The organism is Phocaeicola sp. RTP21198st1_B8_RTP21198_201120 (genome assembly GCF_040929485.1).
Lineage (GTDB): Bacteria > Bacteroidota > Bacteroidia > Bacteroidales > Bacteroidaceae > Phocaeicola > Phocaeicola dorei.
This window is the reverse complement of record NZ_JBCOCI010000016.1, coordinates 1-57,671: the sequence shown is the minus strand read 5'-3', so window position 1 is coordinate 57,671 and position 57,671 is coordinate 1. Positions and strand designations below refer to the sequence as shown.

General features: G+C 39.4%; 35 protein-coding genes and 1 tRNA gene (1 of these 36 running past the window's edge). 14 read left to right on the top strand and 22 right to left on the bottom strand.

All coding sequences use genetic code 11. From position 1 onward, the window contains the following. The 7 genes from AB5935_RS09110 to AB5935_RS09080 form a co-directional block, all read right to left on the bottom strand. On the bottom strand, window positions 1–107 hold the start of the coding sequence (locus AB5935_RS09110; protein WP_007836943.1) for a FecR family protein. It extends 973 nt beyond the left edge of the window; only the first 107 of its 1,080 coding nucleotides appear in the window; its start codon is at window positions 105–107; its stop codon lies off the left edge, out of view. A gap of 72 nt (window positions 108–179) precedes the next feature. Further along, complete coding sequence (locus AB5935_RS09105; RefSeq protein WP_007836942.1) at window positions 180–746, bottom strand: sigma-70 family RNA polymerase sigma factor; 567 nt, start codon at window positions 744–746, stop codon at window positions 180–182. Window positions 747–825: 79 nt separating this feature from the next. Next, window positions 826–899, bottom strand: a tRNA-His gene (locus AB5935_RS09100). A 75-nt stretch (window positions 900–974) separates the two neighbouring features. Further along, complete coding sequence (locus tag AB5935_RS09095) at window positions 975–2,048, bottom strand: CapA family protein (protein ID WP_007836941.1); 1,074 nt, start codon at window positions 2,046–2,048, stop codon at window positions 975–977. Between the two features lie 937 nt (window positions 2,049–2,985). Beyond that, window positions 2,986–3,867, bottom strand: a complete 882-nt coding sequence (folD, locus tag AB5935_RS09090) for a bifunctional methylenetetrahydrofolate dehydrogenase/methenyltetrahydrofolate cyclohydrolase FolD (RefSeq protein WP_007836928.1) — start codon at window positions 3,865–3,867, stop codon at window positions 2,986–2,988. Window positions 3,868–3,985: 118 nt separating this feature from the next. After that, complete coding sequence (gene ffh / locus AB5935_RS09085; protein ID WP_007836927.1) at window positions 3,986–5,308, bottom strand: signal recognition particle protein; 1,323 nt, start codon at window positions 5,306–5,308, stop codon at window positions 3,986–3,988. Window positions 5,309–5,406: 98 nt separating this feature from the next. After that, a complete protein-coding gene (locus tag AB5935_RS09080; RefSeq protein ID WP_038608792.1) occupies window positions 5,407–6,729 on the bottom strand; it encodes an MATE family efflux transporter in 1,323 nt (440 codons plus the stop codon). 604 nt (window positions 6,730–7,333) lie between these two features. Between AB5935_RS09080 and AB5935_RS09075 the strand changes: the two genes are divergently transcribed. Continuing rightward, the gene (locus tag AB5935_RS09075; protein ID WP_007844735.1) at window positions 7,334–8,707 is read left to right on the top strand and encodes an OmpP1/FadL family transporter; all 1,374 of its coding nucleotides are present in this window, start codon (window positions 7,334–7,336) and stop codon (window positions 8,705–8,707) included. A gap of 59 nt (window positions 8,708–8,766) precedes the next feature. On the opposite strand, the gene AB5935_RS09070 is transcribed toward AB5935_RS09075, so the two are convergent. Both AB5935_RS09070 and AB5935_RS09065 read right to left on the bottom strand, forming a co-directional pair. After that, window positions 8,767–9,327, bottom strand: a complete 561-nt coding sequence (locus AB5935_RS09070; RefSeq protein WP_007853146.1) for an RNA polymerase sigma-70 factor — start codon at window positions 9,325–9,327, stop codon at window positions 8,767–8,769. A gap of 24 nt (window positions 9,328–9,351) precedes the next feature. After that, window positions 9,352–10,443 carry an acyltransferase family protein gene (locus AB5935_RS09065; RefSeq protein WP_368327400.1) on the bottom strand — a complete coding sequence of 364 codons (1,092 nt, stop codon included), beginning with the start codon at window positions 10,441–10,443 and terminating at the stop codon, window positions 9,352–9,354. 200 nt (window positions 10,444–10,643) lie between these two features. Between AB5935_RS09065 and AB5935_RS09060 the strand changes: the two genes are divergently transcribed. Then, entirely contained in the window at window positions 10,644–13,067 is a 2,424-nt protein-coding gene (locus tag AB5935_RS09060; protein ID WP_032942546.1) for a beta-N-acetylhexosaminidase, read from the top strand. Between the two features lie 186 nt (window positions 13,068–13,253). Next, a complete protein-coding gene (locus tag AB5935_RS09055) occupies window positions 13,254–14,468 on the top strand; it encodes a hypothetical protein (protein ID WP_007844742.1) in 1,215 nt (404 codons plus the stop codon). Window positions 14,469–14,553: 85 nt separating this feature from the next. Here the strand turns inward: AB5935_RS09055 and AB5935_RS09050 are convergent, their stop codons facing one another. Then, window positions 14,554–15,807 (bottom strand): phosphoglycerate kinase, encoded by a 1,254-nt coding sequence (locus tag AB5935_RS09050; RefSeq protein ID WP_032950736.1) that lies wholly within the window; start codon window positions 15,805–15,807, stop codon window positions 14,554–14,556. Between the two features lie 222 nt (window positions 15,808–16,029). On the opposite strand from AB5935_RS09050, the gene AB5935_RS09045 reads away from it, so the two are divergent. From AB5935_RS09045 to AB5935_RS09030, 4 genes are all read left to right on the top strand, one after another. Continuing rightward, window positions 16,030–16,956, top strand: coding sequence for a FecR family protein (locus AB5935_RS09045; RefSeq protein WP_007836911.1), 927 nt, complete (start codon window positions 16,030–16,032; stop codon window positions 16,954–16,956). Between the two features lie 150 nt (window positions 16,957–17,106). Next, entirely contained in the window at window positions 17,107–20,523 is a 3,417-nt protein-coding gene (locus AB5935_RS09040; RefSeq protein ID WP_234245353.1) for a TonB-dependent receptor, read from the top strand. Between the two features lie 19 nt (window positions 20,524–20,542). Further along, window positions 20,543–22,156, top strand: coding sequence for a SusD/RagB family nutrient-binding outer membrane lipoprotein (locus tag AB5935_RS09035; RefSeq protein WP_234258899.1), 1,614 nt, complete (start codon window positions 20,543–20,545; stop codon window positions 22,154–22,156). 235 nt (window positions 22,157–22,391) lie between these two features. Next, window positions 22,392–23,546: a dicarboxylate/amino acid:cation symporter gene (locus AB5935_RS09030; RefSeq protein ID WP_007836908.1), complete on the top strand. Its 1,155-nt coding sequence runs from the start codon at window positions 22,392–22,394 to the stop codon at window positions 23,544–23,546. A 92-nt stretch (window positions 23,547–23,638) separates the two neighbouring features. On the opposite strand, the gene AB5935_RS09025 is transcribed toward AB5935_RS09030, so the two are convergent. Beyond that, window positions 23,639–24,634 (bottom strand): TlpA disulfide reductase family protein, encoded by a 996-nt coding sequence (locus AB5935_RS09025; RefSeq protein WP_007836907.1) that lies wholly within the window; start codon window positions 24,632–24,634, stop codon window positions 23,639–23,641. 133 nt (window positions 24,635–24,767) lie between these two features. Between AB5935_RS09025 and AB5935_RS09020 the strand changes: the two genes are divergently transcribed. Then, complete coding sequence (locus AB5935_RS09020; protein WP_368327399.1) at window positions 24,768–26,516, top strand: glycoside hydrolase domain-containing protein; 1,749 nt, start codon at window positions 24,768–24,770, stop codon at window positions 26,514–26,516. A 313-nt stretch (window positions 26,517–26,829) separates the two neighbouring features. Here AB5935_RS09020 and AB5935_RS09015 read toward each other — a convergent pair whose 3' ends face one another. The 7 genes from AB5935_RS09015 to AB5935_RS08985 are packed head-to-tail and all read right to left on the bottom strand — an operon-like array spanning window position 26,830 to window position 36,294. After that, the gene (locus AB5935_RS09015; protein ID WP_032945922.1) at window positions 26,830–27,159 is read right to left on the bottom strand and encodes a DUF2149 domain-containing protein; all 330 of its coding nucleotides are present in this window, start codon (window positions 27,157–27,159) and stop codon (window positions 26,830–26,832) included. A 1-nt stretch (window position 27,160) separates the two neighbouring features. Beyond that, window positions 27,161–27,760, bottom strand: coding sequence for a MotA/TolQ/ExbB proton channel family protein (locus AB5935_RS09010; protein WP_005839065.1), 600 nt, complete (start codon window positions 27,758–27,760; stop codon window positions 27,161–27,163). 14 nt (window positions 27,761–27,774) lie between these two features. Beyond that, a complete protein-coding gene (locus AB5935_RS09005; protein WP_032945923.1) occupies window positions 27,775–28,464 on the bottom strand; it encodes a hypothetical protein in 690 nt (229 codons plus the stop codon). Window positions 28,465–28,470: 6 nt separating this feature from the next. Beyond that, window positions 28,471–32,946, bottom strand: coding sequence for a cobaltochelatase subunit CobN (locus tag AB5935_RS09000; protein WP_032945924.1), 4,476 nt, complete (start codon window positions 32,944–32,946; stop codon window positions 28,471–28,473). Between the two features lie 46 nt (window positions 32,947–32,992). Then, a complete protein-coding gene (locus tag AB5935_RS08995; protein ID WP_005848805.1) occupies window positions 32,993–35,149 on the bottom strand; it encodes a TonB-dependent receptor in 2,157 nt (718 codons plus the stop codon). Between the two features lie 13 nt (window positions 35,150–35,162). After that, a complete protein-coding gene (locus AB5935_RS08990; RefSeq protein WP_005839056.1) occupies window positions 35,163–35,825 on the bottom strand; it encodes an HmuY family protein in 663 nt (220 codons plus the stop codon). A 1-nt stretch (window position 35,826) separates the two neighbouring features. Further along, complete coding sequence (locus AB5935_RS08985; protein ID WP_007836867.1) at window positions 35,827–36,294, bottom strand: calycin-like domain-containing protein; 468 nt, start codon at window positions 36,292–36,294, stop codon at window positions 35,827–35,829. A 234-nt stretch (window positions 36,295–36,528) separates the two neighbouring features. On the opposite strand from AB5935_RS08985, the gene AB5935_RS08980 reads away from it, so the two are divergent. After that, the gene (locus tag AB5935_RS08980) at window positions 36,529–36,831 is read left to right on the top strand and encodes a hypothetical protein (protein ID WP_007844761.1); all 303 of its coding nucleotides are present in this window, start codon (window positions 36,529–36,531) and stop codon (window positions 36,829–36,831) included. After that, on the top strand, window positions 36,828–37,697 hold the full coding sequence (locus tag AB5935_RS08975; protein ID WP_022185843.1) for a hypothetical protein: 870 nt from the start codon (window positions 36,828–36,830) through the stop codon (window positions 37,695–37,697). Before AB5935_RS08980 ends, AB5935_RS08975 begins: the two co-directional genes overlap by 4 nt. Before the next feature lie 20 nt (window positions 37,698–37,717). Here the strand turns inward: AB5935_RS08975 and AB5935_RS08970 are convergent, their stop codons facing one another. The 4 genes from AB5935_RS08970 to AB5935_RS08955 form a co-directional block, all read right to left on the bottom strand. Then, a complete protein-coding gene (locus AB5935_RS08970; protein ID WP_368327398.1) occupies window positions 37,718–41,959 on the bottom strand; it encodes a two-component regulator propeller domain-containing protein in 4,242 nt (1,413 codons plus the stop codon). 94 nt (window positions 41,960–42,053) lie between these two features. After that, window positions 42,054–44,390, bottom strand: a complete 2,337-nt coding sequence (locus AB5935_RS08965) for a glycoside hydrolase family 2 TIM barrel-domain containing protein (protein WP_007836862.1) — start codon at window positions 44,388–44,390, stop codon at window positions 42,054–42,056. A 129-nt stretch (window positions 44,391–44,519) separates the two neighbouring features. Next, window positions 44,520–46,169 carry a RagB/SusD family nutrient uptake outer membrane protein gene (locus AB5935_RS08960; RefSeq protein ID WP_007836860.1) on the bottom strand — a complete coding sequence of 550 codons (1,650 nt, stop codon included), beginning with the start codon at window positions 46,167–46,169 and terminating at the stop codon, window positions 44,520–44,522. 15 nt (window positions 46,170–46,184) lie between these two features. Next, window positions 46,185–49,445 carry a SusC/RagA family TonB-linked outer membrane protein gene (locus tag AB5935_RS08955; protein WP_008652984.1) on the bottom strand — a complete coding sequence of 1,087 codons (3,261 nt, stop codon included), beginning with the start codon at window positions 49,443–49,445 and terminating at the stop codon, window positions 46,185–46,187. Between the two features lie 405 nt (window positions 49,446–49,850). On the opposite strand from AB5935_RS08955, the gene AB5935_RS08950 reads away from it, so the two are divergent. From AB5935_RS08950 to AB5935_RS08935, 4 genes are all read left to right on the top strand, one after another. Then, a complete protein-coding gene (locus tag AB5935_RS08950; RefSeq protein ID WP_007844769.1) occupies window positions 49,851–51,188 on the top strand; it encodes a glycoside hydrolase family 28 protein in 1,338 nt (445 codons plus the stop codon). A gap of 335 nt (window positions 51,189–51,523) precedes the next feature. Then, a complete protein-coding gene (locus AB5935_RS08945; protein WP_007836855.1) occupies window positions 51,524–52,432 on the top strand; it encodes a helix-turn-helix domain-containing protein in 909 nt (302 codons plus the stop codon). A 526-nt stretch (window positions 52,433–52,958) separates the two neighbouring features. After that, on the top strand, window positions 52,959–55,757 hold the full coding sequence (locus tag AB5935_RS08940; RefSeq protein WP_038608774.1) for a hypothetical protein: 2,799 nt from the start codon (window positions 52,959–52,961) through the stop codon (window positions 55,755–55,757). Window positions 55,758–55,761: 4 nt separating this feature from the next. Next, complete coding sequence (locus tag AB5935_RS08935) at window positions 55,762–56,952, top strand: OmpA family protein (protein WP_038612192.1); 1,191 nt, start codon at window positions 55,762–55,764, stop codon at window positions 56,950–56,952. Window positions 56,953–57,671 lie beyond the last annotated feature (719 nt).

Genomic DNA, 57,671 nt, shown 5'->3' with positions numbered 1-57,671 from the left:
TTTTCCCATGAACGTTCATGATCATATTGACAACGAAATTCTTCTTTTCGCTGCGCTATATAATACTCAAAAGACTTTTTGTTCTTTTTTGGATTCTCTTTGTTCATCGATTACTTTCTTTTAATAAAAGAGAGCCCAAATTAATAAATGGGTGACAGGAAAAGAAGAAAAATTTAATTTTAGTAAAACAGTGAGTGTAGATTGTATTCTTTTCTTAATTGTCTCAAGGCTCTTGTCAGATGAGTTTTTAGGGTATTCACAGAAATATGGAGTTCTTCAGCCGCTTCTTTATATTTCTTATTTTCCATAATGACAGCTCTCACTACTTGTAATTCCTGACGAGGTAATTTTTGTAATTTTTCCAATAATAACTTATTTCGTTCCTCTTGCTCCTCTTCATCTATAGACTCTTCAGGAATACTCATATCAAGACCTGAGAGTTCCTCCATAGATAACATGTTATTTTTCTGTAAAGTATTGATTGCCGCATTCCGCACAGACAAATAAAGATAGTAACGAAGATTTTGATTTATTTTCAAGTAATATTTCTTCTCCCAAAAATAGATAAAGAAATCCTGCACAATATCTTCAGCCATCTCAAAAGAATCGGTCAGTTGCACTGCATATATACATAATTTCATGTGATAAGCATCAAATAATAAACGAAAAGCCTCCTTGGGAGATGTCCGGAACAACTCCAAGATATACTTATCCTTTTCGCTATTATCTTTTAAATTTATCACCATGATAATACACTAATAGATATAAAAACTAAAAAAAGGTTCTATAAATCATTAGATTTACAGAACCTTTCATATGTTAAAGGGTGACTAGTGGGATTCGAACCCACGACATTCAGAACCACAATCTGACGCTCTAACCGACTGAACTATAGTCACCATGTTAGGCTTTCCTTTCGAAAGCGATGCAAAGGTACTGTTTTTTTTTATATCCGCAAACTTTTTGAGGAAAAATTATTCAAAAAAATACTCTTTTATGCCTCCATTCGATTTCCCTAATAAATTCTCAGTTCCTTTCAAGAAACGTTTCATCACATTAAGTTCCTCATTATGAATGGATTTATTTATAAAAGTAACAGGATATAATTCAAAGTTCTTTTTTTTACTTAAAACTGGTCTCGAAGTCCAAACCAACGCATATTCACAATTCGCTAAACGAGTTATTCGAAAAATCCGTTGCAACTTCAATCTCACCATAGCTCCTCCATCCGTTTTTTCTTTCGACATATTTGAGATAAAATTACCTAATGAATAAACAATGACATGCCGGGCAGGAGTCCGGGAGTCTTTTACAATTTCCATAGGCTGGAGTACATGCGGATGCGAACCTATTACATGATCAACTCCTTGTCCAATCAACCAGCCAGCCAGTTCACGCTCCGATCGTTCAGGGAACGAACAATATTCCACTCCCCAATGCATACAGGCTATAATAACATCAGGAAGTTTCCTGCGCGCATCAAGAATATCTTTTTTTATCTGTTCCCGATTAATATAATTAACCATATTCGGAGCATCAGTCTTAAAGCCATTCGTTCCATAAGTATAGTTCAACAATACAATTCTAAAACCATTTTTCTCAATCAATAACGGGTAGTTCCTATGGCGTTCTTCCGGGTTCCTATAGGTCCCAGCATGATGTATTTTCAAAGAATCCAGCATCAGGATAGTACGTTCCAGCCCCAGTTTCCCCTTATCCAGACAATGATTGTTAGCGGTCAGCAATACATCAAATCCGGCTTCCTTTATGGCATAAAGATATTCGTCCGGAGCACTGAACACCGGATACCCTCTATAAGGCTTTCCTCCCAATGTCACCTCCAAGTTCCCTATAGCCATATCCGCCTCACTTATTTCTTTCTTCACATGACGGAAACAATCATTATAATTATACCCGTCTCCTTGCCTGGCTGCATCAATTTGAGCCTGATGTTGCATCAAATCACCGACAAACAACAAAGAGATCTGATCTTGCGCCGATAGCGACAAACCAAACCATAGCAAAAAAAGAATGAAGATCTGTTTCATCTATTCTAATATTAAAGGGTACAAGATAGGAAAAAATTCGTAAAGAACAAAGTTCTACACTAATTTACAGTTTTCATACGCTTGAATTCCGTAGGAGCAACCCCGAACTGTGCCAACAGGCTTCACTAACCTGTACCCGTTCTGAAACAGCAGTACCATCGTTTTTTTCAAGCGAATAATACAAATAAAAATTAGAAAGAGGGTCTACAAGCATTTGCAACAAATCTTTATATATCACACACATGCCTTATTGATGACAATGACCCCAACAGAAACCACGTCAGCAAGCATGCCAACCGCCAGTCCAAAAGACAAGGACATTTAAAAAAAAGACCAAGACGTTTTTAAAAAAGACGGCGGCCTTTTAAAAAAAGCTCGTCACCTTTTTTAAAAATGACCTGATCTTTTTTACCACAGCCGGAATCCGCCATATTCCATAAAGGTACAAATCCTCTATGCGCACTTCTTACAAGAAAAAAAGCCTAAAAATAGCCTACTTTACATCAAAACGGAATAGCCTATAAAAAGAATATATATAACTGTTTTCAAGCCTCTTATGCAAAATTCAGCTTCAAAATATAATGAGGGCATAAGAGCATAAGTGAGAGCAATATTTTTTACCCTCACCATCTAAATCTTTTATAATAAACCTATTATACATGCAGTGAGAGCATGAGGGCATAAATGTCCCGAACTTCCCAGCGAGAAAGACCTATACATCAAGGACACTCCCGAAAATATAGTCATTCCGAAGAACAAAATAATCTTTTAAGAGCGAAAATCCTTCCTTATGATTTTACAGGTAAGTCCGAAAAGCAGGCATAACTTTTGTTCATGAAAACAAGTGTGTCAAAAGCAGGTCAGCTTATCCTGTAAGCATTACCAAACTTTTGACACATTCTTTTTTATCCATCAAGCTTCGCAAAGCGCATGGCACTTACTTGTAAATGACCTTTTTTCCAGCCAGCAACGTATTCTTCATTAAAGATACAATAGTCATGGGCCCCACACCGCCCGGCACCGGAGTGATATAAGAACATTTGGGAGCCACTTCATCAAATTTCACATCGCCGGTCAGTTTGAATCCGGATTTCTTTGTAGCATCCGGCACACGGGTAGTACCTACATCAATAATGACCGCACCTTCTTTCACCATCTCAGCCTTTACAAAATTAGGCTGACCCAGTGCAGCAATGATAATGTCAGCTTCCTGACATTCTTTTACCAAATCCTTGCTGCGGCTGTGGCAAACAGTTACAGTGGCATCACCCGGATAAGCTTTCTGCATCATCAGACTTGCCATAGGCTTACCTACAATGTTACTGCGGCCCAATACCACACATTTTTTTCCTTGGGTTTCAATGTTGTAACGCTTCAGCAATTCAAGAATACCGTTAGGAGTAGCAGATACATAGCAAGGAAGACCAATGGACATACGGCCTACATTGATAGGGTGAAAACCATCCACATCTTTCCGATAGTCAATGGTTTCAATCACTTTCTGCTCGGAAATATGTTTCGGCAAAGGGAGCTGTACAATGAAACCATCCACGTCAGCATCCTCATTCAGTTCTCTGACCTTTGCCAATAATTCTTCTTCCGTCACATCCGCTTCATAGCGAATCAGACTGGATTTGAAACCACATACCTCACAAGCCTTTACCTTGGCCGCTACGTATGTTTCACTTCCTCCGTCGTGTCCGACGAGAATTGCAGCTAAATGGGGACGCTTGCCACCTTTAGCCACGATTTCGGCAACTTCCGCAGCAATTTCCTGCTTCACCAGTTCCGAAATAGCTTTTCCATCAATTAGTTGCATACTATCTATTTACTTATAAATTATTCATTGAGCAACAAATGTAGTATAAATCAGCCATGCAGCATAATAAAAAAAGGAGAAAGTTTCACACTTTCTCCCTTATCTGTTTATTTAAGCATCACTTTTTAAGTTTCGGCATCATCTTACCCATCTTACTGCCGGTCACCATCTTCATCATCTTGCGAGTCTGGTCAAACTGTTTCAACAGACGGTTTACCTCCTGAATGCTGGTTCCACTACCTTTGGCTATACGTGTACGGCGCGTTCCGTTCAGAATTTCAGGATTTGTACGTTCCTGCGGAGTCATGGAATAAATAATCGCTTCAATACTCTTGAACGCATTATCATCGATATCAATATCTTTGATAGCTTTCCCCACACCCGGAATCATGGATGCAAGTTCTTTCAAATTACCCATCTTCTTAATCTGATGAATCTGGCTCAAGAAATCATTAAAGTCGAACTGATTCTTGGCAATCTTCTTCTGAAGACGCTTTGCCTCTTCCTCGTCATATTGCTCCTGCGCACGCTCTACCAAAGACACGATATCACCCATGCCGAGAATACGGTCTGCCATACGTGCAGGATGGAACTGGTCGATAGCATCCAACTTTTCGCCGGTACCCACAAACTTGATAGGCTTGTTTACCACGGTACGGATAGAAAGAGCAGCACCGCCACGGGTGTCACCATCCAATTTGGTCAGCACGACGCCGTTAAAGTCCAGACGTTCATTAAACTCACGAGCTGTATTCACCGCATCCTGACCGGTCATTGAATCGACCACAAACAAAGTTTCATCCGGATTTATCGCTTTCTTGATAGCCTCAATCTCGTTCATCATCTGCTCATCGATAGCCAGACGGCCGGCTGTATCGACAATGACCAAATCATACCCTTTCGCTTTTGCTTCATGAATAGCGTTCAATGCAATCTGCACCGGATTCTTGCTGTCCAACTCACTATATACAGGAACCTCGATTTGTTCTCCCAATACTCTTAACTGTTCGATAGCAGCGGGACGATAGACGTCACAAGCCACCAACAGCGGCTTACGGTTCTTCTTGGTTTTCAGCATACGGGCCAGCTTACCGGAGAAAGTAGTCTTACCGGAACCTTGCAGACCTGACATCAGGATAACTGCCGGACGACCTTCCAACACCAATTCGGCAGTTTCACCACCCATCAATGCGGTCAGTTCATCATGTACAATCTTTACCATCAACTGGCTGGGCTTCACAGCCGTAAGCACATTCTGCCCTAAAGCTTTTTCTTTCACAGTATCAGTAAAGCCTTTGGCGACCTTATAGTTCACGTCAGCATCCAACAAAGCTTTACGCACATCCTTCAACGTTTCCGCTACATTAATCTCGGTGATTTTTCCCTCACCTTTCAGAATCTTAAAAGACCGTTCCAGTCTCTCACTTAAATTATCGAACATATATCTTTAATTATAAATTACGAATTATGATTGCCTGTCATTCTTTACTAACCTTCAGAATAACAACAGGGTGCAAAAATACAAAAAACTTATGAACCTTATATCTTTTTATTCTGCCATTTTGCTTTTTTCAAATAAATAACGCTGCTAAGCAGTAACAAACTATAGTACACCACCTCTATGGAGAAACAAACCGAAACCGGTGCTTTCACTACCATGCCTATCCACAGAATGTAAAGGGTATAGAACACCAAAGTCCCCATTTCAAGTATCAGAGCAGCCTGCGTATTTCCAGTTCCCGAAATGGCATTGAAATAGACATTCGCCACCGATGCGATGACCATTGCCACAGCAATGACATACAACGAAGGCACGGATTCCACCAGCAAGGCCTGCTCATTGGTATAAACCGAAAGCATAGCATGAGGGAAAAGTACCACTATGGCCACACAGACTATCATGATGAAGAACGACATCCGTGCGATACGCCAAATCAAGCGCATGACATGGGCTATCCCTCCCGCACCGATCAGATTGCTGACCAAGGAATTGGTAGTAGTAGATAGTGCCTGAACCGGAATGAGCATCACGATATAGATACTACGTACGATATTGGCAATCGCCAGCTCGCGTTGCCCCAACCGTTCTATCGCGATGAAAAAGACAAACCAAGTAGTCATGGCCAAAAAATATTGTACCATGGTAAAACACGATATACTCAGAATCCTTCCCAATAAAGAGAAATCAATCTTCTGCCAGTGATTCAAGCCGAATTTCTTAAAATCTACCTTTGCGTAGGTATAAATCAAGAAGAAAGCCAATGAAGCGGCTTCAGCCATCACCGAAGCGATAGCTGCTCCTTTAATCCCCATCTCCGGCATTCCAAACTTACCGAAAATCAAAATATAGTCCAACAACACATTCACCAATGCCATGACCACCGCATTCATCGTCAGCACTTTAGTACGTGTAATGCCAATATACAGCGCACGGAACATCACGTTGATAAAAGCGAAGAAAAAACCAAAGATACGCCAGTTGAGGAATTCCATGGTGGCGTCAAAAATGGAATCAGATGAGATGAGCAGACGGACAACAGATGGAGCCAACAGATGAGTCAGCCCGAACATGAGCACCGCCAGCCCCAGCAAGAATGTCCCTCCCTGTATCATCACAGGGCCTACATCTTTGTAACGCCCTTCACCATTACGACGGGCAATCAAAATTTGTGAACCGATACTAAAGCCAAAAGCAATAGTAAAGACACAGATATAAAACAATCCACCCATGGCGGAAGCTCCCAGTTCGACTTCCCCCACTCTACCCAGGAAAGCCGTATCCGTCACATTTATAATGTTTTGCGCTAATAATCCGAGAAAAATCGGATAACTCACGTTCCATATTTCTTTGTTAGTATACATATAAAAAATTTGTATTGCGTAAAAGGGTTACAAAGATACAACATTCTTCTCAATCCACCATGCTGAATGTGGTGAAGAATCTGTAAACAGGCAAAGAATTTATTCCTGGAAATAACCATTCCGGAACAAAAGGCATATCATGTCCAAACTATGCTGGAAACTTCCGGGAACTTCCAGCATAGTTGGCAAAAGTTTCCAGCATAGTTTGAAAAAACGACCCGAGCGTTGACAGAACACGACGGACGTTTTTTTCAAAGAACCCTTAAGGGAGTTTTTCTTTGTTTCTTTCTTTGTTTTAATATAATAAGGTAGAAAATCCACGATAAGTCCACAACTTGTCCACAGCATAGGCATTAAACTACTATAAGACAAAGAATTAATTAAAAAAAGTTCGTCCACAAGTAATCCACAAGGCACTCAACAGCTAAAAAACACTCAGAAAATCATGGGTCAAAAGCCTTCTGAAATAAACGAAGAAAATTAAATAGTTTCTACTGAAACAGTTGATTTTTTCAATAGATTATGCAAATAATTGCACAAAAGGTTTGTCCGCGTGTTATTTTATCCTACCTTTGCGTCCGCAAACAAAAAAATTAAGTAATAAATGAAGAAACTATTATTAATTAGCGCAGCGACGCTAATCGTTTCAAATTCAACTTTCGCAGGAGGTATTTTAACCAATACAAATCAACATGCAGCTTTTCTCCGTATGCTATCCCGTGGTGCTACTACAGAAATAGATGGTGCTTTGTCTAATCCTGCCGGACTGGCTTTCTTACCCAAAGACGGATTCCATGTAGGATTGAGCATTCAAAGTGCTTATCAGACTAGAAATATTGATGCCAGTTTTATGACATACAACGGGGTTAGCGCCACAGGTCCTACCGTTGCAGACAAGCCTTTCGAAAAATATTATGAAGGAACGGCAGCCGCACCGGTTATTCCCAGTTTATTTGCAGCCTATAAAAAAGACAAATGGACTATTTCAGGTTTCTTCGCTATTACCGCCGGAGGTGGAAAAGCATCTTTCGATGACGGATTGCCTATGTTTGAATCTGCGGCCATGGCCGGTATTTTTCAGAATAGTGTGAAAGCACATCAGGCAAACCCACAAAGTCCGATAATCGTTCCCGGCATGTATGATATCACAAGCGCCATGGATGGTAAACAATATATTTACTCTTTACAGTTGGGATTATCCTATAAAGCTACCGAATGGCTTTCTGTATTCGGTGGAGGACGTATGAACTATTTTACAGGCGGTTATAAAGGATTCTTGAATGCCATTGTGAAAGGAACAGATACCAACCTGTTGCCACTCGCTCTTGACTGTGACCAAACAGGTTGGGGACTCACTCCTGTAATCGGTGCAGATGTTAAATTGGGTAAACTGAATATCGGTGCTAAATATGAGTTCAAGACCAATCTGAATATCGAAAACAATACAAAGAATATAGAATATCCCCGGACTCCTGAAGGTGAAGCAATGATAGCTCCTTACAAACACGGTGTAAACACCCCCAATGACATCCCAGCCATGTTCTCTATCGCAGCTGCTTACGAATTCCTTCCGGTACTTCGTGCTTCTGTAGAATATCATTTCTATGATGATAAAAAGGCAGGTATGGCAAACGACAAACAAAAATATCTGACCAAAGGAACCAATGAATACTTGGCAGGTATCGAGTTTGATGTAACCAAGCAACTGACCCTCAGCTGTGGTGGACAGATCACTGACTACGGACTATCAGATAACTATCAATCAGATACTAGTTTCTCTTGTGATTCTTACTCTTTGGGAGTCGGAGCCAAAATAAAAATGAACAAGCATCTCAATCTGAATGTCGGCTATATGTGGACTAATTATGAGGATTATACCAAGAAGTCAACCAACTATAACGGAACCGGATTACCCGGAACAAATGTATACAGCCGTACTAACAAAGTATTCGGTTTAAGTGCAGATTATAGTTTCTAATCCCTGTATATGAAATAAAAAAGAAGGCCATACCTAAACAACTGAGGTATGGCTTTTTTTTACAAAAAACTCCAAAGAAACTGATAATCTTTCAGCCGCACCCGCAACTGTTTCAACGACCGGGTGATATGAAATTCCACAGTCTTTACAGAAATATCCAGTCGCAAAGCAATTTCCTTGTTCGGTAAATTTTTCATCCGGCTCAAAATAAACACCTCCCTGCTTGTAGGAGGCAGTTCACTAATAGCTTCCTGCACCAAAGCCTGTATCTCATCACAAAACAATTTATCGGGATCACAAGCCTCCAAAGTCGAGATACGCAAAGCCAGCTCTTTCTGCCGTATATCTCCTATATGCTGCTCGGCACGCATACGTACCTCCAAGTGTTGCAAATGATTCAGTGAACGATTTTTTATGGCTGTCAACAACAATGCGGAAATATTCGTATCCTCCCGCAATTCATTCCGGTGCTCCCACACACTGGTAAACGCCCCCATTACAATATCCTCAGCCTCTTCCTTGTCCCTGACGTACGAGTAAGCAAACTGAATAAACTGTTGCTGACGTTTACTAAACACCTCCGTCAGTTCTGACATAAAAATATTCCCCGTTTCTTTCATCTAACTAATTTTCTGTATCCGTTTCTAAATCTTGATATAGATGCCTTTTTTATATAATATATGAACAATGCTCCAACAGAATATAATATAGATCAAAGCATAGACTAATGAGCCGGGATAATCCCCCAATGCCGGAGCCAGCATCTTTTCATAAATAAAGGCACTCACGCCCGTAGCACCCAATGCGATTCCCATTGTTTCCGCAAACACATAAATAAACAAAGGATTCACTCCGAATGACCGGAAAAAAGCACACCAGTTCTGATATCCTTTCATATCAATAATCCAAATGAGCAGAGCCAAAAAACTGGACGCCAACCCACAAGTTATTATAACAAAAGTAGGCGACCACACTTTTTTATTAATAGGGCAGCCATAACTTAACAGAAAGCCGGCAAATGTAAGTATAGTTCCTATCAGAAACAACCACTGTATCTTTTCGGCATTATCTTTAGCGGAAAGCAACAACTTTCCACAATAAAATCCTACCATCACATGGCACACCGCAGGAACAGTACTCAGCAGCCCTTCCGGATCAAACGCCATTCCGCCCTCATGGTACATATGGGATGTGCCCAATGCCCATGCGTCAAAACGAGCCACAACATTGGTTTCCGACTGATTGAAGCCGTCTCCCGTAGCCAATAAAAGAAAATAAGCGGCCAAAGTCACCAAAATGATAGCAGGAAAATATTTATGCTTCACCGTTATAGCAACCAGACTGGTCACACCGTATCCTATAGCGAGCCGTTGCATGACTCCCAGATAACGCCATTCTTCAAAATTCAGATGATGTGTAAAAACAGACTTAGCTAAAAGATTCAACAATAGACCGATACAAAAAATAATGACTGTACGCTTCATTATTTTACGCAACGTGGCATGTGAATAAGTAAAATTATATTTCCGCAAAGAAATATAAGTCGAGATTCCCATAATGAACATAAAAAAAGGGAAAACGAGATCGGTGGGGGTCAATCCGTTAAAGGCGGCATGCTCCAGCGGAGCATACACATACCCCCACGAACCGGGGTTATTCACAAGAATCATGCCTGCAATAGTGATGCCTCTCAAGATGTCAAGAGCGAGCAATCGTTTGGGGGTATTTGCTGTCATGTGTGTCAGATTAATAAATTGGTTAACTCGGACAAAGATAACATTCTATTAGCAATAAAGAAACAAATCTGTGAAAAATATTTTTATATTGTAAACATATTAATCTCTCTGAAAAACATGTTTATTCCGTTTTTATTGCTATTTTTGTCCGCAAAGAATTTCTATACCCCCTTTATTTAAAAACTTAGCACAGATATATTATGAAAAAAAAGAGTCTGCTAGTATTTTTCGTTGGGCTATTAACGTGTGGATGCCAAATGAAAGAAGTAATCAATGAGTACAATGTAGTTCCGCTGCCTGTTACTATGAATGAGCAGCCGGGACGTTTTTATCTGAACAGCGATGTTCCTGTCGTTGTGAACGCCTCACAAGAAGTGAAAAATATCGCTTCCAGTCTATCAACTACCGTATTGGATGTAGCCGGTATCAAATTGAAACCGGGTGGTGAATTACATGAAAATGTACCCACCATTGTTTTTGACAGCATTCCGGGTATGGAGAAAGAAGCCTACAAATTATCAGTCACCCCCCAACAGATAAAGATTACAGCATCAACACCTAACGGATTTTATTACGGACTGCAAACTCTGTATCAACTGTTGCCGGTAGCTATTTATAGCAAGGAAAGAGCACGCAATGCCGAATGGAGCGTACCTTGCGTCGAGATAGAAGATACTCCGGCGTTCCGATATCGCGGAGCAATGCTGGATGTATGCCGTCATTTTGCATCGATAGATTACATCAAAAAATTCATTGATGTATTGGCCGTACATAAGATGAATACCTTCCACTGGCATCTTACGGATGACCAAGGCTGGAGAATCGAAATCAAAAAGTATCCCAAACTGACCGAAATCGGTTCCCAACGTTCAGAAACCATGGTGGATTATTTCTATACCCACTACCCGTTTAAATATGACGGCAAACCTCATGGAGGTTACTATACACAAGAAGAAATTAAAGAAGTGGTAGCATACGCCCAAAGCAAATATATCACCGTCATTCCGGAAATAGAGCTACCGGGACATGCCTTGGCAGCCATTGCCTCTTACCCCGAATTATCCTGTACTCCGGACAGCACCTACGAAGTTTGCAAACTGTGGGGTGTGTTTGACCAGGTATTCTGCCCTACCGACACTTTCTTTCAATTTATGGAAGGAGTCATGGACGAAGTGGTGGAATTATTCCCAAGTTCTTATATACATATAGGTGGTGACGAATGCCCCAAATACGCATGGGAACATTGTTCCCATTGCCAAAAACTGATACGAGACCTAGGGCTTAAAGATGATGTCACTCCTAATCCCGTAGACGGCAGAAAGCATACCAAAGAAGAGAAGTTACAAAGCTATATCGTAAACCGTGCGGAAAAATACCTGAACAGCAAAGGACGCAACATCATCGGTTGGGATGAAATTCTGGAAGGCGGGCTTGCTCCCAACGCCACAGTGATGTCATGGCGTGGTGTGGAAGGCGGAATGACCGCAGCCAAAGCCGGGCATGATGCCATCATGACTCCCAATCCTTACGCTTATCTTGATCATTATCAAGAAGAACCGGAAATAGCCCCTGTCACTATCGGTGGGTATAACACATTGAAGAAAACATACAGTTACAATCCTGTACCGGCTGATGCAGACAGTCTGGTAAAACAACACATCATAGGCGTACAAGCTAATTGCTGGGCTGAATATATGCCAACCGAGGACAATCGTGACTATCAAATCTTCCCACGTTTAATCGCCATAGCCGAGACCGGATGGACTCCGATGAAGGAGAAGAATTTCACTTCATTCTGCAGCCGCATGGTAGAAGATTTCAAACGTCTGGAAATAATGGGGGTAAAACCATGCCTCAACTTCTTTGATGTAAACATTAATACCCGTTCCACTAAAGAAGGAGTACTGAATGTAGAACTGGAAACATTCTATCCGGGAGCACAAATCTATTATACAATCCACGGTGAGGAACCGTCTGTAAATGCCAGCTTATATAGCCATCCATTCCCATTGGAAGGTACTTACGACTTGAAAGCCGCCGCCTTTGTTGACGGTAAGCAGATTGGTAAAGTTACCCATAAACAACTTTACAAGAATTTAATCAGTGGAAAGAAATATGAAATCACTCCGGAACCCAAAGGAATGAAGGGGGATATTTTAGGAGAAAATGACATATTAGGGGCCGATACGGTGACTTTAGGACTAACCAACGGAAAACGTGGGAACAATGCCTCTTCCACTCCATGGGTAGGTATCCGCCCGGACAATAATGATAAAGTGACCTTCGTGGCAGACTTTGATAAAGCTACAATCAGTAAAATCAGATTTGGTACGCTTTATAATGCAGCCGGCAATATATTACCGGTAAGCAAAGCTGTGGTGTATGTTTCCGCCTCAGGCAATAAATTCGAGAAAGTGGCCGAAAAGGAATTTACCTATGACATCAAAGAAAACACCTTCAAAGGATTCGATGAAGAAATAGAATTCCCGGCACAAGAAGCTGTGAAGGTGAAAATAGAATTTACAAGCGGAGGCAAAATACGTAATGGCATTGATTGCTATAGTCCGCATGATAAGAGCGAAGTGCCCAGTACAATGGCATTGGATGAAATAGAAATCTATTAATTCCACGAAAGAAGTAAAGTAAACAACTGTCCGGAAGCTATCTTTTGCTTTCGGACAGTTTCTTTTGTGCAATTCAATGCAGGCTGTTCCATCCAAGCGCGATATGACACTTTTATGAGGAACCACACAGCCTTTTTCAAATAAATTATGTAATTTTGCCGAATGTTTATAACAACCCTTTAAATCATGAGAAAATATTCATTCTTATTCACACTTTTACTGCTATCGGCAAGCAGTTTTGCCCAAAACAAAGATTTCAGTTATAAGTTTTACGGACAAGTTCGCACCGATCTTTATTACAATAGCCGTGCCAACGAAGAAACTGTGGACGGACTTTTCTATATGTATCCCAAAGACAAAATATATGATACAGACGGAAAAGACCTGAATGCAACAGCCAATGGAAGCTTCTATACCTTGTACACTCGTCTGGGAGTCGACGTTCAAGGCCCTAAACTGGGCAGGGCAAAAACCTCGGCTAAAGTGGAAATGGACTTTCGCGGTTCAGGAACCACTTTCTCTACCGTTCGCCTGCGCCATGCATATTTGAACTTAGACTGGGGAAAACCGTCCTTGCTGTTGGGACAAACCTGGCATCCGCTGTATGGTGACGTCGCTCCGCAAATCCTGAATCTGAATATGGGAGCTCCTTTCCAACCGTTCAGCCGTGCTCCGCAAATACGTTTCCGCTACAAGACAGGTGATATACAGTTGACAGGTGCAGCGATCTGGCAATCTCAATATCTGTCACAAGGCCCTGATGGCAAGAGCCAGAAATACATCAAAGAAAGCTGTATCCCGGAAGTCTATATCGGTGCAGATTACAAAGGTAACAACTGGTTGGTAGGTGCAGGTATTGAAATGGTTTCATTAAAACCCCGTACTCAGTCTGTGGTAGAGGATAAAGTGTATAAAGTAGATGAACGTATCACTTCTCTGTCTTATGAAGTTCACATGAAATATACTTCACCTGTATGGTATATAGCTGCCAAAAGCATATTAGGTTCCAATCTTACACAGGTTTCTATGCTGGGAGGTTATGGCATAAAATCAATAGACCAACGAACAGGTGAACAGGAATATTCCCCCAACCGCAACTCCAGTTCTTGGTTGAACATTGTGTATGGCAAAAAATGGAAACCGGCTGTTTTCTTTGGTTACATGAAAAATTTAGGCACCAGCGATGAGGTTACCAAAATGTATGGCACAGGTACAAATGTAGATCAATTGATCAGTGCCAGTGCCGAACTGACTTATAATGTTCCTCATTGGAAAATCGGTGTGGAATATAATTTCAGTTCTGCATGGTACGGTTCACTAGATAAGTCAGATGGAACAATCATTGATACCCATTCTGTTTCAAACAACAGACTGGTAGCCACCGTGTTGTTTATGTTCTAAGATATAGAATTCACTACAAAAAACAAAATACTAAAAAAGGCAACTCGAAACCGGGTTGCCTTTCTTTTATATAGAGAAGTACCAATTATTCACCTTTGATCGCTGCAACACCCGGAAGAACTTTTCCTTCAATCGCTTCCAACAAAGCACCACCACCGGTAGAGATGTAAGATACTTGGTCAGCCATACCGAACTTGTTGATACAAGCTACAGAATCACCACCACCAATCAATGAGAACGCACCGTTCTTAGTTGCTTTAGCGATAGCTTCGGCGATTGCACGTGAACCGGCAGTAAAGTTATCAAACTCAAATACACCGGCAGGACCGTTCCAAAGAATAGTCTTAGCATCTTCAATAGCTGCAGCAAATGCTTTCTGAGTTTCGGGACCTGCATCCAAGCCTTCCCATCCGTCAGGAATATTATTTGCAGGAACAACCTGAGTATTAGCATCATTAGAGAATGCATCAGCAGCTACACAGTCTGTACCTAATACCAAATTCACACCTTTAGCCTTAGCCTTAGCGATGATATCAAGAGCCAATTCCAATTTATCATCTTCTACGATAGAATTACCAATTTTACCACCCTGAGCTTTAGCAAAAGTATAAGTCATACCACCGCAAAGGATCAAGTTATCCACTTTATCCATCAGGTTTTCAATGATACCAATCTTGGTAGATACCTTAGAACCACCCATAATAGCAGTGAACGGACGTTTGATATCTTTCAGGATATTATCAACAGCTTGAACTTCTTTTTCCATCAAATAGCCCAACATCTTGTTGTCTGCATCGAAATAGTCGGCGATAACAGCTGTAGAAGCATGTTTACGGTGAGCAGTACCGAATGCGTCATTGATATAGCAGTCAGCATAAGAAGCCAAAGTCTTGGCAAATTCTTTCTGAGAAGCCCTCATTGCCTTCTTGGCATCTTCGTATGCAGGATCTTCTTTGTCAATGCCAACAGGCTTTCCTTCTTCTTCAGGATAGAAACGCAAGTTTTCCAACAACAGGACTTCACCCGGTTTCAAAGCAGCTGCAGCATCACCGGCTTTTGCGCAATCAGGAGCAAATTGAACAGGTACACCTAATTTTTCAGAAACAGCATCGACAATCTGACTCAATGAATATTTAGCATTTACCTTACCTTTGGGTTTACCCATGTGTGACATGATAATCAAGCTGCCACCATCAGCCAACACTTTTTTCAGTGTAGGAAGAGCACCGCGGATACGAGTATCATCAGTAATTTTACCATTTTCGTCCAAAGGTACATTGAAGTCCACGCGGACAATTGCCTTTTTACCGGCAAAGTTGAATTTGTCAATTGTCATCATAATCTCTTATTTTTGTTTATAGTGTATAAATACAATCTCGCTTATTTTGGGTGTTGCAAAGTTACTAATATTTTTTATTAGCAGTGTGTCAGGGCGGTAATAATTTTATCTGAAATGAAAAAAGAGGGTAAAAACCACTTTTTTTGAGAAAATCGAAAAAAAATCATTTTTCCGCTAGGGTTGTTTCCCACTATCCTGTTCTATATACAAAATGCGGAAAGAATGAAGACAGAATTGCTACATAAATATTTCAGAGGAGAAACCACGGAAAAAGAGGAAAGCCAAATTGTGGAATGGACGGAAAGCAGTGCCGAGAACAAGGAACGCTTTTTGAAAGAACGAATGTTGTTTGATATCACCCTTTTTTCCGATGATTCGAAGATACAGCGGAAGCCGAAAGGACATCTGTATCTGTATCCGCTGATTGCCATTGCCGCCATGTTGGCTATTGTTTTTGTCATGGATTTGCCACATATGCACAAACCCAAGCAGCAATTGTCACAAACCATCCGTATTCCAGCGGGGCAACGTGCGCAGATGGACCTCCCCGATGGTTCGGTAGTATGGTTGAACTCCCAAACTACATTGACTTATGATGAAGATTTCGGTAAAAAAGACCGTAAAGTCACATTAGACGGAGAAGCCTATTTCGAGGTGGCACACAATAAGGAAATTCCTTTTTATGTGCAGACAGAAAACATAAAGGTACAAGTCACCGGAACAAAATTCGATGTATGTTCTTATAAAGGTTCAAACAGCTTTATAGCCAGACTGATAGAAGGTTCCATCAACTTGCTTACCAACAGTGCAAAAGAAGAAAAAACAATTACCAGCCTGACGAAAGGAAAGTATTTCTCGATGGAAAACGGCAAATATAGAACGGGCGAAATGAGCAGCAACAATGCTTTAGCATGGATGCAAGGCATTTATTATTTCGATGATGTTCCGTTTAAAGAATTACTGGACAAGATTGCTCTATATTATAATTATAAGATAACAGTGAAGAATCCTAAAATCTTAGAGAACTACCGTTGTACCGGTAAATTCAAAGATTTGGATGGCATAGAGCATATACTAAAAGTTATACAAAAAGACCATCCGTTCAAATACGATATTGATAACGAACATAACAAGATAACTATAGAATAAAATCACAATAGAAGTTTAACCTTAAAAATTAACCATTATGATTACATAAGAACCTTTGAAAAAAGAATCGGAAAGTACCCCCATACTCCCCGATTCGACAGCTAACAATTGACCTTAATCAAATTTATTAACTTAACACATTACAAAGATATGAGAAAAATTTCTTTGGAAGGGTATTTATGCCCAAAAAGTTTAGGCTTTAAACAAATATTACGAACTATGAAGATTACCTTATTTCTTCTTTTGGCTACTACATTCAGCGCATTTAGCGTAAATGTACACTCTCAAAATGCAAAAGTTAGTTTTGATACCCACACCATGAAGGTAGCTCAATTAATCTCGACCATTGAAACACAGACCAATTATCTGTTTGTCTATAATAAAAAGAATGTGGACCTTAACCGCAAAGTAACTGTTAAAGCCCGTAACAAAGCCGTATCCGAAATTCTGGATGAAGTTTTTTCCGGAACAGGAATCTCTTATGTAATGGAAGGAAAGAATATTGTTCTGACTAAAGAAAGCAACATAGCCCGTGAAGAAGTGAAGCAGCAGAATACAATCACTGTAAAAGGTGTTGTAACGGATATGCAGGGTGAAGCCATTATCGGTGCAAACATACTTCAACAAGGTACTACTAACGGTACTATTACAGATATTGACGGCAACTTTACCCTGGAAGTTCCCACTGATGCACAACTAGCCGTTTCCTACATCGGATATAAAAAAGTCATCATTCCCGTAAACGGAAAAACCAACTTTACCATCAAGATGGAAGACGACGCCCTGAAATTGGAAACTGTTGTAGTAACCGCTATGGGTATTAAAAAGAAAGAAGCTTCTTTGACTTATTCTACACAGCAATTGAATGGTGACGAGCTGAATAAGGTAAAGGATGCGAATATGATTAATTCACTAGCCGGTAAATCCGCCGGTGTACAGATTACAAAGAGTTCATCCGGTCTTGGAGGTTCGGCAAAAGTATCTATCCGTGGTGCGCGTTCAGCATTCGCCAGTGGTAACAACCAACCGTTGTATGTCATTGATGGTGTTCCCATGCTGAATATCACAACAGAATCAACAGCCACCGTTATGGGAGGTGAAAATGACGGTGTCAACCATGACTCTGGTGACGGTATTTCCAATCTGAACCCTGACGACATTGAAAGTATGAGCATATTGAAAGGTGCATCCGCAGCAGCTCTTTACGGCTCACAAGCAGCTAATGGTGTCATTTTAATTACAACAAAATCCGGAAAAGCCGGTATGTCAAGAATTACATTTTCTTCCAACCTGACAGTAGACCATGCTATCAGCCTGCCCCAATTCCAAAACAATTATGGACAAACTGCCGATGGTACCAGCAGCTGGGGTAGCAAAGGGAACCTGACAGACTATGACAATGTGGACAATTGGTTCGGAAACGGGATCACTGCTATCAACTCTTTAACTTTCCAAACAGGCAATGACAAGATGCAAACCTACTTCTCTTATGCTAATACCCGAGGTACAGGTATCGTTGACTCAAACAAACTTCAAAAGCATAATATCACTTTCCGTGAAACAGCCAGTTTTTTCAACGATCGCTTGAAATTGGATGGAAATGCCAGTTTGATGACACAGACTATCCGGAACACTCCTGCCGGAGGCGGTTATTATCTGAATCCGCTAGTTGGTCTGTATTCTTTCCCCCGTGGCGCCGATTTGGCTCCGTATGCTGAAAATTTTGAAGTATTCGACACGGATCGTAATATGAATTTACAGAATTGGTACACAAAGAATGAAGACGGCTCATTCAGTGAATGGGATCAGAATCCGTACTGGATTAAAAACCGTGTGACCAACAAGAGTAAACGTTATCGCGCATTGGCTTCTATCAGTGCAAATTTAAAAGCTACTGATTGGTTAAGTTTCCAGGCACGTGGCAATGTAGACTACGTAAGTGATAAATTTGACAACAAGATGTATGCTTCAACAGCTGCAAATATTGCCGGCAAGAATGATGAGACAGGGCTTCCCAACGGACGTTATGTATGGTCGGATGAACAAAATTTCCAAGTATATGGTGACTTCATGGCCATGTTTAACAAAACATTGGATGACTTTTCTATCAACGCAGCATTGGGAACCAGCATCAATGTGAGCAAAGCCAATTCTTTGATGATTGACTCCAAAACAGCTTCTTTATATCGCCCTAATGTATTTACCGTTTCCAATATCATCTTCTCTTCAAAGGGATTTATCAACCAGACGATTGATGCGAAACGTACTATACAATCCTTGTTCGGTACAGCGCAAGTAGGTTGGAAAGATGCTCTTTATCTGGATGTTACAGCACGTAATGACTGGTCTTCCACTTTAGCGAATACAGAAAGTATGAAAAATGGATTCTTTTATCCGTCAGTAGGTTTGACTTGGATTATGAGCAACAGTGTCAAACTGCCGGAATGGATCAATTTCTCAAAATTCCGTGGTTCATTCGCACAGGTTGGTAATGACCTTCCTATCGGAATTACAAACTTAGCGGATATTATTCAATGTGGTGGAAGTATCCAGACCAATGACATTGAGCAACGTGGTGATTTGAAACCGGAAATCAGTACTTCCATTGAATTCGGTACAGAATGGAAATTCTTCAATAATCGCTTCGGTATTGACTTTACATGGTATCGTACTGATACTAAAAATCAGTTGCTGAAAGTAGCCAATCCGGCAGGTTCACTTTATGCATTCCGTTATATCAATGCAGGTAAAATTCGCAATACCGGTATTGAATTAACCGTAGAGGGTACTCCTTTAATGAATGAAAATTTCCGTTGGAAAACTGCTGTAAATATGTCCATGAACAGAAATAAGGTTGTTTCCTTACACAAGGATTATAAATCATTCCGTTATGGTTCGGAAGGGTTCTCCATGGCATACGATATGTGGGTAAAAGAAGGTGGAAAACTGGGCGATATCTATGGTAATGGATTTGAAAGAGATGAAAATGGCAAGATCAAAGTAAATGAGGCAGGAAATCCGATTAAAGTAACAGGAAACAACACTTTATTGGGCAACGCCAACCCCGATGCTTTATTAGGATGGAGCAATACCTTTACTTACAAAGGATTTACTTTATATTTCTTGATTGACGCACGCATCGGAGGTGATGTTATGTCATTGACTCAAGCACACCTGGATGCAATGGGCGTCAGCAAAGAATCCGGAGAGGCACGCGACCGTGGGTATGTGGAATATGAAGGTATCCAATTCAAAGACGTTCCTAATTTCTATGGTACTGTCGGAGGCCGTAACGGTATTTCAGAATACTACATGTACGATGCAACGAATGTACGCTTGCGTGAATTAACACTAGGTTATTCATTCCCGGCATCCATTCTCTCCAAAACTAAATTTATCAAAGGACTGGATCTTACATTGGTTGCACGCAATTTATTCTTCTTGTACAAAGATGCTCCATTTGATCCGGATGCAACTTTGTCAGTAGGTAATACTCTGCAGGGCGTTGATGTGTTCGGCATGCCGACTACACGTAACATCGGTTTCAACGTTAAGTTCACATTCTAACCTTAAAAACAAAGACATTATGAAAAGTTCAAAATATATTTCAATTTTATGCATGGGCGGCCTCCTGAGTCTTGCCTCATGCACAGACGGATTCGAATCTGATAATAAAATCAACGGTAGTTTTGATGATATCGTAAAAGAATATGATTTCCAGAAATACACCACTAATTTTGAGACCATTCAAAAAGGTATTTATTTTAACTACGACTGGGGAGAAGGAACCACTTGGCCCTGGCAAACATTCCAAAACCTGAATCATGATATGTTCGCAGGATATTTCCATGATTTTGCTTCTAAATTCTGCGATAAAAATACGGTATACGCATTAGAGGCAGGATGGACGGCCAGTGCATGGAACTATACCTATAATTACATTTTCCCGGTAGCCCATAAATCGACGTTGATTACACAAGATGAAGCCAAGTACAAGCATTTTTATGGTGCCACCCTTATTCTGAAAGTAGAAGCCATGCATCGCATTGCTGATACTTATGGCCCCATTGTCTATTCTAAATTCGGAAAGAATGAAGCAAATTCCGTTGACACTCAGGAAGAAGCCTATAAAGCTTTTTTCAATGACCTGGATAAAGCCGTAGAGGCATTGGATGCTTATCTGAAAGAAGGAGGTAAAGAAGATGGAGTAAAAAGTATCAATATGTCCAATTGCCCGACTGCCAGCAGGTGGATTAAATTTGCAAATTCATTGCGCCTTCGTTTGGCCATGCGTGTATCTAATGTAAATAAGGCACTTGCCGCCAGCGAGGCCAAAAAAGCATTGGAAAACTCTTATGGTGTTATTGAATCATCCGCAGAGAACATCCAAATCTCCGGTAAAGGATATCAAAACCCGCTAGCAGGTGTCGCCGGCTGGGGCGAAACCTACATGGGAGCAACAATGGCTTCTGTTTTAAACGGTTATGAAGATCCACGCATCAGTATATATTACAGTCCGGCGACATTGACAGACCACACAGAGGAATATTTAGGAGTGCCTCAAGGAGTATATGCCAAGGATGGTGATCCCAATTACTATCAAAGTTATTCTTTTATCAATACTAAAACAATCGCCGCATCCACACCCGCCGTTCTTCTGACAGCAGCGGAAGTTTGGCTCCTACGTGCCGAAGCATCTTTACGAGGTATCAATCCGAAAAGCGAAAGTGCAAAGCAATGTTACGAAACCGGTGTTCAAGCTTCATTCGACCAATGGGGCGCCGGAGATGCAAGCCTCTATCTGGCAAGCAAAGGCAAACCGACAGATTACATTAATTATGCAGCAGGTCCCGGAAAAGATATGAAAGCATTGATAACCACTACTCCCGATTTTGACGATGCAGCCAATCAAGAAGAGCAACTTGAAAAAATTATCACTCAAAAATGGATTGCCTGTTGGCCGGAAGGTATGGAAGCATGGACCGAACAACGCCGTACCGGATATCCGAAATTATTCAAAGTCCAAACCAACAATAGCAACGGTACAATTGATACGGACATCATGATTCGTCGCCTCCCCTTCTCACAGGATGATGCCAAGAAAGATCCGGAACAATATAAGAACCTTTGTACGGCTCTTGGCGGTGCAGACAACGGCGGTACACGTCTATGGTGGGATACAGGTAAAAACAACTTTTAATTCATATTTCAATAACAACTATCACTTATAAGAGAGAGTCTAAATGTTTCGCTTAATTTAGGGTATTAGCATAAGGCGAAAAGACTTTGCAAGACGGGGAGCGCGATGTTTCCCGTCTTTTTCTATTTTTCAGATGACATTCTATATTATTTTCCTATCTTTGTCCGAGCTATGAAATAACATACACATACAGCAAACTTTTTCCGGATATTCACCGTTTAACTGAAAAAAATATATGAAAAAGTTTCTAAGTAACACCATCGTGCAACTGCTTATTGCCGTAATTATCGGACTGTCGGCAGGTTTCGTCGTAAACGACGCTGTGTTGGAAGCCATCGTTTGCATAAAACACATTACGGGACAAATCATTTTCTTTTTAGTTCCTCTTATCATTTTAGGATTCATCGCTCCCTCCATCGCACACTTGCGCAGTAATGCGTCAAAGATGCTTTTATTTGCTTTTGGCATTGCTTATCTCTCCTCCATCGGGGCTTCTTTCTTCGGGGCTGCCGTAGGATACAATGTAATTCCTTTCCTGCATATAGCCGATGATGCCAACTCACTGAAAGCATTACCGGAGAATCTGCTGAAGATAGATATTCCACCAGTCATGAACGTAATGACTGCACTGGTACTGGCCGCATTGATAGGGCTTGCCACTGCTTGGGTAAAATCGGACGAAATATCAAAGTTGTTGGACACTTTCCAAAAAATGGTACTTGAATTGGTGAAAAGGGTATTGCTTCCTGTACTTCCTGTGTTTATTGCCGCCAATTTCTGCATTCTCAGCTATCAGGGAGCTGTTACGAAACAATTACCTGTATTCCTCTCCATTCTGATAGTTGTTATTGTTTGCCATTTCATCTGGCTGACACTACTCTATTTCATTGCGGCGGTTTATTCCAGAAAGAATAGCTATCAAGTACTGAGATACTACGGTCCTGCCTACCTCACGGCATTAGGTACGATGTCTTCGGCAGCCACATTGGGTATAGCATTGGAATGTGCCCGTAAAAGCCCGATACTGAGAAAAGAGATCAGCGACGTAACAATACCTTTATTCGCGAATATACATTTGTGCGGCTCTATCCTGACAGAAACCGTATTTGTACTCACGGTATCACAAATGCTTTATGGAAGCATGCCCAGCATATTGCAAATTACTTTATTCATCCTGTTATTAGGATTATTCGCCATTGGTGCACCGGGAGTACCGGGTGGAACAGTACTTGCCTCTTTAGGGCTCATCATCTCTGTCCTTCACTTTGATGAAGCCGGAACTGCACTACTACTTACGATTTTTGCATTGCAGGACAGTTTTGGAACAGCTTGTAATATTACCGGAGATGGGGCACTAACGCTTATTACGGATACTTTCGAAAAAAAATAGCATCGAAAACTTCATAAAAACAACTATTTTTTCACTACAGGTTACACAGATTTAAATCAAAATTCTAATCTGTGCAACCTATGATGGGAAACTTATTTCAAGACTTCTTCCAACTTTTGTTGCAAAGCCTCGCCTTCCAATCCTACCGCCAAAATCACTCCATTGGGGTCCAACAAAAAATTCATAGGAATCCAACGAATAGCATACTGCACGGCTGCATCCGACTTCCAGTCCTTCAAATCTGAAACATGAGTCCATGTCAATTGATCTTTCTCGATAGCAGCCAACCAAGGTTCTTTCTTACGATCCAGAGAAACTCCTAAAATAGTAAAATTCTTATCCTTGAATTTATTCCAGGCAGCAACAATATTCGGATTCTCCTTGCGGCAATCAGGACACCAAGAAGCCCAAAAATCAATCAATACATATTTTCCTCTCAAACCGGATAAGGTGACGGGATTACCATCTACATCGGGCAATGTAAAATCCGGAGCTACAGCTCCCACTTGAATATTTTCCATCCGCTTGATAAAATCATCTATCTGATTGACGTACATGGTTCCATCTAATGAGGCATCTAATTTGGCACGTAATGCCTTCATTTCCTCCAGATTCAACTTATAAGCGAAATCTTTCACAACAAAATAAGGAGTAACGGCCGATGCAGGATGAGCAGATACCAAACTATCTATGCTATATCCATCCTGACGAGTCAAAGGAGCATTCTGTGCATACAAATCATTCAAAGCAGAACCTGTCACAGTCAATACCTTTTCCGATTCATTCATCTTCAACTGCATCTCTTCGTTATCTAAAAAGAATACCAACGGACGTTTGCTATCCTTGAACGTAGTCAACCCGTATGCCAACGGCTCAGTACAAGCACCTTCAAATTTGAAAACACCATCCGTAATTACAGCCGAATCCACATCTATGAAAGATTTATCCTGATACTTCTTCAGATACACCATTCCATTCTTTACATCTGATATTTCCCCATTCAGAGTATATCCTTTTTTCTCTTCACTACATGAGAGTACAGTCATAGCCAGTACACCCGCAAAAAGCACATTTACAATTCTTTTCATCTCTATTTTCCTTTATATTATAACTTGCCAAAAATAAATATTCCTCAGGAATTATGCAAACTACATCACTCCTATTTGGAAATTAACTCTCCCTGAGTTACCTTTGTAACTTCAACTAACTATTATATAACCTATGAAAAAACTCCTATTTCTAGGCGCTCTCCTGTTGTCAACAGTATGTATGAACGCCCAAACTTCCGAATATTATCAGGAAGCAGCCAATCCTATTGCCACCAACCCCACTTTATGGGCGAAAGTTACAGCCCCACAAATCAGCTGGGGAAGCACAGACATCCGCTATAAGAAAGAGGAACCAGCCCCTATCCGTAGTACACAGAAAAGTATAAACCTTACTGCATGGAAAGGTGAAAAGGTTTCGGCCCAAATGGTAGTATGGACTCCTAAGACACTGAATGATTTGACTCTCACAGTCAGTGATCTAATCTCTGGTGAAAATACCATCAGCAAAGATGATATCCGTACCGGCTTTGTACGCTATGTCATGACTGATGAACTGAACAAAGACGGTTTGGGCGCATGTGGCTACCGCAATAGCGCCGACTTTGATTCAACTTTAGTAGCAGATGTAATAGACCACATCACTCCCGCTCTGACTCTTCCCGCCAACTCCACCCAAGGGGGATGGATCCGTATCAACGTACCCCAGCAGACTAAAGCCGGGAAATACACAGGAACAGTTATAGTAAAGGCCAACAATAGTACACTGGCCGAATTGAAACTGAATATCCAAGTGAAAAACCGTACGCTGCCTCCTCCTTCCGAATGGGCTTTCCATTTGGATTTATGGCAAAATCCATACGCAGTATCCCGTTACTACAATGTGGAACCATTCAGCAAGGAACATTTCGACTTGATGCGCCCATTAATGAAATTATATGCTGATGCAGGCGGTAAAGTAATTACAGCCTCCATTATGCACAAACCTTGGAACGGACAGACATACGACGCTTTTGAGAGCATGGTTACTTGGCTGAAAAAAGCGGATGGAACATGGTACTTTGACTATACCGTGTTCGATAAATGGGTGGAATTTATGATAGACCTTGGAGTCAAGAAGCAAATAAGTTGTTACTCGATGGTTCCCTGGCGTCTTTCTTTCCAATATTTTGATCAAGCCAGTAACTCTTTCAAGTTCTTGGAAGCCAAACCGGGCGAAGCCGCTTATGAAGAATTCTGGATAAATATGTTGCAAGATTTCGCAAAGCATCTGAAAGCAAAAGGCTGGTTCGATATCACTCACATTGCGATGGACGAACGCCCGATGAAGGACATGCAGGAAACACTGAAAGTGATCCGTAAGGCTGATAAAGACTTTAAAGTTTCTTTGGCAGGAACTTATCACAAAGAACTATTGGATGATCTGAATGACTATTGTATCACCATTGCCGAGAAATTTACTCCCGAAGAGATTGAAGCGCGCCGGAAGGCAGGCAAAGTAACTACTTATTATACCTGCTGCACAGAGCCCCGCCCCAACACTTTCACTTTCAGCGAACCTGCCGAAGCTGAATGGCTGGCATGGCATAGTGCGAAAGAAAATCTGGACGGATATCTTCGTTGGGCTTTAAACAGCTGGGTGAAAAATCCCCTACAAGACAGCCGTTTCACAGCTTGGGCTGCCGGAGACACGTATATGATTTATCCGGGCGCCCGTTCATCCATCCGGCTGGAACGCCTGACAGAAGGAATACAATTTTTTGAGAAAGTACGCATTCTGAAAGAAGAATTTGAAGAAAAAGGCAATAAAGGAGCTATTAAGAATATAGACAAAACCTTGAAAATGTTTGATGAATCAAGCATGGATAAGATTTCTCCTACCACTGCCGTAAACAAAGCAAAAAAAGTTATCAACCGATACTAGAAAAAGGGAAAATACCTTTATTACATACATATATATATCGGACCACACATATGTATGTAATAAAGGTACTTCAAACTAAAAGCCGAACAGAATTAACTTGTGGGAAATAGGATGGATGAATCCCCGATAGCTTCAAAAGTAACTTAAGTGCATTGGGCAAGTAACTTAACTTACTTGACACTTTCACTTAACTTACTTGGCTCACGAAGTCAAGTTACTTTATTTGCCCTATATTTCTCAAATAAATTCTGTTCGGCTATATAAAATGGCAAGTTCTAGTTTTAACTTTATCCTCCCTTTCCTTTATACAAGTTTATTCTTCGGGTATATAAATGATTTCTCCATTATCCAATTCATAGGCAATACCCACCTTTTTTCCTTTCTTGCCGCTTTTGACATCCTGATCCTCAGAAGGGGTATAACGGTTAATCTTCTGCCCTTCCTTGGTTATGATTTCCATGTTTTCCTTACCCGGATTCTTCACCATCGTAAAATCTTCCTGACTAAACATTTCAGTCATATTATAACGGGTAACCAAGGCCACCATTAACGCTACAGCAAACACCATCGCCACATCAAACAGATTGCTGACCACGCTCATCGGGTCACTATCCTCCTCTTTTCTTAATAAATTACGTTTCATCTCAAGCTGTACGTTTTTCAGTGAGCAATTCAGAAAGGAATTCCAGATTAGTCATATCCTGTAAATACCAGCGTTGCTTCACCTGCTGGGTTATGAAACCGATAGCACTAGAAAACAGACCAACTACAGTCGTAGCAAAAGCGACCTGCATATTATACGCCATAGAAGCGATATCACCAGTAGAAAGTCCCACCAAAGCAGGTCCCATTGGAATCAATGTACCCATCAATCCAAGCATCGGTCCCATCTTGGTCAATGTTTTTGAAATAGCCAAATCCTTATCAGCAGTAATTTCAAAATCAGCCAACAGGCGCTGCACATGTGCCGGACGGTCTTTTGACTCCAACACCCGACGGATATACGCAATGACCAACGAGTTCGACTTCACAGGAAGTTTGCCTTCCAATTCGGGCAAAGTATCTATAGTCAGTGTATCAAGCTGTTGACGCAACAACGCATCCGTACGCCGAATAGCCAGATACTGCCCGAAAAAACTGCCTATCAATAATAGCGAACGGATGAAAAGAATAATAAGCAATACAACAACAGGGACTAAAAGTCCGTTCGAAATCCAAAACAGAATGTCTGATATAAGATTCATAATGTCAGTAAGTTTTAAATGTTTGTTTTTATTCGTCTATATTTATATATAACCAATCCAATGAGTCCTCCACCTGCCAGCATAATTATCAAGCCGGTCAATGCCCCCCAATCCACCTCGCTTACACCTGTTACGGCGGTACGACCATTTACAGTAGCAATAATTCCCAATATGGCGGTCAATGCATTAGTGAGGAACAATAGCTCCAACCGTAATTCCTTTTCCGGCAAAAGATAACGAAGAAACAATGTGCCTGCAGAAATCAATATCAATACACCTGCCGCCATACTCCATGCGACAAGAGAAAAGGAAACACCCGGAAAAGAGAAGATAAGATATACCAATCCGCTAAACAAGACAGGAAATATCAAAATCCCCGGAAACCAACGTAAAGCACGGTAAGCCCAAAGAGTACGTTTCTTAACAGGCCCTGTAGTAAGCACATGAACAGCCAACATACAAAAAGCCATCTGTAAGGCAACTTCCACTGTAAGCACCACCGAAGTGTCAAGCATCAATTGGACATTTGCCAACCAATCAGCAATCTGTGTCTTAGACTGCTGAATAGCATATGGCCACATCAGTCCCACAAAGAGGGTGGCTACAACAGCTATTGCTGCAACCGATCCTCGTTTACGAAATGTCTGTTTCATCATAAAATTGAAACAGACCAATATCATAAGAACAACTACAACTGTTTCCATAGCCTGTTATTCCTGCATTTTTTTACGGCGACAACGCACCAATACAATTAAAACAAGAACTGCAGCCACCACTACAACACAAACAACAGTATTGCTTACCGTATTCGTCTGTTGTTCCGTACCGACTGTATTCATCTCTTCTTTTTTCATCACCATACCCTTTTGCTCTTTTGAAGCAGCAACTTCACGTATCTGACTGATGTTTTCCTTATACCGGGATGCAGTCTGTGCATCCGTTTTAGAAGCTATGAACTGACGTAATTTAGCATTATCACAAACAAAACCAGAACAAGACGGTTTATATTTATTCACCAAATCGGTATGTAGTTTGGCAATATCCGCTATCTGTTGCCCGCTAGCCTGCCACATTCCTTTACGGATAGTTTCCATCATTACCGCAGTCATTTCTTCCAAAGCGGCAGGGTTCTGCTTTTCAAAATAATCCTGCACTCCCAAGTTAAATTTATCCTTTACATACACATCATATATCTCATTCCACATTTCCTTATCAACAGCCTGAGGTTTCATGACATTCCAACCATACGTATTTTGCACAATCTCAGCAAAAGTATTAGCTGCGCCGGCCTCCCCTTTCATTTTTTCCTTAATATAAGCAGGATTGAATATTGTGGTACGGCTCTCTATACCAATAGCTTCTTTCACCTCTTGCATACGGGCATTGTTACGGTTACGATAGTCGCTCAGATACGCATCAGGATCTTTACCGGTCACATTACGGACAGCAAGATTCATACCTCCCATAAACTCATACACATGATCCAGACTTAATGCACCCCATGTATTGCTTTGACGTGGCTGAATAACCGCATCCGTACGTGTCAAAGCAGCTTCCAAAGCAAATTGGCGAACAGTTTCCCAATTCTTTTCACTACCATAAAAAGCACCCATATTATTCAAATAAACATCGGCGATTTCCTTTTCACTTTCCCAACGGTCACCAGATTGCACCATACTTTGTATACCCGTACCATAATTACCATTCACTCCTCCGAACACACGGAAAGTAGACATTTCACGGGCCTCTTTTGGAGTCAGACCTTTTTCTATTAATACACGTTCAGCTTCCACAACACCTGCTGCTACTTGATTTTCAAATTGATCTTCTCTAGCATTGGCTGCCATCTCTACGGCACGATTAACAAGAAACAGACGTGAAGCGGCAATATCTCGCAGCTGCCCGCTAGTCTGCACTACCACATCAATACGAGGACGGCCTAATTCAGCAGAAGGAATCAGACGAAGATCCGTCACACGCCCAAACGTATCACGAACAGGCTCTACACCCAGCATATAAAGCACCTGTGCAATAGTAGCACCGCCGGTTTCTATAAATTCTCCACTCCATAATGTATAACTTACTTTACGAGGAACAGAGTCATTATGACGACGGCGATACATTTCGATAGTGTTGTCAGCCAATTGTTTTCCTTTTTCCCATGCAGATTCCGACGGAGTTTCTTCAGCATTGATAGCGAAAAGATTTCGTCCTGTAGGTAATGTATTAGGATTGGCGATGGGATCACCACCCGGTGAAGGCTGCGTATATCCTCCGTTCAACGCATTCACCATAGAGGTCAATTCTCTTTCCGGACTTTCCAAAAGAGCACTCTTATAATTGCCCACATTCTTCAAGGTACGTTCTACTTCCACGACAGCCAAAGCAAAATTCATCTCCTCTTTAGAATATTCTTTTTTCTTGGACATCATAGCTTTCATCATCGCTTCCATGCCTCCGAATTTATCACTATCCGCTTTTTCACGTTTTCCTCGAGAAGTTGTTTTCATTGTAACCGTATCTTTGGCCAGTGTATTCATACCTACAGCACGACTCTTGTACATTCCTGTTTCCATTTTCTTTAAAGCTTCAGGGCTTGCACCCATTTTTTTTGCAAGTTCCATAGCTTTCTCAGGATTCATACCTTTCGCTATTTCCTTCATTTTCTCTTTCATAGACCCGGATATGCTATTCCTTTTCGAACATCCGCTTTGGTCAGCCTGCATTATTCCACTGCTCATATCAGCATGTGTTTTAGCCTCAGCCGGAGCCTCTTCAGCTAATGCCATCATCATGGTCATCATGCCTTGAGGAGTATTACGGGATTTATTGATTTCATGTGCTTTAGCAAGTTCATCGGAAGTAATGCCAGTAATACGGCAAATCAATTCATCAGAAGCCAACGATGGATCAGCCAACAGACGAGTGACCAAATCACGTGCAGGTTCTAAATAACGCTGAGTAAAAAGAGTGCGATGTTTCTCTACCTGTCCGTCCGCACGATTACGTAGTTTATCTAATGCCAACAGACTATAGGCTATCGGCTCGGTAGCCATAGCATACACACTGGAAGTAATACGAATGGGTTCATAAGGAATCCCCATTGTATACAACTGACCTGTAATCTTCTCATTTGCCAGTTCCTCTGCAAAATTTTCTATACGCTGAATATCTTCCTCGGCATAAGGAACAGTAAGAAGACTATCCAATTCCAATTCACGATGGATGCCCAGTTTCACCGTGAGTTTCTTTACCGCCAATGAAGCACGGTTCAAAGCGTCTTTATTTCCGGTAGACAGTACAGCCTGCCCATCGGCCGGAAGTAAATTATTGTATGTTTTGACAGCCTCAGTCAGTTCACGATAAATGGTGCGGACACTACTTTCCATAAAAGGTGGAGTAAGATAAGATTGCAATCCCGCATACGAACGACGCTTAGCAATCATCCCTTCACCTACATTGCCGATGGAATAAATATAAAAATGAGGTAATGCACCTACCAGACGGTCGGACCAGTCATTGCTGCACAAAGCAACTTGTTTGCGCGGAGTGAACTCTAAACTGCCATGAGTACCGAAATGAATCAACGCATCAGCTTTAAATCCGAATTGTGTCCACAGATAAGAAGCAATATAAGTATGTGGAGGAGCTGCATTGGTTCCATGTACTACTTTAAATGCATTATCCCCACTACCGGCCGCATTCTGTGGCAAGAGCACCACATTTCCAAATTGCAAACGAGCTACTCCTAAACGGCCGTCGGAAGTAGTCATATATGCTCCGGGAAATTCACCATTGGCAGCTATTACTTCGGCATACATTTCAGGACGAATGGATTTCTTTATCCAACTCTCATATTGTTCTTTTGTTATGAGTTCGGGCTTGCCGGTTTCCATAAACCGATCAAAAGCTCCTTCGGCATACGAACCAAATACGGCTCCTTGAGATTGTATCATCTGTTCCAATTCTTTCGAAGAGGTAGGCAAACCGTCCACCTTGTAGCCCTCGCGTTTCATACGCTGCAACAAGTTATAAAGTGAAGGAACCACTTCCATACTACCCGCAGTCAGTGCATTCTGACCAGGACCTTTATAATAATAAATAGCAACGCGTTTCTCACTATTGGGTTTACGCTGCAGAGCAATATAGTTATTAACTGTTTCTACAAAAGTTTCCAAGCGTTCTGGAATAGCATAAGCGTGTTGCAAACCCTCCTCATCCTTATAATGTCCAAAAAGAGCGAACGGACGGATAGCTCCATCTATCTCGGGAGTAACAATACTTTGTGACATAAAGCCGCCATTCATCCCCATCTTGTCCCTCTCCCACTCCTCTACCAAGCGATTTACATTCAATGGAGAGAAAAGCGGTATATTCTGTTTCGCCAGATAATCTACAATAGGTTCACCCATACGTCCATGCGCCATATTGATAATAGCAGACGGACGGACAGAATCAATTCCATGGTTCTGAATAAAAGAACGCATGGAACGTATAGGATAAACCATATTGCCAGTTTCCTCCAATTTAGCAATAAGCCCGGAAGGTTCACCCATCGGACCGGTCACAATAATACGCGGAGCATTCTCTTTCCACAAGCCGTTATGTTGCAGAAAAGTATTGTATCCGGCTACCGTATTGAAACCCAACTCTTCGTCTTCGGGTTTCTTTGGATCCATGTGATAAAGCACATCATCGGCACGTTTCATTACGGCTTCCGGTTCAGACACAGAGAATAGTTTTTTATCAATATGCACACGCACATAATTCAGCATACTGCGATAGTTACGACGTCCTCCATTAGACAGATAATGTTTCAATATATCCGCTTGGATGGAATCCAATGAAATAATCTTGTTTGCAGGATTGGTAGCGGCAGTAGTCAATACCGGCAGACCACCATCGGCTGCCTTTTGTATTTGCGCACGTTGCTCTTCAGTAATCCTTAATCCCATGGCATTGATAAATACCATATCATAACCGGCCAATCGGTTCAGATCATCTGTGCTCAGTTCACTGATTTTAATAAATGAGTTGTCATTAGCTTTAGATATCTGCCCTAAACTGATTACCTGATAGTTGATGAAAGCCACTTTAGTTGCACTGAACCAAAGATTCCATACACCAAACAAAAGCAGCAAGATGACTGCTATCCCTCCGCCAATCAATAATTGTTTCTTCTTCATATCTTTATTTAAATCACATAGTTTATTTAGTATTAGCAGCCAAATTTCATTTGAACAATTGTTCTATATCCAATGACAAACCGGCTGAAAAAGTTGTTCCTTTAGTAGCAGGCGAATTATTATAATAACGGAAAGGGACATAATTAAACAGGTTGTCTACCGCCAAAGTCATATCAACACCTTTCCATACTTTCTGAGACAACGTAAGCTTCCACATTGTATACGCCGGATAGGTCACCTTCTCAGTTTCTTCATAAGAAGTGTTCGAAGTATATTCCTCCGTATTCACCTTGGACAGAAAGCGTCCGTTCAAAGCAACATTAAACGCATAGTTCTTCCAATGCTTGTCATACTCAAGACGGACAGTAGCCGTATGCGGGCGAGTACTTGAAATGACAGGTTGCCCTTTCTTTATATTCTCGTGTGTATAGGCGTAAGATAAACGTGCCGACAGTCCACAAGGATATTTGACGGAAGCATTTGCCTCGGCACCGGATATCCTGATATTTGATATATTGGTATATACCTGCCCTTTCAACGCCTCACTCCACGCCGTAGTGATACGATTATCAACTACATTATAGAAACCTGTCACCGTCAAATTATAACGACCTTTCATATATTCTGCCGAAAGAGAAAAATTATGGCTGGTTTCAGGCTTCAAGTCAGGATTACCATAAATCATAAAAATACTTGCCATATCAAAATTCATATACATTTCTTTCAAAGTAGGAGCTCGGAAACCACCAGCATAGGAACCTCTCAATGAACAGTTTCCTATTTTATACATCAGTCCTAATTTGGGAGAGAAATGATTAATATCGGAATCTGAATAATAATCAAAACGTAATCCTGTGATGACATTGAAATATTTCGTCGGGTTCCAGTCAAACTGTGCAAAGCCGTCCACTGTATACTGATGTTTACTTCCATTATTGGCAAACTGATAGGACATTAAATAATCACGCATATAATCACCACCCACGGTGAGAATATGCTTACCGACAAAAGTATGATTATAAAAAGTATGAACCGAATGTTGTACATTACTATAATCACGTACATCATTAGCATCTTGCGGCAAGTAGTCGCTCTTATCATACTGGTCGAAAGAATAAGCTATTTCCAGATCCTTATCTTTATCCAATACATAATTTCCTTTCACCCCACCACTGAAGTCTCGATAACGGTCTTTACTAGTCTGTGACTTCTCACGTTCACGAAAAAAATATCCGGCACGTGCCGTCAGTTTCAGATGGTCATTAGCAGTATAGACCAAACGTTCTTTGAAATTCCAAGTTTTATCACCATACACCTTTTTAAATGCCCAATCCTCCGTTTCCTCATTTGTTTTTCCATCTGCCAAATCTTTTTCATCTACTTGGGTATGCTGTACATTAGTCACACTATTGAATTTTCCAACATTGAAACCTATTGTTCCTCCATAACGCTGCTCATTATAAGCCCCGTAACGTCCATTGAGATTCACAGTCCAAGGCTCCGCAGGCACTTTACTTATGATGTTTACCACTCCTCCTACCGCATTCGAACCATAGAGTGAAGAAGCCGCACCTTTTACAATTTCAATACGCTCCACATTGCTCATATTCAATCGGTTGTAGTCTATATTATCCAAAGTCTCACCTGCCAGACGCTCACCATCAACCAGAAAAAGTACAGCATTTCCACCAAATCCTTGCATATTGAGAGAAACTTGCTGGTCCATGGAATAAGAGAATTCAATTCCCGGCAGTTCTGCCTGAAGTAAATCTCCAATATGGGTAGCATCTACTTTTTTTATTTCATCGGCAGTAATGACACGAGTTACAATGGGAACATCTTTCAGGAGTTTCGGAGTACGGGTTCCCGTTACAACTACAGTTTCCATATTTACAGCATCTTCTTTCAGTATAAAATCAACTTTACCTGTTTTACTGACAGACACTTTATGAGTCTGCGAGATATACCCCATGTATGAAACCTGTAGAGTATATTCTCTATTATCGGGTAATTTCAACATGTATTTTCCCTGTGTATCCGTAGTGGTTCCCAAAGTTACTTTTTCTTTTACGGAAACTGTTGCTCCCGTCAGAGGTTCTTTATTTTCATCAAATACAGTTCCCGAAATAATTCGTTGTGCTGATACTGATACCGCCATCAGCCAACACAGTATCAAGCACACGTTTCTGAGTAGTCTATGCATATCGTATGTCGGTTTACAATTCAAACGGATAAATATAATCAATAGTCATGAAGCCTTTTACACCACTAGCATTCATATAATTTGTGAGACGAACAGCCGCATAAGTTCCATCTTTCAGCTTTACCATATAAACCTTGTTTGAAAGAGTATAGGTAGGTGGCATATTACTTTTATCAACATTCAACCATTTGGATAGTTCTTCATTATAATAGGATTCCATATAAACAATATTACCATCCATCATACCTGACATATCAATGGCTATCTTAGCGGTAGTCCAAACATCCTCCACATAGGCTCCTTCGGGCATCGCATCCGCATTCCGTAAAGCAGAAAAACCTGTGAAACCGGTTTCCAATACTGCTCCAGCATTGGTTTTAACATCATAACGATGAACAGCAATATCCCATTCCTCCGGTTCTTTCTGTTCAGAATCCGTCACATTTACAGAATCTACTTTTTGTGTATGGAAATCGATAAAAGTCCAACGTCTATAATCAGTAGCATCAATATAAATAGTACCCGAATGGGTAGAAGGGTCTGTTCTTATAAAACCCAATTCATTACTATCCGAAGCAGCAGGACTATCATATATTCCTTCCAAAATACCATCACATGCCGAGAATGGCAAAAGCATCATTCCCAGTATGGTTATAATAGAGAGATATCTTTTCATGCTATTTAGTGCCTACAAAAGTCGCAGTAATAGCCATAGGCATGGCTCCCGGCTTTAGTGTAAAGATCAGATCAGCTTTTTCATCCTTAATCGTTCCTTGTAAACTTCCTGTATATTTTACAGTACCAACAGTTACATCAATAGCACTTTCCGGAAAAGTATAAGTAACATTATCGGAGGTCTGTACTTTAATTCCAGGTATAGCAATATCCGGCAATGACATCATTCCTTCACCAGCACCACCAACTAGAAGAACTTGAACAGTTCCTCCTTCTTCCGCAGTAATTTTCACCTGACTGTCTGACGTTCCTTGATCATTTCCTGATACTGAGAGTGATAATGTTCCATTGTAAGTACCAGCAACCTCCTGAGCCGGGATCACGGTATCTTCCTTTTTATTATCATCATCACTACATGCTACTGCACACAATGCAATAGCCATCATCGCTAAATAGTTTTTCAATTTCATAATACTTTTGTTTTATTGATTAATAGTTATTATTTTATGTTTTAAAATTTGTTGCAAAGTTACCCTTACTACCAAGGGTACACAATACCTAAAAATTGGGGTTTTATTGCTAATAATCACATATATAATAAAGTACACAAGTACTTATTTTTAGGTATAAAACTGGATTTTATCACCATTAATAGGTATTGTCAGTATATACTTCTATAACTAATTTTGCAAAAAAAAACAAGCATGGTTAAACTGGTACATCATGAAATGCCTGTGAACAAGACACTTCATCATAGAAAGATAGAGATTCTGGCTGTACTAACCCTACTTATAGGTAGTCTGTCATTCCTTATTTACTCCTATTGTTCCCACGACGCAAATAATCCATTGTGCCGATGTTTGCTTTGCACTTTGAACCATACTCCCGAAGATGGGGAATATTTATATAATCGATACTTAGTAGTAATCAGTATCACATGGGCGGCACTTATATTCGGAACTTTATTTGTAATTTTATATCACATAGAAAGAAAGAAGAAAAAATGAAACTAAAAAAAAGAAATGTGTTTATCGGTATCACCTCATTCCTAATTGTATTGTTTACCATGCCGCTAGGACATGCATTGATGATCTTAATGGAACACCTGATGGAACCGGTAACCATGCATTACGCAACCTTTTTCATGGGATTAATAGGCTTAATAATGGTCATAACGGGCGTATTTGCCAAAGGAGATACTCAACAAACTCTTTGGGGGCTATTCGGAGGTCTGTTATTTTGGACAGGATGGATTGAATTCATTTATGTGTATTACGCACATCGTTTCGGAGTACAGCCACTCATAGTAGACGGAGAAGTGGTAACCAAACCAGAATATCTGATCATGCCCTCTTCTTTCGGATTTTGGATTATGTTCATGTTACTCTACTTATTCAATATAAAAAGCGGATGCGATTTTTTCAATTATCTGCAACGGGTATTTTTCCGCAACAGCAAAGTACAAGTAGAAATGCGTCCCATGACACGCCACACCTCACTGGTTACTTTCATGGAGCTGAATCTTATTTTATGGACCAATTACATGGTATTGCTATTCTGCTATGATGATAATTTTATAGGTGACCGCCATCCTATCACCGCATTGGTTGCATTCGGCTGCCTTGTAGGATCACTATTTATGTTCCGAAGATTGATAAATATCAGTCAATGGGGATACGCTCTCCGTTTTTCTATTGCTACAGTAGTCGTATTTTGGACTTTCGTAGAAGTTATGGGAAGATGGAATGCCTTCCACGAAATCTGGGTGGAACCAATGACATACCAATCAGAAATGATTACCATTTTCCTTGCATTTATCGTGCTAGTCACCTTTTTATGGTATAAATCCATCAAAAATAAGAAAACATTATAATCTTTCAAGCGCTCCTTTATTTATTTTTTATGCAGATAAGCCGAAGGGGGTGCTCCAAAGTGAGATTTGAAGCATTTACTAAAATAAAGAGGGTCATTCATTCCTACTTTATAAGCTATTTCACTTACATTGTATATACCCTCCTGCAAAAGTTCCATAGCCCTTTTCATACGAAGGATACGCATATATTCATTAGGTGTATATCCGGTCACTCCTTTTACTTTCCGAAAAAAAGCAGCACGGCTTACCCCCACCGCAGATGCAAAATCCTCTATAGTGAATTCCGGGTTGTCCAATTGTTTTTCCAAAATAGTCTGCAATTTTTCACCAAATTTCCTATCCAGTTCTGTAGAACATAAAGCCTGACTTGTCATAGCAGGGTCATTAGAGAATTTTCGTTTTAACTTTTCCCTCTGTTCAATAAGTTGAAATATACGTGCTAATAACAATCTGGAACTGAAAGGCTTCGTTATGTATGCATCCGCACCACTTTCTACCCCTTCAAGTTTATTTTCCGAAGTGCTCATAGCAGTCAGCAAAATAATGGGAATATGACTGGTCTCAAAATCACATTTCAGTTTACGTGTCACATCAAAGCCATTCATACCAGGCATCAATACATCACAAATAATCAAATCTACCTCAAAAGACTGAGCTTTTTGTAAACCGGAAAGCCCATCCGGTTCACTTATGATCTCAAAATAAATACCAAGTTCCGTTTCTAAAAACTTACGCACATCTCCATCATCTTCTATTATCAATATTCTTTTTTTATTCAAAGGGTCCGGGGGCACTGAATCATGATTTACTGTTAAATAGGTATCACACTGCTCATGAACAAACGATTCTTCCTGAAGGATGCTTGATACTAGGAAATCGTTTTTTCCATAAACACTGGAATCTAACGGTAAGATAACAGTAAACACAGAACCACCTCCCTCATTTTCATCAAATGAAATGCTTCCTTTATGTACATTTACCAGTTCATAAGTCAAATGTAAACCGATTCCCACACTGTTATGTGAAAAACCACTTTGCATGAAACGGGAAAACAGCTCTCCTTGCTTCTCCTTAGGAATCCCTACGCCGTTGTCACTAACCGATATAAATAATTTCCCCACTTCCTCATTAACGATAATTGCAAAAACAACCTTTCCTCCTTTAGGAGTATATTTTAAAGCATTCGAAAGAAGATTATAGACTATTTTATCCAATTTACTTTGATCAACAAACATCTTATAAGATGACGTAGAAGGAGCAAAATGAAAATCAATCTGTTTGTCATCTGCCGTTTCCTTGAAACTTCGATAAATATCATAAAAGAACACCATCACATCTGTTTCTTCCAGCATCAAGGAAAGTTTATTGTTCTGCATTTTACGAAATTCCAACAATTGATTAATCAGACGAAGCATCCTATTCGTACTTTTATTCATCAACTGTATGGGATAAACCATCTCTTTGGGAATCTTATTCAAGCTCTCTATTTTTTCCAAAGCTCCCTGAATCATTGTCAACGGAGTACGGAATTCATGTGAAATATTAGTAAAAAACATGAGTTTGTACTCTGTCAACTGTGTTTCTACCTGAATGCGATTCCGTAAATTATTGAAATTCCGTATCAAACAAAAAGCAACATACAACACAATAACAACGACAAGAAAATAAAAAAGATAGGCCCAAGTGGTTTCCCAAAACGGAGGCGTGATAACAATATTGAGCACAGTTTCTTCATCACTCCATATCCCAGCAGAATTACATGCTTTTACATGCAGATGATAAGTGCCGGGAGAAAGATTTTTATAAGAAGCAAAATTCAAAGAAGAAGGGGTACTCCATTCATTATCAAAATGACTCAATTTATAAATAAACCTTGAAGGAAATGCCAAAGAATAATCCAATGTTGAAAATTCTATAATGAATGAATTCTGGTCATAATCTAATTTTATATTCTGTGTATAACTTAACGCCTGTGTCAAAGGAGAATCCTTCTCACCAACCTGTACTGTGATTCCGTTCACTTTCAAATTAGTTAGAATAACATTCCGGGTCATAGGAGATGAAGTTACTTTCAAAGGATCAATGACTATGACTCCATGATTTGTTCCAAATAGCAAAAGTCCATCTTCAGTTATGGCAGCGCCATGTTCGTTATATACATTTCCTTGCATAGAAGCTGAAAAGAAGAAATTTTCAAAAGTTTCCGTATCAGGTGAAAAACGAGATAAACCATACTGAGTGGCAATCCATATTTTTCCAGTCTTATCTTCGATAATAGACTCTACCATGTTATTGACCAAACCATCAGTTGTGGAATAATGGACAAATTTCAAGTTCCTATAATCCTCACTAGGGTTACAAACAGAAAATCCGCCTCCCAACATTCCTATCCACATACGATTCTGACTATCACGAAAAATACATTTAATTTCATATCCGGGCAAATCTCCATTTTCATAATTATAAAGTTTATAATTATGAGCATCAGCAATAATGGAATCTCCATAAAAAACACATAATCCCTTATTAGTTCCTACCCATAACCTTTTTTTATTATCCTGAGTGATCATCCTGACTTCCTGCAAACGACCGGATCCAGTCAGGAACTTACGAAAAACATACCTGTCTTTTCGTGAAACCGCCAAATTCAGTCCTCCCCCAAAAGTTCCTATCCACATCCTATTTTTATCATCACGATAAATATCGAATATATTCTCATGTGCCAATGACAAGGTATCACCTGCCATTTTATGATACCAACGTCCGTCAATACATAAACCCATCGTACGGGTTCCCAACCATAATTTACCATCTCCATCACAAGAAGCCGCATAAATATAATTGTATGGCATCTTATAACAAGATGCAGCCTCCAAATTTTTATCATAAGCGTAAACATTCCCTTGACGCGTACCAAACCAGAAACCACCATCGGGCATCTTTACCACTGTACGTATAGCATTCACATAATCATTTATACTCTCATGTTCCGGATAAATACGATAAGATCCTTCACTTAATACGGACAAAAGTGTAACACCGGCAAACTCCGATCCTACCCATACATTTCCCGAGTGATCGAGTAATAAGCTATGCAGAAAATTGGAATGAACTAGATTTTTACCAGTCTCCTGATAAGTGTAATGGCTGATTATATCTTCTTGGGGATTATACACAAATAAACCATAGCCAAAAGTAGATATCCATATCAATCCTCTGTTATCCTGTATTACTTCATAGCGTTCCTCGGCAGCAGGCATCATCTGAGCGGCATCTATCAATGACAGTATTTTACATATTCCGGTTTCCTTCTGAAAATAATGCAACACACCGGTCTGATTAAAAACATAGAAATCCCCCTGATTATCTCTGACAAAACGAGCGTTGGGGATATTAATCGGGTTGTCTAATCTTACCTGCCGGGTAGATAAATGAAACCTGTAACTTCCTTTTGTTGTAAAAAGCCACCAATCATCTTTCGTGCCAAAATGAGTAGTAAAATGAAAGTCAACGTCATCCTTTCCGATTCTTTGAACAAAATGTAGTTTTTCATCCTCATCATAAACATAAATATCACCATTATCAGCAAGAAAAAAGCATGCGTTCTCATAAGAAAATGCTGCTCTGAAATTATGCATATCAGAAATTACTTCGATTTTGTTTCTTGTTACTTTCACCAATCCTTCCTGAGTACAAATCCAAACATTCCCTCTAGAATCTTCAATCAAACTATTCACTTTATTAGAAGGTAGTTTGCCATTTTCACATTGAAATGTCACAGAGGAAAAATGTTCATTTTCAAATGAAATCTTTCTGCAACCTTTTTGTCCATCCCATAACCAATTATCACCATTAGCAGTTTCTACACGATAAGCATAAGCTTGGTCGTGTTCCCCACATCCTGTAAAATCCACAAAACAATTATGTCTTAAATCATAGCAACTGAATACATTTGAAGTAGAAAGCACCCATAAAAAACCATTTTTATCTTCATCAATCTTCTTGACATGATAATCCGCTAATGAAATCGGACTATCCTTTTCCGGTAACAATGTTATAAAAGAGTGACCATCATACCGGCTCAGTCCATTAGTGGTACTAATCCAGATAAAGCCTTTCTTATCTTGAAAAATATCTCTAATTGTATTATTGGCCAATCCGTCACTGGATGTAATATGAATAGATTGTATATCAATAACTGCATATGCATTCCATTCCAGACAAACAAAGAAGAGCAACAAAAAAAATATACGATTTTTCATATCATTCGGTTTAACATCAGAATAATACCGCAAAATTAAAAAAGGTATTTTAAAAGTGATTTTTAAAATACCTTTTTTAATTAGGAAGTCTTTACTAACCAACAAGCAGAACAAGTTCCTGCGATGCCATTCCTTCGACCTCCACTTTTACTTTGAGCTGTCCCCGCATACGCCCTGCCTGTACTACTATTTGGGCACGACCCAAATAAGTGGGTAAAGTATGACTGCTAAAACGTTCACTACGACGCATCTCGCCACTATCTATCCCCATCAAACGTCCGTTACCCTCCACGGTCACTTTCACTTGTCTGTCATCTATCCGTATGGGGATGCCTTGTTCATCATATAAATTCAAAGAGATATGAGATAAATCCTGCCCGTCAGCCTTTAACTGTTCCCGATCCGCTTTCAGAGTAAAACGGACAGCTTTATTTCCGGAAGTCTGTATACTGTCACGGCACACTTCTATCCCATCTTTATACCCTATCACCACCACCTTACCCGGACGATAAGGTTGATTCCATTTAATCGTATTATTTATATAATCCCGTGGCTTTCTAGGTCCATATACCTTTCCTCTAGGATCTATCAACATCACTTCGTCACAATTAGACGGCGTTTGAATCTGCATGACACGCGCATCCTGATAAGGAAAAGTCCAATCGTGTACCATTCCCGGTGCTTGCCAATGGTCTTTACCCGGATCTTCATCCAAATTATAATCTATGACATAAAGTCCCAAAAAAGGCTTCTCATTCCACAAAGCCCGAAAATATCCTCCTCTAGGTTTTTCAGACATACACATGTCAAACGGAGCAGAAGGCCATCCCTTACTAGGCCAACCTGAACTCTCCCCAATATAATCCACACCGGTCCACATGAAAGAGCCACAAATATATTCATGTTCCATTACATAATTCCATGGATTTTTCTCATCATAATCACGTGAATCAAATTCACGTATGCTACTATAATAAGGATAGCTCTCACTGATCAGGCAAATACGTTCCGGGTATTTCTTTTTATCATAAATCAACCGAGGTTCCATATAATTATACCCTAGTACATCTGTCACCGAAGCAAATTTATCTTCAAATCCCGGCTGCAAAGCGAGCATAACAAGACGGCTCGGATCCAGTTGATGTACAAAATCCTGCAACATACCAGCACGTTCAATCCCTGTATCATCTTTTAATTTTGCCTCAGCCAACTCATTACCTATACTCCACAAGATAACAGAAGGATGATTACGGTCACGAATTACCATATCGCTGATATCCTGCTGCCAGCTAGAATCAAAAAATTCTTCATAATATCCCGATTTCCATTTATCAAAAGCCTCATCTATAACCAAAAAGCCAATAGAATCACAATAGTTAAGAAATTCCGGAGAAGGAGGATTATGCGAGCAACGGATAGCATTCGTGCCAAATTCCTTTAAAATAAGCAAACGGCGTTCATAAGCCCTATCCGGTACAGCCGTTCCCAAACATCCTGCATCCTGATGAAGGCACATGCCTTTCAGCTTAAGATGTTTGTTATTGAGAAAAAAACCCTTGTCTTTATCAAATTTCACTGAACGTATTCCAAAAGGAGTCAGATATTTATCAATTGTCTTTCCTCCTTTTTTTATAATGGTTTCCACCGTATAACGATAGGGAAAATCCAAATCCCATAATTTAGGATGGCTGACTAACAAATTCTGAACTACTTCAGCTGTTTTTTCTTTATCAAGTTTCAACGTAGTCCGGGCCATCACCTCTTTACCTTCTGCTTTTACAATTTTTCCATCACCATCCAACAGGCGTTGCTGGACAATCACTGTTGTCGGTAACTCCATGGAGTTTTCGATAGTAGTGACAATCTTGACCGTTGCCTGGGATTCAGTTATCTCCGGTGTCGTAACATAAGTTCCCCACATTTTTACATGAATAGGGTTAGTCACTTGCAACCAGACATGCCGATAAATGCCGGAACCAGTATACCAGCGAGAAATTTCTGAATGATCTACCTTGATTTTCAAGTCATTACTCTCTCCATATTTCAGGAAAGGGGTCAGATCTGTTTCAAACGAAGTATATCCATAACGATGATAAGCAATCTCCTTTCCATTCAAAAAAATAGTAGCTTTATGATAAATACCATCAAAAACAAGACTAACTTTTTGATTTTTGTAACTCGCCGGAATCATAAAAGATTTGCGATACCAACCTATGCCACCCGGCAAATAACCACTCGCTCCTCCTGCTTTTTCATCAAAATCCAACTCCACACTCCAGTCATGCGGTAATTGTACCTCTCTAAAATCTCCATTTTCTCCTAATCTAAACTGCCAGTCAAAGTCAAAATTCTGCCGAATGCGATTAGCAGCCCCCGGCAAATCAAATACAAATATGCACAAAATGGCAATAAGCAACTTTTTATTTTTCATAAATAATCTACTTCTCTATTTTCCGATAAAAAGAGGGTGTGCCACATAACAAAGCAATTATCAAAAATAGCTTTTGACACACCTCTTTACCTTTTCACCTTCAAAACTAACTTTGTTTAACTTATATACTTAATATCCCTCATTTTGTTTATATAATCCCGGAGTCACATTTAATTGATTCAATGGAATAGGATATAAATAACGTCCTGTCTTTACATTATTCTTATCGGTACCATCCGGATTATGATAACTATCAAATAAACTTTGAATTTCCGTTTGCCATTCCCCCCAACGCACCAAATCAAACCAACGCACTCCTTCTCCCATTAATTCTATTCTACGCTCCCGTTTTATCAATTTCAAAGCATCTGCAGCACTTACCGTATTCACCTCATCACAACCGGCTCTTTTACGGATATCATTCACATAAGCTACAGCTTCCATTATTTTACCTTCTTCAACCAATAACTCAGCATACATCAACATCATATCTTCCAAGCGTAAAATAGGAAGATTTACAGGCCAGTCATTATCGTCTTTCATTGTGACTTCCGGAGTCAGTGACATCCCAAGTTCCGCTATCTTCCGTTTACTAGGCATAAACTTATAAAACATTGATTTTGTATAAACATCCACTTGCGAACCATCTTCCAAAATCAATTTCTCTTTTGTATTCGTATAAGCCGGATAATTAGGCTCTGCCTCATATCCTGTCAGAACAGAAAAACCATTCCCTCTTCCATCTTTTTTCCCATCAGAATAAATTTTATCAAATTCATACATCAAACTCTTTTCCACATAAATTTCATTTCCAAAGATTCTTCTATTCGTATAGGAAGGAGGTAGAGCCATACTGAAATTAAACAAAGCGCTGTTGCCTGTTCCTCCCGTACGATACTGAATAGCAAAAATAGAGTATTTATTATAATAATCCGTGCTCGGCATCCACTGCTTTCTCCATTCATCAAGTGTCGGAGCCCAATATTTATTCTGATTGGATTTTGAGTAATTCAACACAATTTCCAATTGCTTTTTAGCTAATATCTTGGCATCGGAATCATAATATGGGAAACCCGCCAAAGTCATATACACACGTGCCAGCATAGCTTCTGCCGCCATCTTGTCCGCACGCCCCTGCAATACAATCGAAGTTCCATTCGCACTCACCATATTTTCTTTTAGAGGAAGCATCGTCTGCGCATTAATCAAATCAGGAACCACTATATTATCCAAAACTTCCCGTGCAGACGATTGAGGTACTTTCTTCACTTCACTAGGCGATAAAGGAGCATCAATAATCGGAACATTACCAAAAAGGCGTGATAACTCAAAATAAGCCCATCCTCTCAGAAAATAGACTTCGCCCATAAACTGCTTTTTAATCTTATCATTCGATTCAAAGTTACATCCTGCTATTTTGGCAATAGCAGTATTCGCATCATAAATTACTTTATACCATGTATTCCATACACTATTAAAAGTTGCCAAATCACTGGTAGCTCTGAATGTGCTTATCTCTGAAAAATCTCTCAACCCATTAGGTCTTGGTTCTGTCCATGCATTATCCGAACGACATTCAGACATCAATAAATACTCTGAATTGGCAAGTTCACGCAAATCGGAATAAATACCTACCACCCCTTGTTCAGACTGACTGGGAGTCTGATAGAAACCATCAGAGGTCATTAAATCAGCAGGAGGAGTTTCCAAATAATCATCGCACGACATAACAAAGAACATCAATGCACTCAATTGCAATATATTTTTTAATTTGAACATAGCTCTATATTTTTATTAGAAATTAACGTTGATACCCAAAGTGTAAATTCTCGGTGAAGGATAACCACCATAGTCCAATCCCAAAGCACTGCTACCTCCGGGTGAGGAACTGGCTGCCGTATTGGCCGCCTCCGGAGAGTACCCTCCATAATAACTATCCCATTTAGCCAGATTTTCAATGGATACATATACACGTGCATAGGAAATAAATTTAGGATTAATAGGTAATTTATACCCCAAAGTCAAATTCTTGATACGCAGATAATTGGAAGAATATAACCATCGGGAGTCTAACGTAGCACCTGTAGTAGAACTTAAAATATAAGGTACTTTTCCATTGCCCGGCTCATCTTCCGACCACCATGCCTCTCTCCAATGTCCTAAAGCATTCCCTTTAGCCCCCATACCCGGACGGTCAATGGCACGTCCCAATACACCAAAAATCTTTCCTCCTGTCTGAGCTGTCATCAAGATAGACAAATCAAAATTTCTGTAAGTAAAAGTATTCGTCATTCCAAATACTAATTTAGGAGTAGGACTACCTAAATAGTCCCTGTCATTATCTTTATCGAACACACCATCATTATTTACATCTTTGTATCGGATATCACCCGGTACAATTTGTTTTCCTTCAAAAGTAACCGGCTTTCCTCCATGGGCAGCACTATAAGCATCAATTTCAGCTTGATTTTTCCATACACCTATTGCATCATACATATAGAATGTATTAACAGGCTTTCCCACAGTCAGAATATTAGACGGATTGTTCTTATCAAATCCCGAATATACCGGAGTATTATCTTTCCCTAGAGCTTTCACCTCATTTTTATTATATGACATATTGAATGACGTACTCCATGAAAATTTTCCTGTGAGATTATGCGTATTCAATTCGATCTCAAAGCCTTCATTATGGATATCTCCTAAATTATCCCAAACGGTAGTAAAACCGGAAGCTCCTTCCACAGGTACCTGATATAACAAATCAGTCGTATTCTTGGTATACCAATCCAGCGACAATTGAATTCTATTATTGAAGAATCCTAAATCAAGCGCAACATCAGTACTATGTGTTTTTTCCCAACCTAAATCAGCATTACCTAAAGAATTTGCCTTATAACCGGGAGCACCTGCATAATTTCCTGCAGACAAAGTAGGATAAGCAGCCGTGTTACTGATAGAATTATTACCGGTCACACCATAGCTAGCCCTCAGCTTCAATGTATTCCACCAAGACATTCTCCAATTTTTAAAGAATTTCTCATTTGACACTAACCAACCTCCGGAAACAGCCGGAAAGATGCCCCACTTATTGTTAGCTCCGAATACGGAACCGCCATCATAACGCAAACTACCGGACAACATATAACGTTCTGCATAATTATATTGCAAACGTCCAAACACAGACAACAATTTATTCGCTGTTTTCTCTGTTACCGTATTAGTTCCTGCTGTAACTTTCGAACCATCAAAGGAACCTGTTATGGCATCATTGGGAAATGGTTTGTTAAAAGATTGGGCCGTACTGAAACCAAGATTACTCTGTTCGGAAGAAAAACCCGCCATTACACTAATTCCATGATTGCCAAAAACATGGTCATAATTTGCAAGAGCCTGCAAAAGAGTACTCCATTTTCTTTCCGTATTATGCCCCCCCGAAGAGTTTTGTCCTTCTCCCTGCGCCCAACTACCGGTTGTACTAGTGTACTTATAATCATTTCCATCCAAATCATAATAATTAGCCGAAGCAGAAAGTTCTACCCTGAAATCTTTAAACGGAGTGATACGTACGAAAGCATTCCCAACCAAACGCATCATTCTATTCTGTTTGATATTCTTCTCCATATTATAAACCGGACTCGATGTGCTTCCCGCCCAAAGATAATAGGGATTCGGATCAACATTTGTCATATATCCTACCCCCGGTTCCGATACCGGTGTAGCATACAAAGCCTGATGTACCTGGGAATCCTTACCATTTGCCTGTCCGGAACCATCCTGCACAATATACGTAGGAGCCATATTCATACCTATTGTAAGATATTTGTTTATCTTTGATTCAATATTGGCACGAAAAGAGAATCTTTCATATCCCGTACCGGTAACGATACCAGCCTGATTCATATATCCACCTGAGAATAAATAAGATGTGTTTTCCGTCCCTCCCGAAACATTCAAACTATAATCCTGTACGATAGAGTTACGAAAAAACTCATCCTGCCAATCCAACAGGCTAAGTTGTTCCGGATTGGGAGTATAAGTATGCGCATTCCTCATGTCATCTCCCAAATAGTTAAACCAACGTTCATCAAAAACAACCAGATAAGAGTTTGCCGTACCTGCCTGAATTCCGAGATTAGACAAACGTGTGGCATTATCATCCTTTATACTGGCACTAGTCAAACCCAATTTCTTCGCTTCCTGCAAATAGTTTGCATCATTCCATCTCAATTTAAATTCCATCCATTCCGTCGCATTAAGCACATCCATTTTTTTCTCTAATGTCTGTACACCGAAACTAGCATTGAACGCCACCTTCGCTTTTCCACTCTTACCTTGTTTAGTACTAACCAAAACAACTCCATTGGAACCACGTGAACCATAAATCGCAGCAGAAGCAGCATCTTTCAAAACTTCTATGGAAGCGATATCCGAAGGATTCAATCCGCTCAACGTATTCATAGGCACCCCATCAACCACATAAAGTGGATCGGAATTTGCATTGACAGAAGCCGCACCGCGGACACGGATCTGCATATCGGCTCCCGGCTCACCTGTTGTATTACGTACTGTCACTCCAGCCAATTGACCTTGCAAAGCATTCTCTGCACGAGCCAAAGGACGATCCTCTATTGCCTTAGAATCCATTTTGGCAACCGCACCCGTCAAAGTGCTTTTCTTAACCGAGCCATATCCTATGACTACCACCTCATCCAATGTCTCAGTATCTTCTGACAATACCACCTTAATATTGTTCTGTCCCTTAACTGATACATCTGAAGTTTGATATCCGACAAAACTAATCTGCAAAATGGCATTGTCGGCCACATTCCTCAAAACAAAATTACCGTCAAAATCGGTAATCGTACCATTAGTAGTACCTTTCACCAATACACTGGCACCAATTATGCTCTCCCCTTTTTTATCAAGCACCACGCCCGATACATTCTTAACCTGAGCAAACAGGGTCATCGCAATTACCATAAGAATACCAAAGGAAAGCATCCTTTTAAAAGAATGCATACTTCCCGATAGTTTGTTCTCCGAGTCTTTCATTTGTAATTAATTAAAGTTATACATAAAATCTAATCCCTTCATTTCTTCATCAAGGAACATGGCAAAACTAGATATAATGCCATGAATAAAAAATAGCCGGAACAGCCACAAACCTCTGAAAATATGGAAAAGAATCTACATAGATGGAAAATAGTATAAACAGGGCAAAAAGCGCGATTTATTCAAGCTTTTATAAGTTTGGAGAAACGACTGTGCAGATAAAAAAAGGCTCCTGAATTGTTCTTTCCAGACTAAGGAATCTCTCTATATCACAACCATCCGCCTTAATGAAAAGAATCAAGCCGTACAATTTTCCATTGAATAAAACAATAAATACAGATACAATTGACTGTTATTGTTTTTCTTTGTCATCCACATAATATGAACCAAATGAAAAACTTATTTATGAAACAATTACTATCACTCCTGTTATGCTTGAGCATAATAGTACCCTCAATGGCAAAAAAAGAACAAAGAAAACAAAATGTGTTTCCTGATGGTACTCCTATCTCCGAATGGTTTCTCCAAACTAAAGTGGTCCATCCTGACTCCTTAGGAAAAAAATACGACCTTTCCGATTATGGAATTGAAAGCAATCCCCATATCGTTCAAACACAGAAAATACAAAAGATCATAGACGAAGCGGCAGCCAATGGCGGTGGGGTCATTTACATCCCTGAAGGAATTTATAAAAGCGGTTCCCTCTTTTTCAAACAAGGGACTCATCTTTATTTGTCAAAAGGCGCCACCTTACTAGGTAGTGAGAACATTATGGATTTCCCTCTCCTCATGACTCGCATTGAAGGTGAATACTGCAAATACTTCGGTGCATTAATCAATGCCGACGGGTTAGATACCTTTACAATTAGCGGCAAAGGTACAATTGACGGAAACGGCACTCCCTACTGGAAAGCTTTCCGCCTACGTCGCGAATGGAATCCTCAATGTACAAACAAGGACGAAATGCGACCACGCCTACTTTACATAGCTCATTGCCGTAATGTGCAGGTTGCTGATGTGACTTTACAGAACTCTCCTTTTTGGACCAGCCATTATTATCGCTGCGATAAAGTGAAATTACTCAATCTACGAATTTTCTCTCCTATCAAACCTATAAAATCAGCTAGTGCGGACGGTATAGATATGGATGTATGTACCAATTTTCATATTAAAGGATGCCGGTTTACTGTAAATGATGACGCCATCTGCTTTAAAGGTGGAAAAGGACCTTATGCCGATCAGGATACTTATAACGGTCCCAATAAAAACATTCTAATAGAAGATTGTTTCTTTGATCATACTACTGGCAGTTGCATGACTTGTGGCAGCGAGTCCATCCATGTCTATAATGTATTAATGCGCAATTGCAGAGCAGAAGGCGGTAATGAACTACTTCTATTGAAAATGCGGCCTGATACTCCGCAACACTATGAATACATCACAGTAGAAAATGTAAAAGGCTTCTGCAAGGCTTTACTAGGAGTTTCGTCATGGAAACAATTTTATGACTTGAAAGGAAGAACAACGATTCCTAAATCCTACGGAAGCCATATCACGATGCACAACATAGAACTGAAATGTGACAAATTTCTAAATGTGAATAAAAATGAAGCTGAGTATGAGTTATCCAATTTTTCATTTAAAGATGTAAAGATCGAAACTAAATTTTCCCAATGGAATAAAGATGCTTTTCACAATATTCGTATGAAAAATGTTATAGTGAATGGCCAATACCAGCAATAATTTAAATTTAAGGATCTTTTCCTTATTGTTATCTTGTAAACAATAAGGAAAAGATCCTTAAATTTTTCTCCATTCCAAATCACTTATTTACATTCACTCATAAAAAATCAGTAAACATCTTCCACTTTATAAGCTACTATCCAAAGCATCCGGCCTTAAATACCTTATAATTTCATATGTTGATAAACTCTTTCTTAAACAGAAGATTCAATTTCATATTAGCAATGATTTAGTTGCATATTCCTTCTATAGCTTTAAAACATTTTAAATATCAAGTTATATTTGCCTGGGATAGATATATCAAAACTTTTTTTATCTTAAAATGTTCATAATATATGGAAATGCTATTTTTACTAAAGAATTTATACCGTGATCCTCTTGCACTATCCAGATTCAGCCAATTCAGATATCTTCATATAGGCAAGGGAGAAATTATCCAAAATCTGAATGAAAACCATGAATTCCAAGTTTGTTTTGTACTAAAAGGATCTTTATGTCTCTTCAGAGATCAAATGGAATCAATGCCTCTGATAGCAGTGCAAAATGAATTTTTCTTTATCAGCAGCTTACATAAATGTAAAATCAAAACAATGGATGATGTACAACTCGTCATCCATGCATGTAATATTGTGGCCCCTTATCTACATAGCAGAATAATAGAATATCTACAAGACATATCCATCGAAGAAGTAAAACCGGTAGAAGTTCTTCCCATTTATCCGTTAATACGTTCCTACTTGGATTTGCTGGTCGATTACATGAAAAATGGAACAGAAATTCCCGACTTACATCGAGCCAAAGAATATGAGCTGTTCTCATTATTTAAAATTTGCTATAGCAAAAACGAAATTGCCTCCATTTTCCGTTATGCCCTTTCGAATGATCTTCAGTTTTTCGTATCCGTCATGACACATTACAAAGCTTGCAGAACTGCCAAAGAATTAGCTATTCTATGCGGATATAACGACCTTATTTTCACACAGTTATTCAAAAAAAACTTTCATGGAGATACACCATATCAATGGTTACAAAAGCAAACATCTTATGAAATTGAATTCAAGTTAAAAGAAAGTACCCTACCCATCAAACAAATAATGTTGGACTATCATTTCAAGACATTTTCCCATTTTACGACCTACTGTAAAAGGAATATTGGAGCCACTCCTAACGAAATACGTAAAAAAGGAGAAGAATCAAAAGGTACACCTCCTCTCGAAACATATTCTGTTTCCGCAAACGATTAAACAAACATCCCGCATCCTAAAGATTATGAATATACTTATCTCCATCATACATACTGAAGCTAAGAATAAGTTTGTTTCCTGATCTCGGTATATGGATCTATTTTAAGAGTTTCTATACGTCATATAAAAACAAATATCACAAAACTTAATCATAATCCACCATCAATATATGAAAAAACTTATCACATATACTCCTTATGTAAAATCATATGAAGTATCTACCATTTAAAACTATCCAAAAACGAACATTAAGAAAAATAGGAAACCTTTTTATGCAGATATAAAAGAAAAGATTGATTATATGCAAACAAATCTTTTAAATACGCAACTTCTTTTTAGCACCAAATATAGAACTTTGCACCTAAATAAAATGTGAATATTATTATAATGTAAATCGCACACAGTAGAATAACCTAAAATATAAAATTGCATGAACACCCCCGACGATACAGTATTCAATAAAGCAGAACTGAGTTTATCAAATATGTAACAACAAAAAGTAATTCATTTTTAATTATTTATAGTCATGTATACAAAAAAGAAATGCAAAATTTATGTATTATCAGTGCTACTTTGCACATTTTTTTTCTCGTGCAGCAGTATTGATTTTGAATTACCCCAAGGTCCTCAGGGAACCAATGGCAAATCCGCTTATGAGATATGGAAAGAAGAAGTTGAAACCGGTCATATAAACTGGCCTTCCACCCAAGTTGATTTAGCAGACTTTTTAGTTTATATAAAAGGAGAAAAAGGAGACAAAGGAAAAGATGGAATGTCTGCATACGATCAATGGAAAATCCTGATCACCCAAGGTAATGTCACCAACCCTCATGACCCTTCGCTCATTTGGCCCTCTTCAAAAAATACAGAAGCCGATTTTTGGGATTTTCTTAGCGGAAGAGACGGACAATCACCTCATATTGGTGAAAATGGAAATTGGTATATCGGCAATAAAGACACAGAAATCAAAGCTATCGGCAAAGATGGAAAGAATGGAATTAATGGAAAAGACGGACTTTCCGCTTATGAATTATGGAAACAATCTGTTGCTGACGGCAATATAAATTGGCCCAAAAACCAAACAACAATGGAACATTTCTTTTTATATTTAAAAGGGAAAGATGGTGAAAATGGTATTACTCCACATGTTGGTGAAAATGGTAATTGGTACATTGGCAATCATGATACAAATTTTCCCGCTCAAGGTCAAAAAGGAGAAAATGGTAAAGACGGAGCATCCCCTTATATTGGTCCTAATGGAAACTGGTGGATCAATACATCCGATACAAAAATAAAAGCTCAAGGAGAAAAAGGAAGCGACGGCTTAACCCCTTTCATTAAAGACGGATACTGGTGGATAGGCACATCCAATACAGGGATTGCAGTGCAAGGCCCCAAAGGAGAACAAGGTGATAAAGGAACGGACGGACTTACCCCGGTTATAAAAAATGGGAACTGGTGGATAGGTACTACCGATACAAAAATAAAAGCTCAAGGAGAGAAAGGAGATGATGGCATATCTCCCCATATAGGTAATAACGGAAATTGGTGGATAGGTACTACTGATACAGGAATAAAAGCTCAAGGAGAAAAAGGAGTTAACGGAGCATCTGCATACGAATTATGGGTGAATGATGTCAAAAATGACAAAATCAAAGACAAAAATAATTCAGCATGGGCCAAAGATAAAATTACAATGGCAGATTTCTATACTTACCTCAGTGGAACAAATGGTAACAATGGAAAATCCACTTATGAACTATGGAAAGAAACTGTAGGAACAGGCAATATTAATGATCCTAAAAATCCAGGACAAAAATGGCCTTCTGACAAAGTTTCAGAATATGATTTTTTCAATTATTTAGCCGGTAAAGACGGAATAAACGGAAGCAATGGTTTGTCAGCACATGAACTGTGGAAAAATGACTTAGCTAAACGTTGTGGTACAACAGACGCACTTATCGATCACAAAAATGGTGGAGTATGGAACTGTGAAAAAAATACGTTAAATGATTTTTATGACTATCTACGCGGAAAAGATGGCAAAGACGGAGAAGATGGCAAAGACGGCAAACCCGGAGAACCAGGAAAACCGGGAACAGAAGTTACCATCATTAAGGGTATACCTAATGTTATTGCACAATATTCTCAATCAGAATATGGTGAATATGTACGCACAACTGATGGAGGTGTACTCTATAAAGTATATGATGAAACTGGACAAATCGCACCCAAAGCTCAAGTAAAAGGTATGCCGGGTATCAATGCAGAAAAAACTTACATAACCAATGAAAACGGAGAGTTTATTGTACCTAAAGAAGATTTACCCGAAATACAAGACATAAACTTACGCTGGGGAACGGTAAAAGAAGTAACCCTAGCCGGAAAGACACCGCAAGAATCCGCTAAAAACACATATGTTCCCAATAGAGTACGCATGAGAATGATCCTTCGCGATAATTCAAATTCATTATACGATTATCAGTTTCTATATTTCTATATACAACGAAAAGTTAATCCGGAAGACCAATGGCAAAATATCCCTTCTTATTTACCTAATAGTGGTTCAAGGAATTTAGACGCATATAGAGTCTCTGATAAAAATAATCCCAACAGTATTTTGTCAGACAAAAAATTATATTCAAGCCAAAATTCTAGTTCAAATAATGGAGGATATTATTACTATATTTATACCTATCGGTTCATTCAAGAAAATCCCGGAAAATTCAAAAACAATCAATCTGAATATTGGGATGGAAGTGACGTTTATTACACTGTAAAAGCTAGAGAGCCTTATTATGGAGAAACTTTCCAATGGAATGGTATTTGTTTATTAGCTCCTTATCAAATGGGACCTACGCTAAAAACATTAAAATTAAAAATAATATCCAATGGAGAAGCACCCAGTTTCTCATCTGCAGAAGGTGAATTGGATTTTTCAAAAATAGACTTTACAAGAATTTACAAATCATCGACCACACGTGTCGTTAAAGAAAATGGAATGGACTATGTAGAACCGATAGCTTATACTGAAGAAGAAGCCAACAAACTTAAAATGGCATATATCACATTCAGATATACCTCAACAGCTGGTTCACAAGAAGCATCAAGTTCTAATAACAGATCTTCTGCAGAAGTTCCAACGTTCAAAGTATTCGCACCGTTTTTAAATTCATCCATATACATTGACAATGGCAATAGTTCATATTTCTATAGATATTATCAAGGTTATCTCCGAAAAGGAAAGGATGAAAAAACATTTATTATTGAAAACTATAACAGCTCTTATGAGTTGCCCGAAGTACAAGTTATCTATGAAGAATAAAAATATGAAGAAAATATATATACATAAAATCCATCTCATACTATGCTTTACCTCAGTATTATGTTTCGGTTTACCTATAAATGCACAAAAAAGCGCAAAGAATGGAACAACCGATAATAATAAAAAAGCATGGGAAATAGGTATAGGCGCAACCGGACTTCAAATGACACGTTTTAATGTTATTAATTTCCATACTAATAATAAAGGCGGTTACACTGTAGGTACTAACAAAAAAGATTTCATTTTCGGAGGAAATCTATATTTTGCTCGTGAACTTAACTCTCATTTTTATCTAGATTTACAAGGAACATTAGACTACAGTTCCGATCCTGTCCGTAACGGTAAGGAATCAAGATGGCTAGGTATGACAGGAATCGGTTTACAGTGGCGCCTAGGTGAATATTTCCATTCAAATTATATTGATCCTTTTCTTCGAATGGGGGTCAACTATATGTACAAGAATTTTAAGATCAATTATAAGGGGATGGAAGAATTCAACAGTGAGGAGATGGGATGGAATCTGTCAAATGATTATACTAAAGAAGGGAAGGATAAACAAAATCTTATCCCTATTTCATTGGGAATAGGCGTGAATATGTGGCTTAATGACAACATTGGCATAGGACTCCAAGGAGACTATCTCATCATGCCATACAAACATATAGCCAATTCATGGCAAGGAAGCATTCGATTGATGTGGCGCATTGGTGGTAAATCCCTAAAAGTCAAACCGGAAATTCAATATGTGGAAAAAATCATAGAAAAAGAAATAGAAAAACCTATAATCATGAAACAAATTGTAGAGACTCCAAACCAGCCCAATGTTTTATATGATTTATTCAACAATATCTATTTTGAGTTTGATAAAACAGAAATAACTCCTAAAGCAGCTACTATCATTGATGAAATAGCTCAAATTATGCTGACAGACACAAGCAAAAAATATCTCATTACAGGATGTACTGATGCAAAAGGATCATCACAATACAATATGGAACTATCCCAAAAACGTGCAGACGCTGTAGTCAATGCACTTATAAAGAAAGGAGTTCCCAATAAAATGTTAAAAGCAAAAGGAGTGGGCGCAAAAATATCTTATGCATCTCAGAATGCTCCCAACGAAATACGAGAAGGAGATCGTAAAATTATAGTTCAAATCGTTACAAATATGGATTATTGGAATTATATACCATAAAAAAATTTCCCCTCTATCAAAACGGCATATATTCCTATATCGTGGAATATAGCCGTTTTGCATGTTTCTAAGAAAAGTTCGAACCATGTATACCCTCACTGCATATATAACAGGTTTATTATAAACTATTTATGTAGTAAGGATAAAAATACTTGCTCTTATTCATGTTCTCATACTCTCACAACGTTTTGAAGCATATTTTTACATAACATCCTTGTTTTCAGCTATATATTCTTTTTTTATAAATTGTTTCGGCTTGATATAAAGTAGGGTATTTTAGGCTTTTTCCCCACAAAAAGTACACATGAAAAGTTTGTACCTCCACAGAATGACGGTTTACGATGTATTGGCAGCAATAAAAAAGATCAAGACGTTTTTAAAAAAGTTCCTGTTATTTTTTAAAAAGGTCGTCTTCTTTTTTGAAAAGTTCTTGATCTTTTAAAAAACACTTTTTGGGCATGAGGATATCACATATGTACGCATAAGACTGTACGTACACATATATAACCCTGCACATACGTATGTATAGTTCCATGCAAAAGTATGCTTTCTGATGCGAAATGAAAACAGCTTTGCAACACTCTCCATATTTTACAGGTGATCCGTAATAAGGTACACCGAAAGAATACTTTGATATGCCTATTTTTACTATACATCAAAAAATAAAAAATCCCCGTAAAGTATTAATTTACAGGGATTTTCTTTGTTTTACAATTCTT

Coding starts and splice junctions, on each gene's coding strand:
- AB5935_RS09000 (WP_032945924.1), bottom strand. CDS start 32,946: ATGAAGAAGAAACAATTATTGATTGGCGGAGGGATAGCAGTCATCTTG.
- AB5935_RS08950 (WP_007844769.1), top strand. CDS start 49,851: ATGAAACAATTACTATCACTCCTGTTATGCTTGAGCATAATAGTACCC.
- AB5935_RS09070 (WP_007853146.1), bottom strand. CDS start 9,327: ATGAAAGAAACGGGGAATATTTTTATGTCAGAACTGACGGAGGTGTTT.
- AB5935_RS09020 (WP_368327399.1), top strand. CDS start 24,768: ATGAAAAAACTCCTATTTCTAGGCGCTCTCCTGTTGTCAACAGTATGT.
- AB5935_RS08970 (WP_368327398.1), bottom strand. CDS start 41,959: ATGAAAAATCGTATATTTTTTTTGTTGCTCTTCTTTGTTTGTCTGGAA.
- AB5935_RS08965 (WP_007836862.1), bottom strand. CDS start 44,390: ATGAAAAATAAAAAGTTGCTTATTGCCATTTTGTGCATATTTGTATTT.
- AB5935_RS09035 (WP_234258899.1), top strand. CDS start 20,543: ATGAAAAGTTCAAAATATATTTCAATTTTATGCATGGGCGGCCTCCTG.
- AB5935_RS08995 (WP_005848805.1), bottom strand. CDS start 35,149: ATGCATAGACTACTCAGAAACGTGTGCTTGATACTGTGTTGGCTGATG.
- ffh (WP_007836927.1), bottom strand. CDS start 5,308: ATGTTCGATAATTTAAGTGAGAGACTGGAACGGTCTTTTAAGATTCTG.
- AB5935_RS08945 (WP_007836855.1), top strand. CDS start 51,524: ATGGAAATGCTATTTTTACTAAAGAATTTATACCGTGATCCTCTTGCA.
- AB5935_RS09055 (WP_007844742.1), top strand. CDS start 13,254: ATGAGAAAATATTCATTCTTATTCACACTTTTACTGCTATCGGCAAGC.
- AB5935_RS08990 (WP_005839056.1), bottom strand. CDS start 35,825: ATGAAAAGATATCTCTCTATTATAACCATACTGGGAATGATGCTTTTG.
- AB5935_RS09045 (WP_007836911.1), top strand. CDS start 16,030: ATGAAGACAGAATTGCTACATAAATATTTCAGAGGAGAAACCACGGAA.
- AB5935_RS09065 (WP_368327400.1), bottom strand. CDS start 10,443: ATGACAGCAAATACCCCCAAACGATTGCTCGCTCTTGACATCTTGAGA.
- AB5935_RS09050 (WP_032950736.1), bottom strand. CDS start 15,807: ATGATGACAATTGACAAATTCAACTTTGCCGGTAAAAAGGCAATTGTC.
- AB5935_RS09040 (WP_234245353.1), top strand. CDS start 17,107: ATGAGAAAAATTTCTTTGGAAGGGTATTTATGCCCAAAAAGTTTAGGC.
- AB5935_RS08955 (WP_008652984.1), bottom strand. CDS start 49,445: ATGAAAGACTCGGAGAACAAACTATCGGGAAGTATGCATTCTTTTAAA.
- AB5935_RS08940 (WP_038608774.1), top strand. CDS start 52,959: ATGTATACAAAAAAGAAATGCAAAATTTATGTATTATCAGTGCTACTT.
- AB5935_RS08980 (WP_007844761.1), top strand. CDS start 36,529: ATGGTTAAACTGGTACATCATGAAATGCCTGTGAACAAGACACTTCAT.
- AB5935_RS09010 (WP_005839065.1), bottom strand. CDS start 27,760: ATGAATCTTATATCAGACATTCTGTTTTGGATTTCGAACGGACTTTTA.
- AB5935_RS09080 (WP_038608792.1), bottom strand. CDS start 6,729: ATGTATACTAACAAAGAAATATGGAACGTGAGTTATCCGATTTTTCTC.
- AB5935_RS09030 (WP_007836908.1), top strand. CDS start 22,392: ATGAAAAAGTTTCTAAGTAACACCATCGTGCAACTGCTTATTGCCGTA.
- AB5935_RS09025 (WP_007836907.1), bottom strand. CDS start 24,634: ATGAAAAGAATTGTAAATGTGCTTTTTGCGGGTGTACTGGCTATGACT.
- AB5935_RS08960 (WP_007836860.1), bottom strand. CDS start 46,169: ATGTTCAAATTAAAAAATATATTGCAATTGAGTGCATTGATGTTCTTT.
- AB5935_RS08985 (WP_007836867.1), bottom strand. CDS start 36,294: ATGAAATTGAAAAACTATTTAGCGATGATGGCTATTGCATTGTGTGCA.
- AB5935_RS08935 (WP_038612192.1), top strand. CDS start 55,762: ATGAAGAAAATATATATACATAAAATCCATCTCATACTATGCTTTACC.
- AB5935_RS09060 (WP_032942546.1), top strand. CDS start 10,644: ATGAAAAAAAAGAGTCTGCTAGTATTTTTCGTTGGGCTATTAACGTGT.
- AB5935_RS09005 (WP_032945923.1), bottom strand. CDS start 28,464: ATGGAAACAGTTGTAGTTGTTCTTATGATATTGGTCTGTTTCAATTTT.
- AB5935_RS09105 (WP_007836942.1), bottom strand. CDS start 746: ATGGTGATAAATTTAAAAGATAATAGCGAAAAGGATAAGTATATCTTG.
- AB5935_RS09075 (WP_007844735.1), top strand. CDS start 7,334: ATGAAGAAACTATTATTAATTAGCGCAGCGACGCTAATCGTTTCAAAT.
- AB5935_RS09015 (WP_032945922.1), bottom strand. CDS start 27,159: ATGAAACGTAATTTATTAAGAAAAGAGGAGGATAGTGACCCGATGAGC.
- AB5935_RS08975 (WP_022185843.1), top strand. CDS start 36,828: ATGAAACTAAAAAAAAGAAATGTGTTTATCGGTATCACCTCATTCCTA.
- AB5935_RS09095 (WP_007836941.1), bottom strand. CDS start 2,048: ATGAAACAGATCTTCATTCTTTTTTTGCTATGGTTTGGTTTGTCGCTA.
- folD (WP_007836928.1), bottom strand. CDS start 3,867: ATGCAACTAATTGATGGAAAAGCTATTTCGGAACTGGTGAAGCAGGAA.